Source organism: Planktothrix sp. PCC 11201 (assembly GCF_900009135.1).
Taxonomy (GTDB): Bacteria; Cyanobacteriota; Cyanobacteriia; order Cyanobacteriales; family Microcoleaceae; genus Planktothrix.
The window spans coordinates 686,829-744,499 of record NZ_LT797701.1 but is presented as its reverse complement, the minus strand read 5'-3'; the positions used below and the strand labels follow the sequence as shown (position 1 = coordinate 744,499).

Annotated in this window: 35 protein-coding genes (1 of these 35 only partly in view); 19 read left to right on the top strand and 16 right to left on the bottom strand. The window is 41.3% G+C overall.

The features are described 5' to 3' along the window. Positions 1–1,840, top strand: the 3' portion of a protein-coding gene (speA, locus tag PL11201_RS13450) for a biosynthetic arginine decarboxylase (RefSeq protein WP_079679347.1). It extends 152 nt beyond the left edge of the window; only the last 1,840 of its 1,992 coding nucleotides appear in the window; its start codon lies beyond the left edge, outside the window; it ends in the stop codon at positions 1,838–1,840. A gap of 54 nt (positions 1,841–1,894) precedes the next feature. Here speA and PL11201_RS13445 read toward each other — a convergent pair whose 3' ends face one another. The 3 genes from PL11201_RS13445 to PL11201_RS26060 all read right to left on the bottom strand — a co-directional run bounded on the left by PL11201_RS13445 (position 1,895) and on the right by PL11201_RS26060 (position 27,544). Beyond that, complete coding sequence (locus PL11201_RS13445) at positions 1,895–9,592, bottom strand: non-ribosomal peptide synthetase (RefSeq protein ID WP_079679345.1); 7,698 nt, start codon at positions 9,590–9,592, stop codon at positions 1,895–1,897. A gap of 115 nt (positions 9,593–9,707) precedes the next feature. Beyond that, on the bottom strand, positions 9,708–20,918 hold the full coding sequence (locus PL11201_RS26065; RefSeq protein ID WP_144017750.1) for a non-ribosomal peptide synthetase: 11,211 nt from the start codon (positions 20,916–20,918) through the stop codon (positions 9,708–9,710). Continuing rightward, on the bottom strand, positions 20,915–27,544 hold the full coding sequence (locus tag PL11201_RS26060) for a non-ribosomal peptide synthetase (protein WP_144017749.1): 6,630 nt from the start codon (positions 27,542–27,544) through the stop codon (positions 20,915–20,917). The genes PL11201_RS26065 and PL11201_RS26060 overlap by 4 nt, the downstream gene beginning before the upstream one ends. Positions 27,545–27,854: 310 nt before the next feature. Here PL11201_RS26060 and PL11201_RS13435 point away from each other — a divergent pair, with 310 nt between their 5' ends. The 10 genes from PL11201_RS13435 to PL11201_RS13390 all read left to right on the top strand — a co-directional run bounded on the left by PL11201_RS13435 (position 27,855) and on the right by PL11201_RS13390 (position 38,254). Continuing rightward, complete coding sequence (locus PL11201_RS13435; protein WP_079679343.1) at positions 27,855–29,894, top strand: ABC transporter ATP-binding protein/permease; 2,040 nt, start codon at positions 27,855–27,857, stop codon at positions 29,892–29,894. Between the two features lie 175 nt (positions 29,895–30,069). Next, positions 30,070–31,239 (top strand): DUF6014 family protein, encoded by a 1,170-nt coding sequence (locus PL11201_RS13430; protein WP_079679342.1) that lies wholly within the window; start codon positions 30,070–30,072, stop codon positions 31,237–31,239. 73 nt (positions 31,240–31,312) lie between these two features. Then, positions 31,313–32,101 carry a class I SAM-dependent methyltransferase gene (locus PL11201_RS13425; RefSeq protein WP_079679340.1) on the top strand — a complete coding sequence of 263 codons (789 nt, stop codon included), beginning with the start codon at positions 31,313–31,315 and terminating at the stop codon, positions 32,099–32,101. 52 nt (positions 32,102–32,153) lie between these two features. Then, complete coding sequence (locus tag PL11201_RS13420; protein ID WP_079679338.1) at positions 32,154–33,947, top strand: ABC transporter ATP-binding protein/permease; 1,794 nt, start codon at positions 32,154–32,156, stop codon at positions 33,945–33,947. Positions 33,948–34,083: 136 nt separating this feature from the next. Then, positions 34,084–34,623, top strand: a complete 540-nt coding sequence (locus PL11201_RS13415; RefSeq protein WP_079679606.1) for a GNAT family N-acetyltransferase — start codon at positions 34,084–34,086, stop codon at positions 34,621–34,623. A gap of 71 nt (positions 34,624–34,694) precedes the next feature. Further along, entirely contained in the window at positions 34,695–35,669 is a 975-nt protein-coding gene (locus tag PL11201_RS13410; protein WP_079679336.1) for an MvdC family ATP-grasp ribosomal peptide maturase, read from the top strand. Between the two features lie 32 nt (positions 35,670–35,701). Next, complete coding sequence (locus PL11201_RS13405) at positions 35,702–36,694, top strand: MvdD family ATP-grasp ribosomal peptide maturase (RefSeq protein WP_079679334.1); 993 nt, start codon at positions 35,702–35,704, stop codon at positions 36,692–36,694. A gap of 116 nt (positions 36,695–36,810) precedes the next feature. After that, positions 36,811–36,954: a microviridin/marinostatin family tricyclic proteinase inhibitor gene (locus tag PL11201_RS13400; protein ID WP_079679332.1), complete on the top strand. Its 144-nt coding sequence runs from the start codon at positions 36,811–36,813 to the stop codon at positions 36,952–36,954. 282 nt (positions 36,955–37,236) lie between these two features. Further along, positions 37,237–37,389 carry a microviridin/marinostatin family tricyclic proteinase inhibitor gene (locus PL11201_RS27530; RefSeq protein ID WP_079679330.1) on the top strand — a complete coding sequence of 51 codons (153 nt, stop codon included), beginning with the start codon at positions 37,237–37,239 and terminating at the stop codon, positions 37,387–37,389. A 127-nt stretch (positions 37,390–37,516) separates the two neighbouring features. Next, positions 37,517–38,254 (top strand): SDR family oxidoreductase, encoded by a 738-nt coding sequence (locus tag PL11201_RS13390; protein WP_079679329.1) that lies wholly within the window; start codon positions 37,517–37,519, stop codon positions 38,252–38,254. A 6-nt stretch (positions 38,255–38,260) separates the two neighbouring features. On the opposite strand, the gene PL11201_RS13385 is transcribed toward PL11201_RS13390, so the two are convergent. Continuing rightward, positions 38,261–39,190, bottom strand: coding sequence for an alpha/beta fold hydrolase (locus PL11201_RS13385; protein WP_079679605.1), 930 nt, complete (start codon positions 39,188–39,190; stop codon positions 38,261–38,263). 152 nt (positions 39,191–39,342) lie between these two features. On the opposite strand from PL11201_RS13385, the gene infC reads away from it, so the two are divergent. Continuing rightward, the gene (infC, locus tag PL11201_RS13380) at positions 39,343–39,876 is read left to right on the top strand and encodes a translation initiation factor IF-3 (RefSeq protein WP_026785810.1); all 534 of its coding nucleotides are present in this window, start codon (positions 39,343–39,345) and stop codon (positions 39,874–39,876) included. Positions 39,877–40,096: 220 nt separating this feature from the next. Here infC and surE read toward each other — a convergent pair whose 3' ends face one another. After that, complete coding sequence (surE, locus tag PL11201_RS13375; RefSeq protein WP_079679327.1) at positions 40,097–40,891, bottom strand: 5'/3'-nucleotidase SurE; 795 nt, start codon at positions 40,889–40,891, stop codon at positions 40,097–40,099. A gap of 71 nt (positions 40,892–40,962) precedes the next feature. Then, positions 40,963–41,274: a hypothetical protein gene (locus tag PL11201_RS13370; protein ID WP_079679325.1), complete on the bottom strand. Its 312-nt coding sequence runs from the start codon at positions 41,272–41,274 to the stop codon at positions 40,963–40,965. 601 nt (positions 41,275–41,875) lie between these two features. Between PL11201_RS13370 and pheS the strand changes: the two genes are divergently transcribed. Both pheS and PL11201_RS13360 read left to right on the top strand, forming a co-directional pair. Further along, the gene (pheS, locus tag PL11201_RS13365) at positions 41,876–42,877 is read left to right on the top strand and encodes a phenylalanine--tRNA ligase subunit alpha (protein WP_079679323.1); all 1,002 of its coding nucleotides are present in this window, start codon (positions 41,876–41,878) and stop codon (positions 42,875–42,877) included. 39 nt (positions 42,878–42,916) lie between these two features. Then, positions 42,917–43,570 (top strand): SH3 domain-containing protein, encoded by a 654-nt coding sequence (locus PL11201_RS13360; protein WP_079679322.1) that lies wholly within the window; start codon positions 42,917–42,919, stop codon positions 43,568–43,570. A gap of 79 nt (positions 43,571–43,649) precedes the next feature. Here PL11201_RS13360 and PL11201_RS13355 read toward each other — a convergent pair whose 3' ends face one another. The 5 genes from PL11201_RS13355 to ltrA all read right to left on the bottom strand — a co-directional run bounded on the left by PL11201_RS13355 (position 43,650) and on the right by ltrA (position 48,078). Continuing rightward, positions 43,650–44,897 carry a bifunctional folylpolyglutamate synthase/dihydrofolate synthase gene (locus tag PL11201_RS13355; RefSeq protein ID WP_079679320.1) on the bottom strand — a complete coding sequence of 416 codons (1,248 nt, stop codon included), beginning with the start codon at positions 44,895–44,897 and terminating at the stop codon, positions 43,650–43,652. 5 nt (positions 44,898–44,902) lie between these two features. Beyond that, the gene (locus PL11201_RS13350; protein ID WP_079679318.1) at positions 44,903–45,325 is read right to left on the bottom strand and encodes a type II toxin-antitoxin system VapC family toxin; all 423 of its coding nucleotides are present in this window, start codon (positions 45,323–45,325) and stop codon (positions 44,903–44,905) included. A 3-nt stretch (positions 45,326–45,328) separates the two neighbouring features. Beyond that, on the bottom strand, positions 45,329–45,580 hold the full coding sequence (locus tag PL11201_RS13345; protein ID WP_079679316.1) for a DUF2281 domain-containing protein: 252 nt from the start codon (positions 45,578–45,580) through the stop codon (positions 45,329–45,331). An 82-nt stretch (positions 45,581–45,662) separates the two neighbouring features. Then, positions 45,663–46,151: a DUF29 domain-containing protein gene (locus PL11201_RS13340; protein WP_079679314.1), complete on the bottom strand. Its 489-nt coding sequence runs from the start codon at positions 46,149–46,151 to the stop codon at positions 45,663–45,665. A gap of 214 nt (positions 46,152–46,365) precedes the next feature. Then, on the bottom strand, positions 46,366–48,078 hold the full coding sequence (ltrA, locus tag PL11201_RS13335) for a group II intron reverse transcriptase/maturase (RefSeq protein ID WP_079678194.1): 1,713 nt from the start codon (positions 48,076–48,078) through the stop codon (positions 46,366–46,368). 926 nt (positions 48,079–49,004) lie between these two features. Here ltrA and PL11201_RS13330 point away from each other — a divergent pair. Both PL11201_RS13330 and PL11201_RS13325 read left to right on the top strand, forming a co-directional pair. After that, entirely contained in the window at positions 49,005–50,075 is a 1,071-nt protein-coding gene (locus tag PL11201_RS13330; RefSeq protein WP_079679312.1) for a hypothetical protein, read from the top strand. A gap of 122 nt (positions 50,076–50,197) precedes the next feature. Continuing rightward, entirely contained in the window at positions 50,198–50,497 is a 300-nt protein-coding gene (locus PL11201_RS13325) for a site-specific integrase (RefSeq protein ID WP_144017748.1), read from the top strand. A 63-nt stretch (positions 50,498–50,560) separates the two neighbouring features. On the opposite strand, the gene PL11201_RS13320 is transcribed toward PL11201_RS13325, so the two are convergent. From PL11201_RS13320 to PL11201_RS13300, 5 genes are all read right to left on the bottom strand, one after another. Continuing rightward, complete coding sequence (locus PL11201_RS13320) at positions 50,561–53,206, bottom strand: DUF3854 domain-containing protein (RefSeq protein WP_079679310.1); 2,646 nt, start codon at positions 53,204–53,206, stop codon at positions 50,561–50,563. A gap of 362 nt (positions 53,207–53,568) precedes the next feature. Next, positions 53,569–54,243, bottom strand: a complete 675-nt coding sequence (locus tag PL11201_RS13315) for a hypothetical protein (protein WP_144017747.1) — start codon at positions 54,241–54,243, stop codon at positions 53,569–53,571. Continuing rightward, the gene (locus tag PL11201_RS13310; RefSeq protein WP_144017746.1) at positions 54,240–54,506 is read right to left on the bottom strand and encodes a hypothetical protein; all 267 of its coding nucleotides are present in this window, start codon (positions 54,504–54,506) and stop codon (positions 54,240–54,242) included. Before PL11201_RS13310 ends, PL11201_RS13315 begins: the two co-directional genes overlap by 4 nt. A 5-nt stretch (positions 54,507–54,511) precedes the next feature. After that, the gene (locus PL11201_RS13305) at positions 54,512–54,778 is read right to left on the bottom strand and encodes a hypothetical protein (protein ID WP_079679307.1); all 267 of its coding nucleotides are present in this window, start codon (positions 54,776–54,778) and stop codon (positions 54,512–54,514) included. Between the two features lie 230 nt (positions 54,779–55,008). Then, on the bottom strand, positions 55,009–55,191 hold the full coding sequence (locus tag PL11201_RS13300) for a CsbD family protein (RefSeq protein ID WP_079679306.1): 183 nt from the start codon (positions 55,189–55,191) through the stop codon (positions 55,009–55,011). Between the two features lie 173 nt (positions 55,192–55,364). Here PL11201_RS13300 and PL11201_RS26495 point away from each other — a divergent pair, with 173 nt between their 5' ends. The 3 genes from PL11201_RS26495 to PL11201_RS13290 all read left to right on the top strand — a co-directional run bounded on the left by PL11201_RS26495 (position 55,365) and on the right by PL11201_RS13290 (position 57,184). Further along, positions 55,365–55,538 carry a hypothetical protein gene (locus PL11201_RS26495; RefSeq protein ID WP_159451540.1) on the top strand — a complete coding sequence of 58 codons (174 nt, stop codon included), beginning with the start codon at positions 55,365–55,367 and terminating at the stop codon, positions 55,536–55,538. A gap of 181 nt (positions 55,539–55,719) precedes the next feature. Next, positions 55,720–56,777 (top strand): IS630 family transposase gene (locus tag PL11201_RS13295; RefSeq protein WP_144017631.1). Its coding sequence is split into 2 segments (ribosomal slippage): positions 55,720–56,112 and positions 56,115–56,777, totalling 1,056 coding nucleotides; the frame shifts between segments, so codons are not numbered across the junction. A 224-nt stretch (positions 56,778–57,001) separates the two neighbouring features. Next, the gene (locus tag PL11201_RS13290) at positions 57,002–57,184 is read left to right on the top strand and encodes a ribbon-helix-helix domain-containing protein (RefSeq protein ID WP_079679304.1); all 183 of its coding nucleotides are present in this window, start codon (positions 57,002–57,004) and stop codon (positions 57,182–57,184) included. Positions 57,185–57,671 lie beyond the last annotated feature (487 nt).

Here is a 57,671-nt window from a genome sequence, read left to right as displayed (position 1 = left end):
TGTGGGTAATATTACGGTTTCCCCGAAAGCGAACCGAGGGGGATCTTTAGATTTATTAAAATTAGTCGAATCTCTGAAAAGTCGCAATATTGAATTACCTTTATTAATTCGTTTTCCTGATATTCTTGAAGACCGAATTGAACGATTAAATGCTTGTTTTGCTAAGGCGATCGCCCGTTATAGTTATCCGGGGGTTTATCGGGGGGTTTATCCGGTTAAATGTAATCAAGAACGACATTTACTGGAAGATTTAGTCCGGTTTGGTCAGCCCTATAATTTTGGTTTAGAAGCGGGTTCAAAGCCAGAATTACTCATCGCTTTAGCATTACTAAAAAATCCTGAATCCCTATTAATTTGTAATGGTTATAAAGATCAAGAATATATTGATACTGCCCTATTGGCTCAACGCTTGGGACAGACGGCAATTATTGTTTTAGAACAAATTGAAGAAGTGAATTTAGTCATCGCTGCGAGTCAACAATTAGGCATTCGTCCGATTGTGGGAGTGCGGGCTAAATTAAGTACCAGGGGGATGGGACGTTGGGGCGGTTCAACGGGCGATCGGGCTAAATTTGGCCTAACTATTCCTGAAATTATGGAAGTGGTTGAAAAGCTGAAAAAAGCCGAAATGTTAGATAGTTTGCAACTGTTACATTTTCATATTGGTTCTCAAATTTCTTCGATTAGTGTGATTAAAGATGCCCTACAAGAAGCCAGTCAAATTTATGTGGAATTGGCGAAAATAGGGGCAAATATGAAATATTTGGATGTGGGGGGCGGTTTAGGTGTCGATTATGATGGGTCTAAAACCAATTTCCACGCCTCTAAAAACTACAATATGCAGAATTATGCTAATGATGTTGTTGCCGAGGTTAAAGAAGCCTGTGAGGAGCGAAAATTACCGGTTCCCACATTAATTAGTGAAAGTGGACGGGCGATCGCTTCCCATCAATCTGTTTTAGTATTTGATGTGTTAGGAAGTAGTGATATTCCGATGGATGAACCCCCGGCTATTGCTGAAAAAGATCATCTAATTTTAAGGAATTTGGATGACACTTATCAATCTATTAATGAGGATAATTACCAAGAAGCCTATCACGATGCTACTCAATTTAAGGGGGAAGCGATTAGTTTATTTGGGTTTGGTTATTTAAGTTTAAGCGATCGCGCTAAAGCTGAAAAAATTCACTGGGCCTGTTGTCGAAAAATCCTAGAAATTGTTAGAAATTCCGATTATATTCCCGATGAATTAGAAGACTTGGAAAAGATTATGGCTTCAATTTATTATGTCAATCTTTCCGTCTTCAAATCCGCCCCTGATACTTGGGCGATTGATCAATTATTCCCCATAATGCCGATTCATCGATTAGATGAAGAACCGACAAAACGGGCAACTTTAGCGGATTTAACCTGTGATAGTGATGGCAAAATTGATCAGTTTATTGATTTACGAGATGTGAAATACGTTTTAGAATTACATTCTTTAGAACAGAGTGACGATTTATCTCAAAATCCCAATGAAAAACAACCCTATTATTTGGGAATGTTTTTAGCGGGTGCCTATCAAGAAATTATGGGAAATCTACATAATTTATTTGGGGATACGAATGTTGTTCATATTAAACTTACTCCTCAAGGATATCAAATTGAATCCGTGATTAAAGGAGATACTATGCACGAAGTTTTGGGTTATGTTCATTATGATACGGAGGATTTAATTGAAAGTATTCGTCGCCAGACCGAACAAGCATTAGAACACAGTCGGATTAGTTTAGAAGAAGCTCAACTGCTATTACAAAACTATGAACGCAGTTTGCGACGTTATACTTATCTGCATTAATTTCACGAAAAGATAGTATTTTCAGATATTGGGACTTGTCTTAATACTTCTGGATTAATGGGACTTTGAATATTTGGCATTGATGCAAACTTTTAACTGTTCGGCTAAAACTTGAACATGAGGTTCTGCCATAATAGTGATATGATTACCCAATACATAATGAATATCTACTGGTTCCGTAGAAAATTCACTCCAGCCTAAAGATAAATCCTGTGAACATTCAGAAACTAACTCACTATTGGGATCTTCTGGCAAATCTTCGTTAGCGCGTAGAATTGTAAGTTGACCCGGATAAATCTGTTCTGGTAAATAATCAACCAGACATAAACAGCTAGTTTTATAGGCTTGTACGATATTTTCCAGTTCGGTAGTTTCGGCATGGGGAGGCAACATATTAGCCATTTTAAAATAGGTTAAAACATATTTTAATTGTTCCTCCACAGCTAAAGGTTGCAGGGTATTGTAGGAAATATCTACATTCTTGTCTAAATAAACTTCTATACCTTTGCTAACTTCAGCTAACCATCTTGCATGATCCCAATTAATATAATCAATCAGCATTTGCTTATCTTTATAGGTCGGTGCTGAAGAATCAATAATTGCTACCAAAGCAACCTCCTGTCCCAGTTTTTGCAACTGTTGAGCCATTTCAAACGCGACGTTTCCTCCATAGGAATGTCCGCCCAAAAAGTAGGGGCCTTGGGGCTGAAAATCTTGGATAGCTTTAATATAAATACTAGCTATATCTTCAATGCTAGTAATCGATCCTAATTCCCGATACAGATCATTTTCAAAACTGTATAAGGGTTGATCTGCTGCTGCCAAATAACGTCCTAAATGATATAAATAAAATGGTCGTCCCCCCGCTCCTGGAACACAAAAGAAAGGTGGATTTGAACCATTAGGTTGAATAGCGACTAAACAGGACTGATGATTGTGATCTGAATCTGTTTGGATAATTGTTGCTAACTGTTCAATAGTTGGATTTTGAAAAAGCGTAGTTAACGGAATATCTTTGTTAAATTGCTGTTTAATTTCGGTCATTAAATAGGGAGCCAAAAGGGAATGACCACCTAGATCAAAAAAGTTATCCTGCACACCAATTTTGTCAATTTTTATCACTTTTGACCAGATTTGCACCAATTTTAATTCTAATTGGTTCCGCGCTTCAATAAATCTCTCTGAATCACTGGTATTATCAGGAGCTTTCAAAGCTCTGCGATCAACTTTGCCGTTGGCAGTTAGGGGCAAAGACTCCAGAATCACAAAAGCACTGGGAATCATGTAGCTAGGCAGTTTATGGGTAAGAAACTGACGCAAATCCCTAGTTGTTGGTGTCATATCAGGTTGTGGTACAACATAAGCGACTAGGCGTTTATCCCCAGGATGATCTTCCCTGATAATCACACAAGCTACTTTAACAACCTCATTCTGACTCAGTACGGCTTCGATTTCCCCCAACTCAATCCGAAAGCCCCGAATTTTCACCTGATGATCAATCCGTCCAATATACTCAATATTCCCATCGGGTAAATATCGGCCTAAATCCCCGGTTTTATATAGTTTACTAGCCCCGGCTTTGACCCCCCCTAGCCCCCCCTTACCAAGGGGGGGAAAATTGCTCTTTAGCCCCCCCTCGGTAATGGGGGGGAAATTGCTGTTTAGTTCTCCCTTGGTAATCGGGGGGAAATTGCTGTTTAGTTCTCTCTTGGTAATCGGAGGGAAATTACTCTTGAGCCCCCCATTAGTAAGGGGGGGTTGGGGGGGGTCAAAGGAGTCAAGGGGAGAGCCAAAGGGATTAGAAATAAACTTCTCTTGTGTCAATTCCGGGCGGTTAAGATAGCCCCGGGCTACCCCCGCCCCACCAATATGCAATTCCCCCGGAACACCAATGGGCACGGGCTGTAAGTGCGAGTCTAAAATATAAACCTGGACATTAGAAATCGGACGACCAATGGTGACTTTTGAATCAAAAGCACTAAATTTTGCCACCGTTGCACAGACACTGGCCTCCGTTGGCCCATAGGCGTTAAAGAAATTTCGTCCCACTGACCATTGTTTGACCAGTTCGGGAGCACAGGCTTCCCCTGCAACAATAATAGTTTGTAAAGTAAGTAAATTTTCTAAGGGCAGAACTGCTAAGGCAGACGGTGGGAGAGTAATATGGGTAATGCCATACGCTTGTAATCGCTCCATTAAAGGTGTACCCGGCATCAGAGCGTCTTTAGTTCCCAGGTAAAGTGTAGCTCCAGATCCCAGTGCCATCAAGATTTCCGAGATACAAGCATCAAAACTGAAGGAGGCAAACTGGAGAACGCGACTATTAGAGTTCAAGCTAAAAGCCTGAATTTGAGCTTGAGCTAAGTTATACAAGCCTTGATGTTCCACCATCACCCCTTTGGGTTTACCCGTGGAGCCAGAAGTGTAAATCACATTAGCTAAATTAGAAGCTGTTACGGCTGTAGTCAGATTTTCCTGGGGATTTTGGCTAATTTCTTCCCAGAGTTTGTCTAAAAAGACGGATTTTGCTTGATGTTGCGGTAACTTCTCAATTAGTGTTTGTTCGGTTAGTAGTAACGCCACTTGACTGTCTTCCAACATAAAGCTCAGACGCTCCATGGGATACTCCGGGTCAAGGGGTACATAAGCTCCCCCCGCCTTGAGAATTCCTAATAATACCACTATCATTAAGGGCGATCGGTCTACACAAATACCGACAAGCTGATCGGCTCCCACACCCAAAGACCGTAAATAATGGGCTAACTGATTAGCCCGACTATTCAATTGAGCGTAGGTCAACTGTTGATTTTCAAAGACCACCGCCACCGATGACGGGGTAAGTTGTGCCTGTTTTTCAAATAACTGGTGAATACACTTGTTATAGGGATAATCGGCTTCTGTATTGTTCCACGCTTCTAATAATTGCTGGCGATCGCCCGGATTCAGTAAGGGTAGTAGGGCCACCGATTGCTGGGGATTCTCAACAATTGCTGCTAACAAAGTCTGGAAATGTTCCATCATCCGGGAGATGGTCTCAGGATCAAATAAATCACGGTTGTAAGAGCAGTAGCCACTTAATCCATCGGGTAAATCCCATAGATAGACCTCCAGGTCAACCCGCACCGAATCTAGTCCCGATGCCATATCTTCAACTTTGACCCCGGGCAAATCCCAGGCGGAATCGGGAGCATTCTGGAGAGCAAAGACAATTTGTACTAAAGGATTACGATCCAAATGTCGTTCTAATTGCAATTCTTCGACTAACATCTCGAAGGGCAAATCCTGATGGTCATAGGCGTTTTGGGTAGTTTGTCGTACCTGGGCCAGAAAAGCCTCAAAACTTGGTTCCTTGGACAGATCAAACCTTAAAGCCAGAGTATTGACAAAAAAGCCAATTAATCCCTCAATGTCTGTACGGTTACGATTAGCGATCGGTGAGCCAACCACCAGATCCGTTTGTCCACTATAGCGAGACAGTAAGACGGCAAAACCCGCCAACAAAGTCATAAACAGGGTAGTGCCAGACTTTTGACTCAGCTGTTTAAGTTGTTGTGTAAGCTGATTATCGAGTTGCAGTCGCTCCGTAGCGCCTCGAAAACTCTGTATAGCTGGACGGGGGCGGTCTGTGGGGAGTTGGTGCAGAAGTGGCACTCCGGTTAACTGTTGTTCCCAGTAACTTAATTGACGCTCTAATATCTCATTTGTCAACCACTGGCGTTGCCATACCGCAAAGTCGGCATATTGTATTGGTAGAGGGGGTAAATCGGCTACTGTTTCTGTGGAGAAACTTCGATAATAGGCTGATAATTCACTGATTAAAACCCCCAACGACCAACCATCCGCCGCGATATGGTGAATGGCTAATAACAGGACATACTCGTTGTTTGCCACTTGCCATAATTTGACTCGCAAAACGGAACCATTGGCTAAATCGAAGGGTTCACAGACGGCTGCTGTTAACAGAGTTTCTAATTGTTGTCCAGGCTGAATATTAACGACAGGCAATGTGAAATTTATACTAGGAGCGATCGCCTGGATGGGTTTATTATCCTTGAGTTTAAACTGAGTCCGTAGAGGTTCATGGCGTTGGACAAGGGTTTTAAAAGCCTGTTCTAAGGCTTTTATATTGAGATCGCCTACCAAACGTAGGGTTAAATCAATGGTGTAGGCTCCACTTTCTCCCTCTAATTGATTCACAAACCACAGACGTTCCTGCGCCCAGGATAGGGGAATATCTTGGTCTCGATCAACAGGCACAATCGCCGGAACCTTTAGACCTAATCCAGTTTGCAATTCATCTAAAATTATATTACTTAACTGAGAAATTTTTGGATATTCAAACAGATAACGTAACGGCAAGGCAATATCAAAAGCCTGTTGACAGCGAGAAATAACTTGGGTAGCTAACAGAGAATGACCTCCTATTTCAAAGAAGTTATCTTCAATGCTGACCCGTTCTAATTTCAGGACTTCAGACCAAATCTGGGCTAGTTTTTCTTCAATGGGATTACGGGGAGCCAGATATTCACCTTGGCCCTGGGAATCGGGGGCGGGTAGGGCGGCGCGATCAATTTTGCCATTGGGAGTCAAAGGTAGAGCTTCGAGCATCACAAAAGCACTGGGAATCATGTAATCGGGCAATTTAGCCTTGAGGAATTGACGTATTACATCTATTTCCAGCGTTACCTCTGGTTTTGGGACAACATAAGCGACTAGACGTTTATCCCCTGGTGTATCTTCCCTGACAATCACACAAGCTGATTGGACACCAACCTGTTGACTCAGTATGGCTTCGATTTCCCCCAACTCAATCCGAAAGCCCCGTATTTTCACCTGATGATCAATACGTCCAATATACTCAATATTCCCATCGGGTAAATATCGAGCTAAATCCCCGGTTTTATATAGTTTACTAGCCCCGGCTTTGACCCCCCCTAGCCCCCCCTTACCAAGGGGGATTTTCCCCCCCTTGGTAAGATTGCTCTTTAGCCCCCCATTAGTAAGGGGGGGTTGGGGGGGTTCAAAGGAGTCAAGGGGAGAGCCAAAGGGATTAGAAATAAATTTCTCTTGTGTCAATTCCGGTCGGTTAAGATAGCCCCGGGCTAACCCAGCCCCGCCAATATGTAATTCTCCTGGTACACCTACAGGAACTGGTTGCAAATAATTATCTAAAATGTAAACTTGGGTATTAGCGATCGCCTTCCCAATGGGAATTGACTTTATAGTGGTCTCAAGTTGTCTAGGAATAGGATAACAACAAGTAAAAGTTGTACTTTCTGTCGGGCCATATCCATTAATGATTTGCGTAAATGGTAGGGCTTCCAGGGCTTTCTGAACATGAGCAACCGAAAGCACTTCTCCACCAATTAGTAGCTGTTTAATTCCTGATAATGCTTGGGGGTGATCATCAATTATGGCGTTAAATAAAGCCGCCGTCAGCCATAAAATAGTAATCCCATGTTGCTCTATTTCATCCCTGAGACCATTCGCTGTAGGCATATTTCCCGGGAAAAGAACACATCTACCCCCATGCAATAAAGCTCCCCAAATCTCAAAGGTGGAAGCATCAAACGCCATAGTTGCTATTTGTAGAAATCTTTGTTTGGCATCGAGATTAACGTAATTTACGCCAAACAAAAGACGATTAACGCTACGATGAACAATTTCAACGCCTTTGGGTTTACCCGTAGAACCAGAGGTATAAATTATGTATGCTAGGTTATCCGCAGAAACCGTAATATTAAGATGATCTTGACTTTGCTGGTTAATGGTCTCCCAATCTTTATCTAAACAGATGACACGGGCTGGATGGGTTGGAAAAGAAGAAACCAAAGACTCCTGAGTTAACAGGACTTTTACCTGAGTATCCGTCAGCATAAAGCTTAGACGTTCTTGGGGATAATCTGGATCGAGGGGTACATAGGCTCCACCCGCCTTGAGAATACCCAATAATCCTATAATCATTTCTAAAGAACGTTCCACACAAATCCCGACCAAGCTGTCAATTTCTACTCCTAAAGATTTTAGGTAATGGGATAATTGATTAGCGCGATTATTCAATTGTTGGTAAGTCAGTTGTTGATTTTCAAATACTACTGCTACGGCATCGGGTGTGAGTTCTGCCTGTTTTTCAAATAACTGATGAATACACTGATCTTGGGGATATTCGGTTGGAGTTTGGTGACTTTCAATTAATAATTGATCCCGCTCGGTTTGACTCAATAAAGGCAACTCAAAAATTCCGATTCTGGGATTAACTGCGATCGCTTCTAATAAAGTTTGAAAATGCCCACCCATCCGTGTAATCGTGCCCTGAGCAAATAAATCCGTGCTATAACACCAAACCGCTTCCAGACAGTCGGAAACTTCCCAGAAGTTCACTTCCAGGTCAAATCTGGCTTGAATATCAATAGATAAAGGCAAATTTTGGATACTTAAACCCGACAATTTGCTATCGGATTGAGGGGTATTTTGGAGAGAAAATATCACCTGTACTAGAGGATTCCGGCTCAAATCCCGGTCTAGCTGCAACTTTTCCACCAACATCTCAAAGGGCAAATCCTGATGAGCGTAGGCTGCTAGAGTTGTTTGCTTCACCCGTGCTAATAAGTCCAGAAAGCTAGGGTTTCCAGAGAGATCGCCCCTTAAAGCTAGGGTATTCGCAAAAAATCCCATCAGTTGCTCGATGGCGGAACTATTGCGGTTGGCGATCGGAGAACCAATAACAATATCTAACTGACGACTATAACGAGAAATTAAGACGAAAAAAGCTGCCAATAGGGTCATAAACAGAGTTGCCCCTGACTCCTGGCTCAACTGCTTGAGCCGTTGGCTTAAGGCTCGATCAAGTCGAAAAACCTCACCATTACCTCGGAAACTCTGAACTGCGGGGCGGGGATAATCTGTTGGGAGTTCTAAAACGGTCGGTGTCCCGGCTAACTGTTCCCGCCAGTAGTTGAGTTGTCGGTCGAGGACTTCACCCGTTAACCATTGACGTTGCCAAACCGCAAAATCAGCGTACTGGATCGGCAATTCCGCCAGGGGAGAGGGTAAACCTTGAACAAAAGACTCATATAAACAAGATAGTTCGCGAAAAAAGATACTCAAAGACCAGCCATCATAGATAATGTGGTGCATCTTCAACAGCAGTACATACTCCTCGGAACTCAGTTGAAGGAGTGTAAATTGTACCAATGATTCCCCAGCGAGATCTAAAGGTTTTAAGGAAGTTGCGATCGCCACTTCTCGAAGACGCTCGGTTTGTTCCTCCGTCGATAACCCCTGTAAATCCTGAATCGGCAAAGTTACTATTGAGGGGGGAGCAATTCGCTGAATTGGTTTTCCTTCTACCATGGGAAAAGTAGTTCTTAAAACCTCATGACGGCGAATCAATTCAGTTAGACTTTTTTCCAATGCTACCAGATTTAAGGGGCCTGCTAACCGCAAAGCTTCTAAGAGATTATAGGAATGACTATCGGGTGAAAGTTGGTGCAGAAACCAGAGTCGCTGTTGAGCAAAGGAAAGGGGTAAATCCCGATCCCGTGAAACCGGAATAATCGCTAATTCAACAGCACTGGAAGGTTTTTTGGCGTCTTTTAAAAATTCCAGAATTTCAGCTTTTCTTGTCCCTATTTCTGCTTTAATTTCCGGTGTCATTGCGCCCTTGGGAGCATGATAGCGTAACTTATCTTCCTCAAGCCAAAGTTTAATTTCTAAACCATTCAAATAAGATAAAAATTCTAATACTTTCACTGGCAAATTACCTTTTTAATTAGTNATGAAATGGGGAATGGGAAATGGGGAATGGGGAATGGGGAATGGGGAATGGGGAATGGGGAATGGGGAATGGGGAATGGGGAATAAGGATTTATAATTCTCCTTCTTCATAATCTTCTGAGGTTTCGGTAATAGCTAGTTGACCATCCTGTGCAACCGTAAGTACCTGAATAATTTGGGCTAAATTAGCGATTGTTGGGTACTCCAGCAAATTTTGTAAGGACAATTCCACCGAGAAAATATCGCGGGAACGAGAGACAACTTGAGTCGCCAATAGAGAATGTCCTCCTATTTCAAAGAAATTGTCCTTAATTCCAATCCGTTCTAATCCCAAAACCTCACTCCAGATTTGCACCATTTGAGCTTCAATATCGGTTCGAGGAGAAACAAAGCCTGTGGAAAGACTGATAGAAGCTGTATTAGGTGTGGGCAATACCCGCCGATCTACTTTACCATTGGGGGTCAAGGGCAAAGCGTTGAGCAGGACAAAAGCCTGGGGAACCATATAACTTGGTAGTTTTTGTTGGATAAATTCCCTCACTTGTGGTACTAGCTTCTGAACCAACTTACCGTATAGGGGATTGTTGGTGTAGTCAGTCCAGGGTTTAGCCGTAACTGTCTGATTATCCCAAAAAGCGATCGCTTCATAATCGTCAGGTTCTTCGACTTCGCTCAGGACAGGTTTCGGCGTTGAACCGTTGCGACAGAAAACCGCATCGTATGAACCATTCTGACTGCTTTCCCACCAACTCAGGTGGACTGTATAGCCCAAATCCTGCCCCAGTTGCCAAAACTGCTCAGGATTGATCCCTACTTCCCCCCTTACTAAGGGGGGGCTAGGGGGGGTCTGTTGTCCTAACAGTTGTCGCAGTTGTCCCACCGTCTCGACGGCTGGGGGATTTTCCAACCAGGTCAAAATTTGTAGGGCTGGCTGTACCCGTTGATTCGGTACATCCCTGATCCCCAAACGTTCTGGCTGTTCCGATTTCAGCTTATCTTGCAGTTGAGCGTATGAAAGTTGGTCGAGTTGCCAATTTAGCCAGGTAACTGCCGAATTTTGCACATTGCCACCCAGATGCAGGGTGACATCATAGCGGAATTGGGTTAACTCATTTTCAGCATGACCGCGTTTGGGCTGAATTTCCACCCAAGCAATTTGGGGAAAGTGCTGTTTCAAGGCGATGAAAAATCTGGGATCGATCAGAAGTTCTTCCTCGGCGGCGACACTCTGATGTACCTGTCTTTGCCATTGCTCAAGGGTTTTTTCCGACTCGGCCCGGGCTAACTGTACGGCGGCATGGTATGGCTCTAGCAACGGTAGACTGCGGACATCCCCCAGGAAAATCTGACCGTGATCGCCGATCGCCGCTATTGCTCCTTCTATTACCTGTAACAGATAATCCACACTGGGGAAATACTGGACTACGGAGTTGATCACCACCGTATCAAAGGCTTGGGAGGGGATATTTTCAAAGTTATCTGCCGTTTGGTGTAATAGCCGCACTGTTCCTAGACCTTCAACCGTGCCACATAACCGCTCCAGATTGCGAATAGTAGCCAAGGAATAATCAGCCCCCCAATATTCCTGGCAATGTTGAGCGACACGGAATAGCAGCAACCCACTACCGCAACCAATTTCTAACACTCGCTGCGGTTTCCCTGCCAAAATTCGGCCCACCGTGCTTTCAACCCACTCCCGCATTTCCAGAGCCGGAATAGGTTGCCCGGTATAACTACTATTCCAACCACTAATATTAAAAGTTGGATCATCCGTTGCTGCTTGGGATTGGCTATAGGAATCTTCATAGAGTTTTTGCCAATCACTAACGTACTCGCTCTGCCATTCGGCCAGTTGTTCAGGTAGGACTTGACCCTTGAGGGCCGGAACTAAGTAGGCCACCAGACCTGTATTCATGGCCGTTGTTGAGGAGTGTTCACCATGACTATCAGCCCGGGCGATCACAACTGCTGACTGTACTAAGGGGTGTTGGTTCAAAACCGCTTCAATTTCCCCCAACTCGATCCGAAAGCCGCGGACTTTCACCTGATTGTCGATGCGTCCAATATACTCAATATTCCCATCGGGTAAATATCGGCCTAAATCCCCGGTTTTATATAGTTTACTAGCCCCGGCTTTGACCCCCCCTAGCCCCCCCTTACCAAGGGGGGGAAATTTGCTCTCTAGCCCCTCCTTGGTAAGCGAGGGGAAATTGCTCTCTACCTCCCCCTTGGTAAGATTGCTCTTTAGCCCCCCATTAGTAAGGGGGGGTTGGGGGGGTTCAAAGGAGTCAAGGGGAGAGCCAAAGGGATTAGAAATAAACTTCTCTTGTGTCAATTCCGGGCGATTCAGATAGCCCCGGGCTACCCCCGCCCCACCAATATGCAATTCTCCTGCAACCCCAATTGGCAGGGGCTGTAAGTGCGAGTCTAAAATATAAACCTGGACATTAGCAATCGGACGACCAATGGTAACTTTAGAATCAAAAGCACTACATTTTGCCAGCGTGGCACAGACACTGGCCTCCGTTGGCCCATAGGCGTTAAAGAAGTTTCGTCCCGTTGACCATTGTTTGACCAGTTCGGGATCACAGGCTTCTCCGGCAACAATAATAGTTTGTAAACCAGGTAAATTTTCTAAGGGCAGAACCGCTAAGGCTGACGGTGGGAGAGTAACATGGGTAATGCGATCATCGCGTAATCGCTCCATTAAAGGTGTACCCGGCATCAGAGCGTCTTTAGTTCCCAGATAAAGTGTAGCTCCTGATCCCACAGCCATTAAGATTTCCCAGATACAAGCATCAAAACTGAGGGAAGCAAACTGGAGAACGCGACTATCAGAATTCAAGCTAAAAGCCTGAATTTGAGCCTGAGCTAAGTTATACAAACCTTGATGTTCAACCATCACCCCTTTGGGTTTACCTGTGGAGCCGGAAGTGTAAATCACATTAGCTAAATTAGAAGCTGTTACGGCTGTAGTCAGATTATCCTGGGAATTTTGGCCAATTTCCTCCCAGAGTTCATCTAAAAAAACAGATTTTGCTTGATGTTCTGGTAAGCGATTAATAACTCGCTTTTGGGTCAGTAACAGAGAAACTAAGGCATCTTCGATCACAAATTTTAAGCGCTCGGTGGGATAATCTGGATCGAGAGGTACATAAGCTCCTCCCGCCTTGAGAATACCCAATAATCCCACAATCATTTCTAAAGAACGTTCTACACAAATCCCGACTAAGCTGTCAGTTTCTACTCCTAAAGATTTCAGGTGATGGGCTAATTGATTAGCGCGAATATTCAATTGCTGGTAAGTCAGTTGTTGATTTTCAAATACTACTGCTACGGCATCGGGTGTGAGTTCTGCTTGTTTTTCAAATAGCTGATGAATACAATGATCTTGGGGATATTCGGTTTGAGTATTATTCCAATCAACTAATAACTGTTGCTGTTCAATTTCTGTTAATAAAGGCAATTGGGAAATTTGCTCTTGAGGATTCGCCACAATACCTTCTAACAAGGTAATAAAATGACCCGCCAATCGCTCAATAGTGCTGCGATCAAACAAGTCCGTATTATATTCCCATACACCCCCTAATCCCTTAGCTGTATTCCCGATCGCCAAAGTCAAATCAAACTTGGCTGTAGCATTTTCTATGGGTAAATCACTAACGGTTAACCCGATCATTTCTACTTCAGACCAGGGCGCATTCTGAAGTACAAACGCCACTTGAAATAGCGGTGTATGACTAAGATCTCGTTCGGGTTGTAAGGCTTCTACTAACATTTCAAAGGGCAAATCCTGATGACTATAGGCATCCATCGCCACTTCTCGAACCCGAGTTAGTAATTCGCTAAAACTAGGATTGTCTGATAAATCAGTCCGCAGGACTAAAGTATTAGCAAAAAAGCCAATCAAGCCCTCAATTTCACTGCGATTACGGTTAGCAATGGGTGTCCCCACCAAAATATCTGATTGTCCTGTATAGCGATAAAGCAAGGTATCAAAAGCCGCCAACAGAGTCATAAACAATGTTACTCCTTGTTGCTGACTCAGTTTGATCAGGGACTGGGAGAGTTCCGAGGTCATAGCAAACTCTTGATACGAGCCCACAAAGGTTTGTACTGGTGGTCGGGGTCGGTCTGTGGGTAGGGATAACAGAGCCGGGGCGTTTGTTAACTGTTGTTGCCAGTAACTTAACTGATTTTCTAGTATCTCCCCTTGCAACCACTGTCTTTGCCAAAGGGCGAAATCGGCGTACTGAATCGGTAGGGGAGCTAAGTTAGCTGACTGACCTTGACTGTAGGCGTTGTACAGGGTTGTCAGTTCGTGGATAAATACCCCCATTGACCAACCATCACTGACAATATGGTGCATGAACACTAATAAAAGATGTTCGGTCTCCGATACCACTACTAAGGTGGCTCTGATTAGGGTTTGATTGGCTAGGTCAAAGGGTTGAGTTGCTTGGCTAATTACGAATTGTTCAAGGGTTTCTTGGAGGTGTCGGCCATCGACTATTGCTAATTTCCAATTTGTTTGACTCTGAATAACTTGAGTTGCTTGACCATCAACAGCAATGAAATTAGTGAGTAATACCTGATGGCGATCGCAAATTGCTACCAAACTTTGTTCTAAAGCCGACTGATTTAGAGTTCCTACTAGACGCAAAGCCAGGGGGATATTATATAAAGCACTATGCGGCTGCAACTGATCTAAAAACCATAAACGCTGTTGAGCAAAGGATAGGGGTAATTCCGCATCTTTCGCCCTTGGTAAAATAGGTGTAATTGGTGATAAATTTTCTTGTTTTAATTGTTCAATCAAATGAGCTAGTTCTGCCACTGTCGCCGCCCCAAATAAACTTCTTAAAGGAAGTTCTACTTTAAACAGACTCCGAATTCGGGAAACCAGTTGGGTCGCTAATAGGGAATGGCCCCCAATTTCAAAGAAATTATCATAAATGCCCACAGCATCGACTTTAAGCACCTGTGTCCAAATTTGAGCCAGCATTTCCTCCATCGGATTACGAGGAGCCACATAGCGGTCACGACGGTTACTGTACAAATCCGGTGCCGGGAGAGCCGCCCGATCAACCTTACGGTTCGTGGTCAGGGGCAAGGACTCCATAAACACGAAAGCCTGGGGAACCATATACAGGGGCAAATTACTAGCGAGAAACTGACGGAGTTCACTAATCATCGGTATCCGTTCGGATACCACATAGGCGACTAAATATTTATCTCCTGGGGTATCCTCGCGGATGATCACGCAGGAAATCTGGACATCAATATGTTGGTTTAGTACCGCCTCAATTTCTCCTAACTCAATGCGGAAGCCCCGAATTTTGACCTGATTGTCAATCCGTCCAAAACACTCAATCCGGCCATCGGCTAGATAACGAGCTAAATCCCCCGTCTTATATAAACGATCAAAGGGTGATTTATCAAAGGGATTATTCAGGAATTTTTTCTCGGTTAAATCTGGGCGATTCAAATAACCCCGGGCTAAACGAACTCCGCAAAGGTGCAATTCCCCTTTGACACCAATGGGGACGGGTTGAAGGTTACGATCAAGGATATAAGCCTTAGTATTGGCAATCGGACGACCAATCAGCACCGAATTCATTTTTTCTGACTGCGGATCAAGCAAATCATGGACGATGGCTGTCACCGAAGCCTCCGTGGGGCCATAAACATTCAGACAACTCACCCGGTCGCCGACGAGTCGCTGCCATAGGCTAACGGTTTCTGGTAAAACCGCATCTCCCCCCACCGCCACTAAACGTAAACTGGTGGGCACGGTAGCGAAGCCTTGAGATACCGAGATCGCCCATTCATGCCAATAGGCGGGAGTAATATTCAATAGAGTTAGGCTTTCTTCTTCGATAAAATTGGCAAAATCCGCCAAGGTCGGGAACATTTGAGCGGGTCTTAATACCACCGTTCCACCTTTTAACCAGGTGGGAAAAATTTCCTCTGCTGCTACATCAAAACCAAAGGAGGCAAACTGTAAAACACGATCACGGCTAGTCAGACCAAAGACTTCACTAATCCCCCAACTGTGGTTAACTAATGCCTCGTGAGTCAGCATTACCCCCTTGGGTTTTCCGGTGGAGCCGGAGGTATATAACACACAAAGCAAATTAGACGCGCCATGGCCCCGTAGAGACGTTCCATGGAACGTCTCTACATGGGGATTTTCTTGACTTTGAACAGTCCACACCTCCGATGACCCATCTAGGACAACCACTTCAACTCCTTCTATGGGCAAGGAATTTAGTAACGTTTCCTGAGTCAGCAATACGGAAATCTGGGAGTCTGCACACATATCCGCTAATCGCTGTTGGGGATAATCGGGATCTAAAGGCACATAGGCTCCACCCGCTTTCAGGACGGCTAATAATCCCACAATCACAAATAGCGATCGCTCCAGATAAATACCAACTAATACCTCTGGTTTCACACCAATAGATTGGAGGTAATGAGCTAACTGATTAGCCTGAACATTCAATTGTTGATAGGTTAACTCTTGATCCTCAAAAACAACGGCCACCGCATCGGGGGTAAGTTTAGCCTGGTCTTCAAATAGATGATGAACACATTGATCAAAGGGATAATCAACTTGAGTATTATTCCACTCAATTAATAACTGTTGTTGTTCAATTTCTGTTAGTAAAGGTAACTGGGAAATTTGCTGTTGTGGATTAGCAACAATTGCTTCTAGTAACCTGACAAAATGCCCCGTCATTCGCTCAATAGTGCTGCTATCAAATAAATCGGTATTGTATTCCCATCCCCCTAACAATTGGTGTCCTGTATTTTCAATTCCCAAGGTTAGGTCAAATTTAGCTGTAGCATTTTCCGTGGCTAAAGGGTTAGCAGTTAAACCCGTTAGTTCCAACTGAGATATTGGCCCATTCTGAAGCAGAAAATCCACCTGAAACAAGGGAGCGTGGCTCAGATCCCGTTCTGGCTGTAAGGCTTCCACTAACATTTCAAAGGGTAAATCCTGATGGGCATAAGCAGCGATCGCCATTTCCCGAATCCGAGTTAGTAATTCGCTAAAAGTCGGATTGCCTGATAAATCCGTTCTTAATACTAAGGTATTGACAAAAAAGCCGATTAACCCCTCAAGTTCACTGCGATTACGGTTAGCAATGGGAGTTCCTACTAAAATATCCTCCTGTTCCGTATAACGGTAAAGCAAAATATCAAAAGCGGCTAATAGGGTCATAAATAATGTTACCCCTTGATCCTGACTCAGCTTGATCAGCTTTTGAGTGAGTTCAGAGGAAAGGGAAAACTGTTGATGAGCCCCTGAAAAAGTCTGTACGGCGGGGCGGGGTCGGTCTGTGGGTAGGGATAATAGGGCGGGCGCCCCGGCTAATTGTTTTTGCCAGTAATCTAACTGATTTTGCAGTACCTCTCCCTGAAGCCACTGTCTTTGCCAGAGGGTAAAATCACCATACTGAATCGGTAACGGTTTTAAAGGTGAAGGTAAGTCTTGAATGTATGCGTTATAGAGTGCTGTTAATTCCTGAACAAACACCCCCATTGACCAACCATCAGAAACAATGTGGTGCATACACACTAAAAGAATATGCTCTGTATCTGATAAAACCACCAAAGTTGCTTTGATTAGAGAACCATTCGCTAAGTCAAAAGTTTGAACAGCCTCTTTTTGTGCTAACTCCCGTGCAGCAATTTCCTGTTCACTGCCCGATAAATCCTGCAAGTCAACAACGGCTAATCTCCAATGCGTTGACCTTTGAATAACTTGACTAGCGACACCATCAACGGTAATAAAATTAGTGCGGAGAGCTTCATGGCGATCGCAAATTTCCGCCAAACTTTTGGCCAAAGCCGCTTGATTCAGAGTTCCTTCCAAACGCAAAGCCAAAGGAATATTATAAAAAGAACTATTCGACTCGAACTGATCCAAAAACCAAAGGCGAGTTTGGGCAAAAGATAGGGGGAGTTCGGCATCTGTAGCCCTCGGTAAAATAGGCGGGGCACTCAGTTCTAATTTTTGTTGCTGTAACTGCGAAACAACTTGCGTCAATTGGGCGATTGTTGGGGCGGTAAACAACTCACGCAACGGTAATTCCACTTTCAAAGCCTTGCGGATGCGCGAAACCAATTGAGTTGCGAGTAGGGAGTGTCCCCCCAGTTCAAAGAAATTATCATAAATGCCCAAGCTCGTTTCTACTTTCAGGACTTTTGCCCAAATTTGGGACATAATTTCTTCAATCGGGTTGCGCGGAGCTACATATTTGTCTGGGCTGTGTAAATCAGGAGCAGGTAAGGCCGCGCGATCAACTTTTCCGTTGGTAGTTAGGGGCAAAGACTCCAAGATCACAAAAGCACTAGGTACCATATATTCAGGTAACTGAGCTTTTACAAACTCCCGTAGAGACGTTCCATGGAACGTCTCTACGGCCCCCCCTTGCCGATGGTTTGGGGTTTCTCGGCTCTGCGCCCCCCCTTGATAAGGGGGGGTTGGGGGGGGTTCCGAATGCGGCACTATGTAAGCCACCAGGCGTTTCTCGTTTATCCCATCTTCACGGGCAACCACAACAACCGTTTTAACTTCACTATGTTGACTTAATACCGCTTCAATTTCTCCCAACTCAATTCGGAAACCCCGTATTTTCACCTGATTGTCAATCCGTCCCAAATACTCAATATTCCCGTTAGGTAAATAACGTGCCAAGTCTCCAGTCCGATACAAACGAGAATCTGGATCGGGATTAAACGGATTGGGGATAAACTTTTCCTGTGTTAATTCTGGGCGGTTAAGATAGCCCAGGGCTAATCCCGCACCACCAATTAGTAACTCCCCGGCCACGCCAATGGGTACTGGTTGTAGGTATTGATCCAGAATATAGATTTGAGTATTACTAATGGGTCGGCCAATTAAAACATCGGTAGCCACCGAATCGAACCGATGCAGAGTAACCGCAACCGTCGCTTCTGTTGGCCCGTAAGCATTAAATAATTGGGGTGGATTGGGGAAATGGGCAACACTATCGTACCAATCCTCGACCTTTGACCGTTGAGCTTCTTCTCCCCCAATAATCATCATTCTCAGATGTTGAGGAATACGGGAATCCTGGGGTTTAAGTTCCGCCACCAACTGATGCCAAAAAGCAGTGGTCAGACTCAAAACCGTTAATTTCCAGTCCCGACAACGCTGCCAAAAAACCTGATCATCTTCTAAGATTTCCTCAGTCCGCAGCACCAACCCCGCACCAACTATCAGACAGGAAAATATCTCCTTAACTGATACATCAAAACAGATAGAAGCAAATTGCAGAATCCGATCATTGGGTTTTAAACCGTATTTTCGACTGACAGTTAGGACAAAATTAATCAGCGACCGATGTTCAATCATCACCCCTTTGGGTGTACCCGTCGAACCCGATGTATAGATAATATAGGCGAGGTGATGGGGCTGAACTTCGGTAATCGGGTTATCTGTAATCTGTTCGGCAATTCTTGACCAGTCCCTATCCAAACAGATTGTTTTTTCAACTTCTGGTAAGTGAAGCAATAGTCTTTCTTGAGTCAGTAAAATCCTGAGTTGAGTATCTTCGAGAATATAAGCGATACGCTCTTGGGGATAATTCGGATCAATCGGAATATAGGCTCCACCCGCTTTGAGAATTGCCAATATTCCCACAATCATTTCTAGGGAACGTTCCACACAAATTCCCACCAAACTATCAACTTTTACCCCCAAAGACCGTAAATAATAGCCTAATTGGTTAGCGCGACTATTCAACTCACTGTATGTCAGTTGTTGAGCTTCAAAACTTACGGCTACAGCATCGGGTGTGAGTTTTACCTGTTTTTCAAATAACTGATGAATCAATAAATCTTGAGGATAATCAACTTGAGTATTATTCCACTCAATTAATAATTGCTGACGCTCACGTTCCGCCAATAATGGTAACTGGGAAATAGGTTGTTTAGGATTGGCAATAATTCCTTCTAATAAATTAATAAAATGCCCCGACAATCGCTCAATTGTGCTATGATTAAACAAATCCGTATTATATTCCCAGATTCCGATTATTCCTGCACCTGGCGGATTTCCAGGACTGGTTTCCTCCATTCCCAAACTTAAATCAAATTTAGCCGTTCTACTTTCTAGGGGATAGGGGCTAACCGTTAATCCCCTTAATTCCAAAGCAGATAAAGGATTATTCTGGAGGCTAAACATAACCTGAAATAGAGGATTGTGGCTCAGATTCCGTTCCGGCTGCAAGGCTTCTACTAACATTTCAAAGGGCAAATTCTGATGGGCATAAGCATCCATCGCCATTTCTCGAACTCGTTTCAATAACTCCTGAAAGCTAGGATTCCCTGAAAGATCGGTACGCAATACCAAAGTATTAACAAAAAAGCCGATTAAGCCTTCTAATTCCCGTTGCTCCCGATTAGCAATAGGAGAACCCACCAGAATATCTTCTTGACCTGTATAGCGGTAAAGCAGAATATCAAAAGCGGTCAAGAGGGTCATAAATAAAGTCACCCCCTGTTTTTGACTCATTTGAGTGAGGGCTTGGGTCAGTTCCGGGGAAAGGGAAAATTCGTGGCGAGAACCCTTTAAACCCGGCACTGCCGATCTGGGCCTATCCGTTGGCAGAGGTAACAAAGTCGGAGCATTAGCCAGTTGTTGCCGCCAATAACTCAATTGTTGATCGAGTACCTCCCCCTGTAACCAGTCTATGAGCCAAAGGGCGAAGTCGGCATACTGAATCTCTAGCGGAGCCAGAGGTGAGGGTAAACCTTGGGAATAAGCATTATAAAGAGCCGTTAATTCCTGAATAAAAATACCCATTGACCAGCCGTCACTGACGACGTGGTGCATACAGATCAATAACAGATGTTCGTCGGGTGATAGTTTGACTAAACTAGCCCGGATTAAGGGATCTTTGGCTAGATCAAAAGGTTGTGCCGCCTGATTTGTGATCCACTCCTGACTCCTTTGTTTTTGCTGATTCTCTGTGGTCAGCTTTGTTGAAATACTGGGTAACTCTTGCCCATCTACCTGAGTTATTTTCCAAGGAATCTGACTATGAATAACCTGTCTAGGCTCGCCATCAATCACAATAAAATTAGTCCGTAGAACTTCGTGACGCTGAATAATTTCCCCTAAGCTTTGTTCTAGGGCTTGGTGATCAAGTTTTCCTTCTAGGTGTAGGGCTAAAGGAATATTGTACAGAGAACTATTCGGGTCTAATTGGTCTAAGAACCATAAACGTTGTTGAGGATATGATAGGGGGAGTTCGTCAAAGCTCATCGTTTTCTTCTGGGTAGGATCGGTGGAGTCTTTAAAATAGTTGGGTCTGAACCTTCTTGCTGCAACTGGGTGATCGATCCTGCCAAATCAGCTAAGGTCGTCGAGTTAAACAAAGTCCGTAGGGTGAGCTTCACCTTGAGAAGCTCACCGATACGCGAAACTACTTGGGTCGCTAGAAGGGAATGTCCTCCCAGTTCAAAGAAGTTGTCCTGGATACCGACCTGTTCTACTTTCAGAACTTCTTGCCAAATTTGTGCTAGGGTCTGCTCTATGGGAGTGCGGGGGGGGATAAAATTGTCTGTCCGTTCATTAGGTAGATGGGTTGTAGGTAAATTGCGGCGATCAACTTTGCCGCTGGGGGTCAAGGGTAAAGACTCCAAAAAAACGATCGCATTTGGGATCATGTAATCAGGTAGCCTTTCCTTGAGAAAACTGCGTAATTCACTGACGGAGGGCGATTCTCCTGATAGGGGTACGACGTAAGCAACCAAGCGTTGATCTTGATCTTCGGGCACCGTGACCACGCATTCCCAGACCATCGGATGTTGTGCCAGTAAAGCCTCGATTTCTCCCAATTCAATCCGAAATCCCCGAATCTTCACTTGATTGTCAATGCGTCCCAAGTATTTTAATTCACCATTGGGCAGATAACAAGCTAAATCTCCGGTTTTGTATAACCTAGATTCTGCCAGTTCGGAACTAAAAGGATCACGGATAAACCGTTCCGCCGTCAGTTCAGGACGATTCAGATAACCACGAGTTACCCCCGCCCCGCCAACGTATATTTCCCCTGGAATACCAACGGGTACAGGTTGCAAATACCGATCCAATAGATAAACCTGTAAGTCGGAAATCGGACGTCCAATCACACTGGCGGTGCTTTGCAAATCCGCTTGAGTCAGGGGACGATAGGTGACGTGGACGGTGGTTTCCGTAATCCCGTACATATTCACTAACTGCGGATGTCGATCGCCGTGTCGTTCAAACCAGGGCTGTAAACCCTTTATTTCTAAGGCTTCTCCCCCAAAAATCACCAAACGCAACCTTAAATCATCTTCCATTCCCTGCTCCCCTGCTCCCTCTGCTCCCCCTGCTCCCTCTGCCCCCCTGCTCCCCATTCCCTGTTCCAGTTGAATTAACTGACGGAAGGCGGAAGGGGTTTGATTAAGAATTGTTACTTGCTCTTGACATAACAACTGATAAAAGGATTCGGGCGATCGCGTCACCCAATAAGGCACAATTACCAATCGTCCACCATAAAGTAAGGCTCCCCATATTTCCCAAACTGAGAAATCGAAGGCGTAGGAGTGAAATAACGTCCAAACATCTTGGTTATTAAAGTGATAGCAAGATTCCGTTGCTTTGAACAAACGGACAACCTGAGCATGACTGACTAAAACTCCTTTGGGTTTACCCGTAGAACCGGAAGTATAGATCACATAAGCCAGATTACTCGCCTTAACTGCATTTTCCAAATTAGAGTCACTTTTTTGAGCAATTTTTCCCCAATCTTTATCCAAACAAATAATCTCTGGGATGGGTGTCTTGTCCGTCATCGAATGTTTAGGAATAGACTCTAGTAATTGCTCCTGAGTTAATAAAATCGCAAGTTGGGCATCTTCGACCATGAAGTTTAAACGGTCACTGGGATAGGCGGGATCAAGCGGTACATAAGCTCCTCCAGCTTTGAGGATGCCTAAAATAGCTACAATCATCAGAGGCGATCGCTCGACAGAAAGACCAACCAAGCTATCAGCTTTTACTCCTAAAGATTGCAAATAATGGGCTAGTTGGTTAGCACGGATATTTAATTCACGATAGGTTAATAGTTGATCTTCAAATACCACAGCGATCGCATCGGGTGTAAGTTTAACCTGTTCTTCAAATAACTGATGAATACAATGATCTTGGGAATAATCAACTTGAGTATTATTCCAATCAATTAATAATTGGCGTTGTTCAATTTCTGTTAATAAAGGTAGCTGGGAGATTCGTTGCTTAGGATTGGCGATAATACCTTCCAATAGAGTAACAAAATGTCCTGTCATGCGTTCAATTGTGGAAGCATCGAACAAGTCAGTATTGTATTCCCAAACTCCGACTAATCCCTGATTAGTGTTATCTAATGATAGGGTCAAATCAAACTTAGCCGTAGCATTTTCCCTCGGTAAATAACTCATTGTTAAACCCGTCATTTCTAGGGCGGATTCCGTGGCATTCTGAAGCGCAAACATTACCTGAAATAGCGGTGTATAGCTAAGATCCCGTTGGGGTTGCAATGCTTCTACTAGCATTTCAAAGGGTAAATCTTGATGGGAATAGGCTGCGATCGCCACTTCTCGAAGGCGAATTAATAACTGCTCAAAACTGGGATTACCCGAAAGATCAACCCGCAAAACTAAGGTATTAACAAAGAAGCCGATTAAGCCTTCAATTTCCCTGCGATTACGGTTAGCAATAGGACAGCCAACTACAATATCTTCCTGGTCAGTATAGCGGTACAACAGCGTATCAAAAGCAGCCAACAGGGTCATAAACAGTGTTACCCCCTGCCCACGACTTAGGTGGTTTAATTTTTGGCTTAACTCCGTCGAAAGGGCGAACTCTTGATGTAACCCACGGAAGCTCTGCATTGCCGGACGAGGGCGGTCTGTGGGCAGCGATAATAAAGCGGGGGCGTCTGTGAGTTGCTTTTGCCAATAATTAAGTTGAGTTTGCAGGACTTCTCCTTGTAGCCACTGTCTTTGCCAAATAGCGAAATCCGCGTACTGAATATCTAAGTTATTTAAAGGAGAAAGCAACCCTTGGCAATAGGCATTATACAGAGTGGCTAACTCCGCCCCCAATACTCCCCCTGACCAACCATCGCTGATAATATGGTGCATGGAAATCAGCAACACCTTTTCTGTTTCCGACAACACGACTAAAGTTGTTCTTAGTAGGGAATCTTCTGCTAAATTAAAGGGTTGAATGGCTTGCTGTAGGGCAAAATCCTGAACAGCTTTTTCCCTTTCCGTTGTTGGTAAATAGCTCAAATCCACCAGTGATAATATCGGGCTTTTTTCTCCTAATTTTGATTCGGGTTGAATAACTTGAATTGGTTGTCCATCAACAGTAATAAAGTTAGTCCGTAGTACCTCATGGCGACGAATTATTTCTCCTAAACTTTGTTCTAATGCTTCAAGATTGAGAGTTCCTTCTAAACGGAGGGCAAGGGGAACATTATATAAAGCGCTGTTCGGCTCAAATTGATCTAAAAACCAGAGTCTAGTTTGGGCGAAAGATAGGGGAAGTTCGGCATTTTGGGGTCGGGGTAAAATGGGGATTTCAACCAGAGAAGATCCCAGGGAAGAAGTTAATTCTAATTCCTTCCCTGATGTTATTTGAAGTGTTTGTTGCTGTTTTAACTGTTTAATTAATTGCCCTAATTCAGCTATAGTTGGAGCCGTAAAAAGATGACGCAGGGGTAATTCCACTTGAAAATTAGAACGAATCCGCGACACCAGTTGTGTTGCTAATAACGAGTGACCTCCCAGGTCAAAAAAGTTATCGTGAATGCCAATTTTTTCTACTTTTAGTATCTGTATCCAAACTTCAGTTAACATTTCCTCAATAGCATTCCGTGCAGCCACATATTCATCTGTTTTTTGACTCTGTAAATCAGGAATAGGTAGGACACGGCGATCTACTTTTCCATTAGGAGTTAGGGGCAAAGATTCCAGAATCACAAAGGCATTGGGAATCATGTAATCTGGCAGTTTTGTCTTGAGAAATTGCCGTAATTCACTCACCATTGAGTTACTGATGGAAGTCGAAATATCTCCTTCTAGCTTGGGTACAATGTAAGCAACAAGTAATTGATTTCCCGGATGATCTTCCCGCACAATCACACAGGCAGTTTGCACTTCATCTGGTTGATTTAATACGGCTTCAATTTCTCCTAATTCAATCCGAAATCCCCGAATTTTTACCTGATGATCAATACGTCCTAAATATTCAATGTTTCCATCAGGTAAATAGCGGGCTAAGTCCCCAGTTTTGTAAAGTCTAGCCTCAGAATCGGGACTAAAAGGATTGGAAACAAATTTCTCTTGGGTTAATTCAGGACGGTTAAGATAGCCTCGCGCTAATCCTGCACCACCAATATGCAATTCCCCTGCTACACCAACGGGAACAGGTTGTAGATAGGGGTCAAGTAGATAGATTTTGCTATGGGGTAGGGGACGACCTAAAGGAACGGTTTGACTGGGATAGAAACTGTTAGCTTCTGGATCAGAATTTACATCAAAGGTTAATACTCCCACTGTCGTTTCTGTGGGCCCGTAATGGTTAAAAACTCGGCATTGGGGAGCATGAATTGACAGTTTTTCAATTAAATTCCAATTAGCAGCTTCTCCCCCTAAAATTAATCGTTGCCAGGGTAATTGAGTGTGAGATTGAGCCGAGGATAGGAGAGCAGTTAAATGGGAAGGAACAATTTTGAGATAATCAAGGGAATTTTCTTGGCAATAGGTGAGAAATGCTTGGGAATCTGAGGCTGTTTCTGTGGAGAGAATATGTAGAGAACCGCCATTAGTTAAACAGGGAAAGATCACTGTATTCCCTAAATCCGCCGCCAAAGTAGAGGCTAAAGCGTATTGACCTTCTGGTTCGGGGAGAAGTTTTTCTTGAATAGCCTGTACATAGTTGATTAATTGTCGGTGTTCAACGGCTACACCTTTAGGTTGCCCGGTAGAACCGGAGGTAAAAATTACATAAACTAAATTCTGGGGTTCGGCAATATTTTCTAAATTTTTTGTTTCTAAATGGGCAACTTTTTGCCAATCTGTATCCAGACAAACAACGGTAATAGCTGGTTCTCCTATGCTTTGTAGCCGGGAATGTTGGGTTAATAGAATTTTAGCCTGGGTATCTTTAAGCATGAAACTAACACGCTCGGTGGGGATATCAGGATCAATCGGTATGTATGCTCCACCTGCTTTGAGAATGCCCAACAATCCCACTATCATTTCTAAAGAACGTTCTACACAAATCCCGACTAAATCATCATTTCCGACTCCTAAAGATTGCAAATAATAGGCTAACTGATTAGCACGACTATTCAGTTCAGTGTATGTTAATTGTTGACCTTCAAACACTAAGGCTACATGATCAGGAGTCCGTTTAACCTGTTCTTCAAATAACTGATGAATACATTGATCCTGGCGATAGTTAACTTGAATATTATTCTCGGTTTCTAATAACTGCTGTGCTTCAGTTTTTGTTAGAATTGGTATCTGGGAAATTGGCTGTTTAGGATTAGTCACAATGCCTTCAAGCAAGGTGACAAAATGCCCGGATAGGCGGGCAATTGTAGTAGCCTCAAATAAGTCAGTATTGTATTGCCAACAGAGTTGGAAAACTTCCTCAGCTTCCATTACCATTAAATTCAAGTCTAAGTCTGCACCTCTTTGAAGTCCGAGGGGATAGTGAATCATATCCAATAAAGATTCAGACCTATTTTGTGACTGCCAAGTAAAACCTAATTGCCAAGTAAAACCCACTTGACACAAAGGAGAATAACCTGGATATTGCGGTTTCTGAAGTTTTCCTACTAATAAAGAAAAAGGATAATATTGATGTCTCTGGGCTGCTTTTACCATAAGACCCACTTGAGTAATTAATTGTTCAAAGGTGGTGTTTTCCTCTAGGGAAGTTCGCAGGATGACACGGTTAACAAAATATCCAATAGACCCTTGAAAATCTCTCCCACTCCGACCTCTCATGGGAGTTGCTACTAGGATATCTTTTTGATTGCTATAGCGGTAAATTAATACATAGAATGCTGTTAGTAGAAGATTATAAAGACTGATTCCATAAACTAGAGCTAGATGATTGATTTTGTCAATCAATACTTGATCTAACTTCAGAATATGGGTAGTTCCTTGATAGGTTTTTACGGGTGGACGAGGTTTGTCTGTGGGCAAATTCAAAACTGGCAATTCCCCGGCTAATTTTTCCTGCCAGTATTGCCAAAGTTTTTCTCCCTTTGCACTAGACAGCATTTCTAACTGCCAGTTAACAAATTCTATATAGGATTTGTAAGAATTATTTTTTTTCAAAGCAGATTCACTGAACGCAGTCTGCCCTTGACTAACTTTTTTGATCTCAAAGGCATAGGCAGATTGAAATTCACAAATCAGTAAATCAGCAGTCCGTAAATCCCCGGTAATGTGGTGCAGTGTTAGGAGGAAAATGTGTTCTTTTACTGTTCGAGTAAATAAATTAATTCTGATAACTGAATCGGTTTCTAAGTTAAAAGGTCGGTCGGTTTCAGCAAATATTTTTTCTTTTAATTGATCTTCACTCCAACAGGAGGCATCGGTTATCTGAACATTAAATGGCTGTTGCTGATTAATTTGCTGCCTCGGTTTACCTTCATGAACAGTATAGACAGTTCTAAGAATAGAATGGCGTTGAACAATCTGATTCCAGACATCGATAAAAGTATTAATATCTAAATTTGAATTAATTTTTACTGTAATAAATATATTATAAGCAACGCTCTCTGGAGCCATTTGGTAGATAAACCACATAGCTTTTTGACCCATGGAAAGTGGGTAACTTTTTTCGGCAGTTTCGTTCATCTGGGCTTCCTTAGAATTGTTACGGACACACAGCAGCAGGACATCCCTCCAAAATTTTGATCGGAAACTTGCTATGATCACTTGTGCCGTGGCTTGATCTGTTAATTATCCCTACCACTTATATACCATTCTTAGAGAATACTAGCAATTGAATTATTATAATTTCTGATAATAGCTAATCCAACTATAATCAGAATGTATTTGACAAAAGAACAGTGATTGTTGAAACCTATTCTTTTTATCAATTTACTTTTCTGCACAATTAAGGATTATACTTTACTGGTCAGAGATTTACGTTTATTACTAGGATATGGCAACCGAAGTTGTTCAAGGTCAATCCATGATGAATGTCGCTTCAACTTTTACTCAATTTTGGGAAAGTGTAAAAGCGATTGCCGGGCCTTATTGGTATCCGACTAAACCTGGAGGAAGGGCATTTTCCGATGTAATTCGTGCTTGGGCAATGCTGATTCTTTTAATTATATTAATCATTGCTCTAGTAAGTTTAACAGCCTTTAATAGTTTCGTGAGTAACTATTTGGTCGATGTGATTATCGCTAAAGAAGATTTTAATAAATTTGTTGAAACCCTATCTATTTTCGCCGCGGGATTAATCTGTGTAACAATCCTGGTAGGATTTGTTAAATTTATTAGAAAAAGAATTGCGCTTGATTGGTACGAATGGCTAAACGCTTGGATTTTAGCAAAATATTTTAGCAATCGTGCCTATTATAAAATTAATTTTAAATCCGATCTTGAGAACCCGGATCAACGTCTATCCCAGGAAATTGAACCGATTACCAGTAATGCCATGAGTTTTCTAGCAACTTTACTAGAAAAGGCGCTGGAAATGGTAGTTTTTTTAATTGTTCTTTGGTCAATTTCCCAATCAGTTGCCCTAATTCTAGTAGTTTGGACAATCGTCGGAAATTTGATTGCTGTTTACTTAACCCAAGAACTAAATAAGATTAATCAAGAGGAACTTGAAACTAAAGCTAACTATAGTTATGCTCTAACTCATGTTCGCAATCATGCCGAATCCATCGCTTTTTTTCAGGGGGAAAACCAAGAATCAAATATCATTCAGCGTCGATTTAGTAATCTTGTAAACACTGTTAAACGTAAGATTGATGCTGAAAGAGGTACGGAAATTTTTAATCGGGGCTATCAATCTGCTATCCAAATATTTACTTTTGTAGTCCTTGGGCCTTTATATATTAATAACAACGAAGGTATTAGTTTTGGACAGGTAGGTCAAGCCTGTTTAGCCGCTAATTTGTTTGCCAGTGCCCTAGGAGAATTAATCGCTGAATTTGGTAAGTCTGGAAGATTTTCCAGTTACGTTGAACGTCTATCTGAATTTTCAAATGCTTTAGAAGAAATAACCAAAGAACCGGAAAATGTACATACTATTAAAACCCTAGAAGAAAACCATCTGGCTTTTGATCATGTGACTTTACAAACCCCCAATTATGAACAGGTAATCGTTGAAGATTTATCGCTAATTGTTCAACCGGGAGAAGGTTTATTGATTGTCGGGCCCAGTGGTCGCGGCAAAAGTTCCCTCCTGCGGGCGATAGCGGGTCTGTGGAATGCGGGAACAGGTCGTTTAATTCGGCCGCCTTTAGAAGAAGTTTTATTTTTGCCCCAACGCCCTTATATCATATTAGGAACTTTACGCGAACAGTTACTTTATCCTAATCAGAATTTGGCAAAAACTGATGCGGAATTACAAGAAATTTTGCAACAAGTTAACCTGCAAAACTTACTGAGTCGCGTCGATGGTTTTGATACAGAAGTGTCCTGGGAAAACGTTCTATCCCTGGGAGAACAACAACGTTTGGCTTTTGCCCGAATATTAGTTACTCGTCCTAGCTTTATCATTTTAGATGAAGCTACCAGCGCTTTAGACTTAAACAATGAAGGTAATTTATATCAACAGTTACAAGAAACAAAAACCACCTTTATTAGTGTGGGACATCGAGAAAGTCTTTTTGATTACCACCAATGGGTTTTGGAACTCTCGGCCGATTCTAGTTGGCAACTGTTAACCGTACAGGATTATCGACGGCAAAAAACTAAAGAAATTATCAATATTCCCATTGACAATACTCAAATCACCATAGACAATCTTTCTAGTAATCAATCCCCAACTCAACCCATACCTGAAATAGCGGTATTAACTGACGAATTTGAGGGATTTTCCCATAAAGAAATGGAGGTTTTGACCAACTACTCAATAGGCACTATCAGAAGTAGAGCCAGCCTTGGTAAGTCTATCACTGACAAAGATGGCTTTACCTATCGCTATAACAAAGATTCCCGGGTCTCGAAGTGGCTAAGGGTTTAGCGATCAATCAGAATATATAGCAAATCTAAATGGATTGCAAAAAAATCATGAGCAAGATTACTAATCTTAAAAAATATCGGGATTTCTGTGTAGGGGCAAGGCGCACCTCGCCTCTAATATTATTCTTTAGACAATAAAAATATTAAATTTTGCATAAATTCAGGATGGATGAAAAATGACAATAGCCCTCGTAGACGAACCAGATTTAATCAAACAAGTAGTTCAAGATATCCAGCAAAATGAAATTACTATTGCCGCTCAAAAACTGCGTCAACAGGCAAAAAAATTTTGTGAACTTCCCCCCGAATGGCTACTAAAAACAGCAGATGCTTTAGAAAATAACGACTGGAGTATTTTGGCTGAAGATTTTATCAATATGGATTTTATTGGTAAAAATGGTTATTTCTTAATTATTGCCCCTTATAAAATTAATAGACAATGCCAGAGTCAGGTAACTTTAAGTGCGATTTCTGGGAAAATATACGATAATTCTCAACCCTCTATTGAACAATTAGAAAATCTCAGTCGGGAAAAATTTGGCACTTTGGGTCAACCTGTTCCCAGAAACCTTTCCTTTAGCGAAATTGCCAGTTGTGGTCATCTCAGTGGAGAAAAAGGTGAAGCCTTCATTGTTCCCAATGGCTGGCCCTTTCCTAACAGTATTGACGGCCCGGCATTAAACAACACCAGTGAACAGCGACGACGTTTTTTAGGTTCCAGCTATGAATGTATCCAAACAATTTTTGAACCGGAAACTGCTAATTTATTATTGGGCCCCTTAGAAGATGAAATCAATAGTGAACGCTATCGCCACATGGACACTCAAGTACATGAAGCTGGCCATGCAAGCGGTTTAGGATTTGATTTCAAGGCAAACCAGAACCTTTTTCAAAATTATACCTATGCGGGTGTTGAAGAATGGCGATCGGATAGTCTCGGATTTGAGTTTGCCGCTTGTACTTTACCTGCTGAAGAAGCTGGGAAGTTGGTAGCGGTTAATTTCTGTATTCGCTTTGGTTTAGATGCTCACCGTTTAGGCGGCGTGGAAAAAGATACGGATGTTCATGCTAGTTTGATCAGCTTAGAGTATCTTTTTCAAAATGATGCTATTTATATTACTAAAAATGGTCAATTAGCTCTGCGTAATTTGAGTTATCCTGGTTTATTACAAGCGGTGGAACTCCATCGAGCGCAAGCATTATCTATTACTCGCAGGGAGTTAAACATGAAAAGTCCTACAGGTATTTTCTCGCTGTACAAAATAGACATTCACCCAGCAACTTTGTCAGTTTTTCAAGGACTAATTGTGGAACGTTGTCAGGGAATATGGAGACAGTTACAGTAGCATACTGATGACATAATTGTAGGGTAGAAAAAAGCCTTGCAGATCAATCAAAGATCAAAACCGGAGATTAAAAATGGATAAAAATGAATGGATTAGTAAATTTGATAGTTTAATTCTCAATCCTTCAACTCGGGAATTCTACGGTCAAAAAGAGTTTTTTAATGTGGGTTACTGGCAATCAGATACCCAAAATCAACAGGAATCTTGTTTTAATTTGATGGAAAAACTTTTAGAATTTATTCCTGAAAAGCAGGGAAATATTCTTGATGTTGGCTCCGGTTTGGGCGCAACAACCAGTTACCTCCTCAAGTATTATTCCTCGGCGGCAATTGTGGGAATTAATATTTCCCCTGCACAAATTGAAAGAAGTATTTTAAACGCTCCTGACTGCAAATTCCTGTTGATGGATGCGGTCAATATGGAATTTGAGGATAATTTTTTTGATACTATTATTTGTGTAGAAGCAGCTTTCTATTTTAATACCAGAGAAAAGTTTCTAAAAGAGGCTTGGCGGGTGTTGAAACCGGGGGGAAATTTAATTCTCTCAGATATGAGTTTTGCCACGACCGAATATTTAGGTGATTGGACTGTTCCCCAAGCTAATACGGTTAAAAATATTGCCGAATATCAAAATCTTTACCAACAGTTAGGATTTCAACAGTTACAATTCGTGGAGGCGACGGAGGAATGTTGGTTCAAACATTTTCGACATCTAAAATCTTGGCTGGGAGAAGAATTTCAAGCAGAAAAGATGGACGAAGCCACCTATAATGCTAATATTACTGCTATAGATCGTTTATTAAGTTCTTCAGCAATAACTTATTTATTGGTAGCAGCAAAGAAACCATTTGGAGTTAGTTAAGTTAAATAATTTATAACTTATCCGGTGTCAATAATTACCAGTTTTTTAGGATATGCAAACTCAAGTTCCCCCTGACCAAACCATCACTAATCCCCTTTCATCTTTGACTCGATTTTTGCAAGATCTTAAAATTATTGCTCAACCTTACTGGTATCCCACAGAGTTAAATGGACGGGCATTTTCCGATGTGATTTGTTCCTGGGGGATGCTGTTTCTAATGGTTTTAAGCATAATTTTGCTAGTGAGTGTTGATGCTTTTGCCAGCTTCTGGAATCGCCATGTCCTAGATATTGTTATTGAACAAAGAGACCTTTCTAAGTATCTTGATACTCTCTGGCTATCTAGCTTTTTGATTGTGCTGATCACCTGTTTAGTCGCCTTGGCTCAATTTGTGAGAAAAAAAGTTGCTCTTGATTGGTATAAGTGGCTCAGTAGTAACACCTTAAAACAATATTTGAGCGATCGCGCCTATTATAAAATTAATTTTACATCGGGTTTAGAAAATCCTGACCAACGTTTATCCCAAGAAATTGAACCGATTACCACCATAACCTTGAGGTTTTTAACAACCTTATTAGAAAAGAGTCTGCAAATGATCACTTTTCTGGTTATTCTTTGGACAATTTCCCAAGAGATTACCATTTATCTAGTTATCTATACCATTGCTGGTAACTTTATTGCGGTGTATTTAACCCAACAGTTAAATAAGATTAATCAGGCGGAACTTAACTCTAAAGCTGAATATAATTATGCCCTAACCCATGTCCGATCTCATGCGGAATCCATTGCTTTTTTCCGAGGAGAGGAACAGGAAGAAAAAATCATCGAACGCAGATTTAATAATATTCTCAAGAATGCGGAAGAAAGAATCAATTGGGAGAGATTTCAGGATCTTTTTAATCGTGGTTATCAGTCTGCGATTAGTGTTTTTTCGATGTTTATTCTGACACCAATGTTCATTCAAGATAAAATTGATTTTGGAGAAATTAGTCAAGCCAGTTTGTGCTGTTTTCTCTTTTCTAATTCCTTGGGACAATTGGTAAGTGAGTGGGGAACGTCAGCAAAATTATCTAATTATATTGAGCGTTTAGCCTCCTTTTCTGATGGCTTAAAAAGAGTCACCCTAGAACCCAAAAACCTCGCTAGGATTACAACAGTAGAAGACAACCGTTTAGCCTTTGAGAATTTTACTCTACAAACCCCAGATTATGAGAAAGTAATTGTTGAAAATTTATCCCTATCAGTTCCATCGGGAAAAGGTTTATTAATTGTTGGCCCTAGTGGTCGTGGTAAAAGTTCTTTGCTGCGGGCGATCGCCGGTTTATGGAATGCGGGAACCGGGCGTTTAGTGCGTCCTGCTCTCGAAGAAATGCTATTTTTGCCCCAGCGTCCTTATATTATTTTGGGCACTCTGCGTGACCAACTCCTTTATCCCCATACCACTGATCAAATTACTGATCGAGAACTTGAAAAAATCCTAGAAAAAGTCAACCTGCAACATTTATTAACTCAAACTAATGTTTTTGATAAAGAAGTAAATTGGGAAAATATTTTATCATTGGGAGAACAACAGCGACTAGCCTTTGCCCGAATGTTAGTTACCCGTCCCAGTTTCACCATATTAGATGAAGCCACCAGTGCTTTAGATTTAATTAATGAAGAAAGTTTGTATCAACAATTAAAGCAAACCCAGACAACTTTTATCAGTGTAGGACATCGGGAAAGTCTATTTAATTATCATCAATGGGTACTAGAACTTGCAGAAAATTCTCGTTGGCAACTTTTGACCGTTGAGGACTACCAACAGCAAAAATTCGCGGCGATCAATTTTATTAAAAAATCTTAAACTTCCAGATAATAATTCCCTGTATGTTGTAATGTTCTATCGTAGGGGTTGGGTTTCCCAACCCTCTTTGCGCCTGGGTTTGGAGACCAAACCCCTACAGGTTTTTATCACCAATCATTTAGAATTACTATATAACATGGGTGATCTTGTTACCAAACGATTACGTTTAGTGCCTTTTAAATTGCCAATTGTACAAGCGGCAATGATTGGCGATACTGAATTAGGAAAAGTTCTGGACGTTACAGTTGTACCTAACTGGATTGATCAAGAATTTTATGATAACTTGCCAGAAATTGCCAATATACTGAACAAAAGTCCATTGCAAGGAGAATGGGGATGGGGAAATTTAGTGATTCAACAAGCAGAAAATACCCTAATTGGTCACGTTATGCTTAAAATTATTCCAGATATCCCCGATCCCACAGGTTCCCCCACAGGATCACTGGAAATTGGCTATCAAATCGCTCCCTCCTATCGACGACGGGGATACGGATCTGAAGCGACAAAAGCAGTGTTAGACTGGGCATTTTCTCAACCTTCTGTGGAAAAAGTGACGGCTGGCTGCGATGCTGATAATATTGGTTCCCAAAGATTGCTAGAAAAAATCGGAATGCAGCACACACAAACCCGAGCCAATGGTCAAGTATTAGTTTGGGAATTATCGCGTTCTTCTTAGTTTAAAATTTTCCCTTTTAAAGCTATTCTTTACGCAAAACTCAAAAGCTAAATTACGGAGAAAATAGTTCTATGTCTTTGTCTCGTGATGTTGTTTTATTAATTACTCATAGTGGAGATTTTTTTACTATTGATCGGGTCATGGAAGCCCTATTAAAAAAAGGCGTGCAACCCTTTCGTTTTGATACGGATCAATTTCCCCTCAATGTCCAATTAACTGCCAATTTTGGCAAATCAAAAAGCGATCATCAACTGGAATATAATGGTCATTCTATTAGCACAGAACAGGTACAAGCGGTTTGGCTACGACGGATCTGGGAGCCTGATTTTCAGGAATTAGACCCCCAATACCAACAGGCTTGTGCAAAGGAATCAAAGGCAACTTTAAACGGCTTTTGGGACAGTCTGAGGCAGGCTAATTGGGTTGATCATTTAGCACAAATTGAGTCGGCGAGTAATAAACTACTGCAATTAAGATTAGCCTCAGAAGTAGGTTTTACTATTCCGCAAACATTGATCACAAATAAAGCCGAAGCCGCACGGGAATTTTTTCAACAAGTTAACGGCAAAATGGTGAGTAAGCTATTAACGGCTCTTTCTCGTAGTATGGAAAGCACTTCTTTTTTCCTTTATACTAGCCTGGTTAAAGAGGAAGATTTACAAGATGCGGAGTCATTGCGTTATTGTCCAATGGTTTTCCAAGAACAAATTTCTAAGCAACAGGAATTGCGAGTCATTTATGTGAATGGTCAGGTATTTGTGGGGGCGTTAAATGCTTCTGTTTATGAAGATTCTACCGTAGATTGGCGCGCCCCTGGTATCGAGGTTGGTGCTTGGCAAAATCATCAACTTCCTGAAGAATTAATCCGTCGTCTTCAAACTTTTATGGGTCAATTGGGGCTCCTATTTGGAGCTTTTGATTTTATTCTCACGCCGTCGGGAGATTATGTTTTTTTAGAAGTTAATCCTGGTGGCGAATGGGGAATGTTGGAAAGGGATTTAGATTTGCCAATTTCTCAAGCGATCGCCGATACTCTGATTCCCTAAAATTTACTATTTAACCATTATTTAGGAGATTTATGACGGTTTTAATTTTCACTTTCAGCAACGATAATGAAAGTATTCCCCTGGTTGTTAAAGCTATTGAAGCTAAGGGTGAAAAAGCCTTTCGTTTTGATACCGATCGCTTTCCTACGGAAGTAAAACTCGATATTTATTCGGGTGATTTTGAGGGGGGAATAGTTACCGATGGAGAACAGAAATTAGACTTAAGTGAAGTCTCCTCTGTTTGGTATCGGCGCATGAGATATGGCGCCAAACTTCCTGATAGTATGGATCAGCAATTTCGGGAAGCGTCTCTCAAAGAATGTCGTGTTACCGTCCGAGGATTAATTGCTAGTCTACCAGGTTTCCATTTTGATCCAATGATTAACGTTGATCGGGCTAATAATAAGCAACTGCAATTACAAATTGCCCGACAACTGGGTTTATCAATTCCCCGTACTTTGACCTCAAATAATCCCGAAGCTGTCAAACAATTTGCCCAGGACTGTAAAGAGCAAGGAATTGTTACTAAAATGCTCTCTCAATTTGCAATTTATGGTGAAAATAAAGAAGAAAATGTCGTGTTTACCAGTCCTGTGACTGATGATGATTTAGAGAATTTGGAAGGGCTAAGTTTTTGTCCGATGACTTTTCAAGAAAATGTACCTAAAGCCCTAGAATTAAGGACAATTATTGTGGGAAAACAGGTATTTACTGCCGCCATTGACTCTCAAAAATTAGACGGAGCTACCTATGATTGGCGGAAAGAAGGAAGGGCTTTAACTGAAAAATGGCAAGCCTATAATTTACCCGAAGATATCGAGAAAAAACTACTGCAACTAACGGCTTATTTCGGCTTAAACTATGGAGCTATTGATATTATTGTCACTCCCGATGGTCGGCACATTTTCCTAGAAATCAATCCCGTTGGCGAGTTTTTCTGGTTGGAATTATTTGCTCCCTATTTCCCTATTTCCCCGGCGATCGCTGAAATTCTGCTTACTCCTACAAACCAGAAACCATCTTAGTGATTCAGGATACTTTTTTAATAAAAGTTAATCATTTGTGCTGGATTTCCCTTGACATATCCTGTTAGTTAGTAGTATCTTGGTCGCAGGTCAATATTGCAAAATGAACTTAACTCATGTCCAAAAACGTTAAAGTCTCTGCGCCCAAAGCCGTCCCCTTCTTTGCTCGTTTCTTAGCAGAGCAAGCCGTGGAAGCTAAAAGTTCTAATTCTGCTCCTTATGAAACTCGCAAGTATCCTTCCGATTGGGAAGAATTTTAAATAGATAAGAGCAATCTTAATCCACAATTTAAGAGAGTAGCAGTTATTTAATAACTGAAAGCTACTCCCTATTTGATGGCTTAACTTTTTTAACATTGGATATTAAACTACTTATAAGCACCCAAACATAATTATTTACATATTTCTAATTCCCTGTTCCCTGTTCCCTCTCCCAACTAGGTAATTTATTTTGCACAAGCACTTACAATTGATTGAGACTTGCGATATCGGGTTGATTAGTGATATAATCCCAGCAATTAGCTTTCTGAAAAGTAAACTACTATGTCTAAAAATATCAAAGTATCGACCGACTTAGCCGTCCCCTTCTTTGCTCGTTTCTTGGCAGAGCAAGACACAGAAAGTGGTGATTCTACTTCTACCGATATCCCCCCAGTCTGGACTTTGAAGTGGCCTTCCGATTGGGAAGATAGTTAAGTAGACCAGAGCCATCTTGATCGAAAATTAAGGGAGTGGCAGTTATTCAATAACTAAAAGCTACTCCCGATTTTTTTTAAAATATTAATTTAAAGCAATTTTATATTTTGATACCAGGGAGAAAATAATGTTTGAGTCGTTATCAGGAAAAAAGGTAATTATTATTGGCATGAATTCAGGAGTTGACCTGGCGATCGCCAATAAGATATTAGAATTGGGGGCAAAAGTTGTACTTTCCCACCCATCTCCAGAAAAATTAAATCAGGCGATCGGATTAATTTCGGTCGAGATTGAAGCTAAAACCGTTAACATTTTGGATGAAGATTCAGTTAATACTTTTTTTGAGGAAGTGGGAAACTTTGATCATTTAGTCGTAACGGCGATCGGAGACAGAAATATGCCCCGATCGCTATTAGCAGAAATGACCACAGAAACGGCTCAAGGTGGCATGGACAAGTTCTGGGGAACGTTTTTTGCTGTCCGTGCCGGGTTGAAAACCATAGCTACTGATGGCTCCATTACCCTAACCTCCAGTGTCTCTATGTTTAAATCTTCAAAACTGGGAGGGATTTCTGTGATCGCCGCCGCCAATAGTGCCGTTGCCGCATTTGGGCGCTCACTGGCATTAGAAATCGCACCCATTCGGGTTAACGTGATTGCTCCTGGACTGATAGAGGATACCAGCATCTGGAGCAGTCAAAGCGAGTCTGAACGTTCAGACCTCAGCAAGTGGGCGATCGCAGCCTTACCCGTGGCCCATTTGGGGCAACCCGAGGCACTAGCGCAGGCGGTATTAAGTTTGATGACTAATCCCTATATGACCGGGGTGATTTTGCCTGTTGAGGGCGGAGTAACTCTGATCTAATCGACTCTAGCAGTAGTCATCAAAATTTTCATTCATCCAGGTTAAAATTTCCCCATTTACCCGCTCTGGACATTCATCATGGGCGCAATGTCCGGCATTTTCCAATTCCACTAATTTTAATTGAGAGTAATATTGTAAATATTGACGAGGGTTGGCAAATTTAACTGGAATTAAACGATCCTGTAAACCACAAACTAACAAAATAGGAACCGTTAACTGGGGAAATAGACTTTTAACCGTTGGGCCAAGACGGGGATTTCCCATCATTTTTAAAATCGAACAAAAAGCCCGCGCCGCCCCCCTTTCCAGGGCTGGAGTCACCAAAATATCAACTAATTCATCGGTAATCGCATCGGGATTATTATAGGCTAACTTTACCCAACGCCGGATAAAACTCGGACGACGCGCTAAGGCAAAAAATAACCTTAAAACCGGAGGAGAAGCCACAACATTTTGTACTTTTTCCACCACAGGAATTGCCCAAGGCGGTAACATTTCTAATTGTAATCCCGGGTCAGGAAGACTAATTAAAACTAATCCCTTTGCCAATTTAGGGTCTTGGGATGCCACCATTAAACTCACCAAAGACCCAATCGAATTTCCGACTAAAATTACAGGTTCTCGGATAAACGTTTTCCAAAAGTCATAGACTAAATCTACCCATAACTGAGTATTGTAGGGGGCGATCGCTTTTTCCGAACCGCCGAAACCCAATAAATCTAAAGCATAAACCGTATGGGTTTGACTCAACACAGCCAAATTGTATCGCCAGTGTCCAATCGAAGCCCCAAATCCATGTAAAAATAACATCGGGTAACTGGGACGAGAAGATAGGGACAAACCGGGCCGACTATAGGCGTAACGAATCCGCCAACCCCGCCAAATCCAATCCCGTTGACAACCTACTTGGTCTTGCCAGCTTGCGGAACTTAACAAATGTCCTCCGATCACAACATAACTTTATATCGATCATCTTAACCTTTATGGAATTTAGGTTAAATTTGGAACAGAATATCGATGGGAATGAGTACAATAGGAAACTGTAGAACCATATCACCATCATATTTAATCGCTTGCAAACTTCTTTAATGCCTGTGACCGATAAAAAAATCAATCGCAATTTGCCTCCAATTAACGAAAATATCCGGTTTCCTAAAATCCGGGTTATAGACGCAGATGGCTCTCAGTTGGGGATTCTCACCCCCCGGGAAGCCTCGCGGATGGCGGAGGAAAAAGAACTCGACTTAGTATTGGTTAGTGACAAAGCCGACCCCCCGGTGTGTCGGATTATGGACTACGGCAAATACAAGTACGAACAGGAAAAGAAAGTTCGAGAAGCCAAGAAAAAACAACACACCGTTGATGTTAAGGAAGTCAAGATGCGCTACATCATTGACGAACACGATTACAAAGTGCGCGTCAATCAAGCCAAACGCTTCCTGCAATCGGGGGATAAAGTCAAAGCCACCATTATGTTCCGTGGTCGGGAAATTCAACACAGTCACCTCGCCAAAAGCCTCCTGGAACGTATGGCCTCTGAGTTACAAGAATTGGCTGAGGTGCAACAGGAACCCAAACAAGAAGGACGCAGCATGATGATGTTGCTCTCACCCAAAAAGTAGAATTCAGGTGTTGAATGGCTGACTTCTCAGGGTTCGGTTGCCTTGGGGTGTAGGCTTCAACACCAAACCTCTAATGACAGCCGAAACTGGAAATCCTTCCATCCCCCTTGCTAACAAGGGGGACTTTAACTGTGAATGCTTAAAGCACTACCAATTAAGGTGTTTGACAATAATAAACCTTGTAACCTAGTTATAATTTACTGTTCCCTGTTCCCTAGCGCTATAACATCTGCGACCAGGTTTGTAATTTTTGTAACTCTGTAATCTGGGTAAGGTTATATTGTAGGGGGGTAATGGTGATCAGATTTTGACGTAAAGCATGAACATCCGTGATCCATTCATCCAAGTCTGAGGGTTCATTTAAGAGTTCTACATCTTCCATTAATTCTCCAGTTAACCAATAATAGGTTTTTCCCCGGGGGTCAATGCGTTTTTCCAAAATATCCAAATAACGACGAATTCCTTGGCGGGTAATCTTCACCCCCTGAATATCTTGAGATGGAACACCGGGAACATTAACATTCAGTAACATTGCTTCGGGTAGGGGATGTTTTTCTAAGGTGTGAATTAACTGTTGGGCAAATTCCACCGCCGCTTGAAAGTCCCGGGAGGAATAACTCCCTAAACTAAATGCAATACTGGGAATACCTTGGATTAACCCTTCCATGGCTGCTGAAACCGTACCGGAGTACAGAATATCCGTGGCCACATTCGGCCCATGATTAATTCCGGCTAAAACCAAATCCGGCGGGGTTTCCATCACCCCAAATAGCCCCACTTTTACGGAGTCGGCGGGGGTTCCAGAACAGGCCCAAGCCGTTACGGACGGGGCAAACACATCCTCTACCTGTTCAGCGCGGATGGGATGGTGTAAGGTTAAACCATGACCCGTTGCCGAGCGTTCTTGATCGGGACAAACCACGGTAACATCATGCCCGACTTGGGCTAAACCATTGGCTAAACTGCGAATTCCTTGGGCAAAAACCCCATCATCATTACTAATTAATAGTTTCATTGAGTTAAATTGATTAAGAGAGGAAAAATATACTTTCAGGACAATTTTGAGGGTGAATCAAGATTAGTTTTTTATTCAGTATCCTGATATCCACCCCGCCGATTTGCTTTTTCTATTTCTACATTTTCTGCACTCAATAATGGAACACCAGAGTCAATAATTTTTTCTCGGATTTGTTGCAATTTTATTCCTAAATATGATGAGGCTTTTGGCGTTTCTGTTTGTTCTGTGTCAACCGAATTTAATGGGCTTTGATCGGATAAACTTGGGTTATTTAAAAGGATTATTTTAGTCGTCAAAAAATCTACAAAATCAATCACCTCTTGTTGTTTTTCTTGAGGTAAAGAACGCCACTTTTCTAATAATTTTTGTTCCTGAATCATGGGATTTTGGATTTACAACTTCAAATATTATAGCAGTTTATCCTCAAGATGTGTTAAATATAGCCAGCCTAAATCATAGGTATAAATCCCAAGATTCTCCTCGCCCTGACCGGAGAATCTTGGCCCGGGGTTAGAATTAATCTCGGAATTATTTGTAGTTACAATCCATTTAGACTTACTAACAAAACCTAAGATAGTAGCTATCCAATGTTGCCCAAACTTATATTTGAAAATGGTTTAATCAAACAACTAGATTTTTGGATATAGCCGAATAAACGAGTAAATTGGTGGAATGAATCGGGATGGGAAGTAACTTTATCTCCCGCTCAAAATTCTGCTTCTAGCCATTGTAAAAATTAGAGCATTATCAAGTTAAAATCCGACCTAAAGCCTTGGTTTTAATTCCCTTTGTTCAAGGGATTTTTTCAAAATTATTGTCGGTATCATTAGGCAAAAAATAAAAATCGAAGATAATTTTCTATTTTTTGAACCGCTTTTTTAACAAAAGACTACTGAGAAAAAGGGAACAAATTAAGCTACACTCAGCAAAAGCAGGAAAATTTAATCCTCTACCCCATTTAAACCGTCTATTAATCATGCTATGGCAACTCAACTTAGTGAATTAGAAACCCAACTCGAAGACCTGCGCATTGAGGGAACAGAGGCGATCGCCACTTCTCAAACCCTAGAAGAATTAGAACAGTTGCGAATTAACTATTTAGGCAAAAAAGGCAAAGTTTCCGTCGTACTCGGGGCCATGGGAAAACTCGACCCCAGCGATCGCCCTCGCATTGGATCGGTAGCCAACGAGGTCAAAAAAGCCCTAGAAACAGGTTTAGAGGATAAACGCACCGCCCTCCAACGCGCCCAACTCGAAGCCCAACTGCAATCAGAAACCCTAGATGTTACCATGCCGGGGGTCTATCATTCTCAGGGCAGAATTCACCCCCTGAATGGCATTATTGATCGGGCTTTGGATATATTTGTTGGGTTGGGATATACCGTTGCTTCTGGCCCGGAAATGGAAACGGACTATTATAATTTTGAAGCCCTAAATACTCCCCCCGACCACCCCGCCCGGGATATGCAGGATACCTTCTATTTACCCGATGGTAATTTATTAAGAACCCATACTTCATCGGTGCAAATTCGCTACATGGAAGAACACCAACCCCCCATCCGCATTGTCGCCCCGGGTCGGGTTTATCGTCGGGATACGGTGGATGCGACCCATGCGGCCGTGTTCCATCAAATTGAACTGTTAGCCATTGAAGAAGGCCTACAATTTACCGATTTAAAAGGCACAATTAAAGAGTTTTTGCGCCAAATGTTCGGGGATTTACCCGTGCGGTTTCGGGCGAGTTATTTCCCCTTTACTGAACCCTCGGCTGAAGTGGATTTACAATGGCAGGGAAAATGGTTAGAAGTGTTAGGATGTGGCATGGTTGATCCAAATGTGTTAAAAGCGGCTGGCTATGACCCGGAAAAATATACGGGATTTGCGGCGGGTTTTGGTGTTGAACGGTTTGCCATGGTTTTACATCAAATTGATGATATTCGGCGGGTTTATGCCAGCGATTTACGCTTTTTACGTCAGTTCTAATTGTTAAAATAGTGTGGGATTAAATGAGGAGTGAAATCAATGAATAATTTTGTATTGAGGAGTCGGTCTTTTCGGGTTTTAGCATTAGTTGTATTAGCGGTGATGGGGAGTCAATTACCCACTTTAGCAACGATACATACTAAACCCCCGACAACAAATTCTGAAACACAAATCGCTCAAAACCGTTCTAGTTTGTGTCGCGTTATTGGAGAACAACAGGGGTTAGCAGTTCATTCTCGCCCGACTCCGACTTCTCCGGTGGTCGGGGGTGTGGGGTTTAAAACGGAAGTAACTTTAGCCAATAATTCTGGCGGGACTCGTGGCCCGGATGGTCGCACTTGGGTAGAAATTTCTGCCCCAATTAAGGGTTATATTTCTAATGGTTTTCCTGATAGAAGTGGAAATTTACAGGACTGTTCAGGTCAAGTCGAACAACCCAAACCCCCAACAACAACACCCGTAGGTCTGTGTCGTCAAGTCGATTTCGCCGCCGCACCGAATGGGGTTGTGGTACGGGAAAAACCCTCGCGATTTTCTGACCGAGTTGGGAGTGTGGCTTCAGGAGCCAGAGTTAGACTGATGCAGAATTATAAGTTAATTCCTGATCCGAATGGGGAAAAACGCGATTGGGTGGGAATTAGTGAGCCTGTGGATGGATATATCTCGGCTAATACTTTAATTATGTGTCGATAATAGTAGAGACGTGCCATGGCGCGTCTCTCTATATTTAACTCTATTTAACCAGAAAGGCACAAAGAGGTTATAACGGGATTCAAGTTTTTTGAAGAAGTTGAAAAAAATGACCTAATAAATACAATGATCCACAGAGAATTGGTAAGGTATTTTCATCTTGAATGGCAGTATCTAAAGCTGAAATTAATGTGGGATAGGTTTGATAAAACTTTAAATCGGGACATAAACTTTTAGCTAGGGTTGCTAACTGTTGGGGGTCTGCATGGGGGTGATTAGGAATAGGAACTAAATATAATTGATCACCGGGTCTTAATAGGGCTTGAAAAATATTAGTATGATCTTTTGTCGATAACATTCCCATCACCCAACTAATAGATGAAACCTCTAAACTATCTACATATTGACGTAAGGCAATGGCGGCGGCAGGGTTATGGGCTCCATCAATTAATAGGCGATGCTGTTTCCAGGTCATCCATTGCAGGCGTCCTGGCCATTGGGCTTTTTCTAGGCCTTGAATTAGGGAATTTTCGGAAATTTGCCATCCTTTTTGACGGATGATTTGGATAGTAGCGATCGCGATCGCCGAATTAATTAATTGTATATTTCCTAATAGGGGTAAAGGGTATTCTAACCCTTGATAATTAGCCGTTTGTTGCCCACCATTTGCCTTGACCCAAACCGCAGGTTTAACCCAAGTTACCGGAGCGTTTAATTCCGTCGCTCGTTGTTGAATGACTTGTTGAGCATCTGAGGGTAAAATCCCCCCAACCACCGGACAGTTAGGTTTAATAATTCCCGCCTTTTCAAAGGCAATTTCTGCTATCGTTGACCCCAGGTATTCTTGATGGTCTAAACCAATGGAAGTAATCACACTAACCAAGGGATGATCACAAACATTGGTGGCGTCTAAACGTCCCCCTAAACCTACTTCCATGACTGCTATATCTACTTTTTGTTGAGCAAAATAGACCCAAGCTGCAACGGTGACAATTTCAAATAAAGTGGGGGGAACTTCATCGGGGAGAATGGCATTTTCTACCTGTTGTAAAACTTGTAAAAAATCCGCTTGTGCAATCGGTTGTTGATTAATTGATAAACGTTCTGTCCAATCAACTAAATGGGGAGAAATATAGCGTCCAACCCGATAACCCGCTTGTGATAAAATAGAAGATAGGTAAGCACAAACCGAACCTTTACCATTCGTTCCGGCTACATGAATAATCGGAACATTTAGGTGCGGATTTCCTAAGCGTTCTAGTAGGTTTTTAATCCGTTCCAAACCGAGATGAATACTAAATTGTTGATATTTTTGTAAAAACTTTTCCATATTATTTAGATCTCATCAGCAATTATTAAATCAATTATTTCCTGCTGATTTTTGCGATAAATTCTAAAATCACTATCTAAGGTTAATATCGAACTTCCTGGAATTAATTCACTCATTCGGACTAAACAAGCATCGGCTAAAGACATCGGTACATTCTGATAACGCTGCATTAAATTTCCAATAGCTTCAATTTCTTCTGTTAAATGAAAGGGAATTTTAATCACTCCCGATTTTAATAAAGCAATGACAGCTTCCTCTCCTCCATAGGTTCTATGGAGCAAAAAACACGCTTCAGAAATAACTGCTTCACAAGTGAATAATGGCAATTGACTTTTTCCCCATTCAGTCACTGCCCAACTATGATATTGATCTTGGCGTTTTAGATAAGATACTAATGGCCCTGTATCTAACAAAATCTTATTTCTCATTTTTTACCAATTCCCCTGTAAATACTTTTTATTAGTCGAAAGGTCAGAAGGGCCACCATCTAAACAACCTGCAAACTCTTTAGCCGCTTCATAGGCTGAAATCGGTTGTTGTTCTGCTTCTGGAGGTTGAATTTCTGGTTTTTGGGCTTTAAAATGCAAAAATTCAATAAAATTAATCACTTCCTCCTGTTGTGGAAGCGATAAGGTTTTAATTATCTCGATAATGGCTTCTGCTTGAGTAATAGTTTGAGTCATGATTTTCTCCTGTAGTTGATAATAATATAAAATTCCTATATTGAATTTATTATAACATATCTCCACTAGAAAATCACTCAATCTAAATAAACTCGTTAATTGAATCGGGGAGAAAATCACTATCGAGGGTGGCTTCTGGTGTAGACGGACAAACCAGAGGAAATACTTCTAAAGTTAAACCCGTTTCTAAGGCTGCTTCTTGTCTGGCATCTTGATAACATTCCTCAAATACTTCTGTATAGTAAGGTTTTAAGCTGGGACTACTTTTTAATGCTTTTCTCAGTCTTCTACGATGTTCATAAATCGAAGATAACCAACTGTTAGAACGTTGTTCGGGTTGATATTTATATTTCAATAGATGTAGTAAAACAATAATTAAATTACTTTCTAGTGCTTGCTTTTCACTGCGTCCCATAGATTCGATTTCTTCAATTAAATTTCCCCAATCAACCTCTAATAATTGCCCTGTTTTTAACTGATTTACCGTATTTTCAATCCATAAGTAAAAATCTTGTTCATACAGGCTTGAATTTTGTGTTGATTCTAATTGAGGGTGCTTGGAGCTTACCATTGATACCTCCTTTGAGAGTTGAGAGGATTAGGGCCTATTCTATTGATTTATAACCAAAAAAGGCGCGTAAAACGCACCCTATGTTAGAGTCGATTAGGGAGTTACCCCCTAACCTCTCCTTCAGAACCGTGCATGAAACTTTCGCTTCACACGGCTCCTTGATAATACCACCTTTGTTATAGGTACGATTCAAAACGGGTTATTTTCATAATTCTCAACTATTGGTAATTGTATTACTTTTAGTTAAAGAACCATCGTTTGCCGTTTTTGTGTCGTGACAATGTTTGTGTAGAAGTTGCCAGTTCTCATAAGTGTCTTTTCCACCTAATGTTGTTGGTTTAATATGGTCAATTTCTACCTTGTCTGTACTTGTAAAATACAAACCACAGTGAAGACAAATACCCTTTTGTTTCTTGATAAGTGTTGCCACTCTTTTGGGAGTTTCTGGATATTCGCCTCGTCGTTTACTCCAGTAAATCCAGTTACCATCAAACGGACTAGCTTCACTTTTAACTTTAATATGCCTTACGATTGGCGTATCAGTATGAGCGATTAATTTTAATCCGTTTTCTGTACTAAAACACCAATTCCTGTCATTTACTGTTCGCCAGTATTTGTCTTTATTGATGTTCCCTTTTCCCCTCGTTCTTGCCCACGCTCTTAACTTATCATAGGTTAGATTGTCAACTTTCGAGAAAGTTTCTTTACTAACCACTGTTGAGTAATAGTTTGACCAACCTCTAATAATTGGATTCAGCTTGCTAATTAAAGCAGCTTGTGGGGAGGTCTTGTGGGTGTCTATTACTTCAGCTATTTTTACAAGATGAGCTTTAATTTTAGCTTTTGAGGGTGTGATTAATGTTGTAAAACCTAGCGGTGTTCCATTCGTTTTTTTTGAACTTCGGTAGTTACCTATTTTATGTTGTTGAACATGGAACCCTAAGAACTCAAACCCAACATTTCCCTCAATTTCATTGAGGGTGTGGGTTAATTTTGTTTTACTTGGTTTTAACTCCAATCCCATATCACTCAACCAGTCAGCAATTATCTCTTGACATTTTTTGACAACTTTTATATCCTCATGGATTATTACAAAGTCGTCAGCATATCGGATTAAACTAAGGGCTTGACGATTTATCGTTTTTGCCCCTTTTAGAGTTTCGGCGTATTGCTTAACTCTTTCTTCCATACCATGTAAGGCAATATTCGCAAGTAGAGGTGAAATGACCCACGGTGGTGTACCATCATTGGTAGGAAAAAGTTCTTTTCCGTCCATGTACCCTGCTTTGAGCCACGTTTTCAGTAGATGGCTTAATGTAGGGTATGTGTGTATTTTGGAGAGTAACGCTTTGTGGTCAATGCGGTCAAAGCATTTAGCAATGTCAGCATCTAATATATATTTTTCTTTCTGCTTAATGCTGCTAAATATTGCTCCGATTGCATCGTGACAGGAACGTCCTGGTCTAAAACCATAACTGTTTGGCTCGAATTTAGCCTCCCATTCTGGCTCTAACGCTAGTTTGACTAACGCTTGCAATGCGCGGTCATTAATTGTGGGTATTCCTAATGGACGGGTTTCGGTTGTACCAGGTTTAGGTATTTCAACTCTACGAGTTGGTTTAACTTTATTGGTTAACTTTAATCGTCCTACAAGGTTTATACGTTGCTTTGGGGTCAGAGATTTAATTCCATCCACACCTGCCGTATTTTTACCTTGGTTATCTTGTGTTACCCTGCGAACCGCTATACATTTTGCTGACCAAGACCTAATCAGGGTCTTCTGAAGTTTACGAACTGCTTTAACATCGCCTCGTTCACTCGCTTGAAATATTCGCTTTTGCAACTTAAAAGTTACCTTTTCTAGCTTGCGCCAATTAAGGTCTTTCCACTCCACCGTCAGATTGTTCTGCGTTTTAGATATATTCATTGCTACTTGTTCTATTTCTTTGGAATTACCGAGCATCTGTCAGCATATCCCTTGCATTACCAAGGGCATTCGCTTTTGATACCATCCCTCCCCTATATATCATTCGTTAGCTACTTACTGGTTTTCGACCTTTTCCAGAGATATATAGGGGTTACTTCGTTCCGATTACACATTGGTTTGAAATCTTTAGCGTGATGCTATCCACCGGGTTTCTTAGGCGGTGCTTATAAGTCAGAAGTTGAACTGCTTATGCCCGCGTCCCTTGCCTTTTGGCTTGGTGTTAATCAAGTTTTTATATTGATTTTAGCCATTACACCATCAATTCTAACGATGGTTCAAACACATCTTTGCTTATGCTACGCATGGACTTCTTGCTTGGTAGTTACCAAATTTGGCTTCCAGTAGTTCTACCTTTTAACCCCGCTTTAATCTGATGGTTGCTATCCAAGCAAACTAGGGGTTATGCTTTCACCTCAGCACTTGAGGGATGGGACTTAATTCACGGAATTTCACCCATAAATGTAATCAGTTATCACCAGTGTTCTGGGTTAACCGTCCCATAAGTCTTTCAACTTATTTTAGGTTAAACGAATCGCACCAACTTATAATTTTTACAGCACAGTACATAAGATTATACTCAAATCCAGAGAGTGAAGTCTTTTCTTACCTGTTGCCTGCTATAGCAATCCGTGTATGGGTTATAATATTTTATCCTAGGGGTTGGGAGACTTAACCAAAGCACCAAGAGGGTTGGAAGACCCAACCCCTACAGATTTTTATCACAACTCAAATAGGATTGCTATATCATATTTAACTTTTAGGTATGGGGGCGGTGGGACTTGAACCCTAGGTATGGTCTGAAACCCTTATAACTACGTTATCAATATTTACTCAGTTTTTAACCTATATAAAGGACTGAGTAACTAATGAGTAGCGATAATACCGGAGTCTATAACCAGTTAAGCGATCTGATCACCTTCTACAACCGCAAGCGTAAGGAATGCCCTAAAGGTGTATCTCTCAAACTGCAAGACAATAACCTGTATATCCAGTTCAACAACCCCGATACTGGGAACCGTACAACCAAAAGCATAGGTGTAGCGTTTACTGAAAAGGGTATCTTAGAGGCTGTGGACGTAGCCTACAAGGTAGCAGAAGCCCTAAAACGGTACAATACGTCATCAGATTTCTGGGACTGGTACGAAGATAATATAAAGGTCAAAACCAATACCCTAGAGAGTGACAGGTTAACTTATAAGCAAATATTCGAGATTATCAAGGATAACTATTTTAAAGGTAAGCACAGGAACACTGGGAGGCAACGTACTAGCGATCAAAGTACACCGGGTGGCGTAAATGATTGGAATAGCTTTAACCGTGTCTATGGTGTGGTATTTCATCGGTTTCCAGATTGGAGTAAGTACCCTAGTTGGGAAGATATAAAAACCGTTTGGGATAGTTTTACTCCTGGTACTAAATCATATAAGGATGCTAAGTCGGTAATGTTAGCTATAGCTGAATTAACCCCAAATAATATTAAATTAATTAAACAGATTAAAAGCGTTAATTCACAGCAAACGGTTTTTAATGAAAAACAATCTATCAGCTTAGATGATTTTTTAAGTTGGTATAAAGAAGCGTATAAAAGTATTGAATCATTAGAGAGAGAGGATCGAATATTTCCTAAACGTAGTTGGTTGTGGGTTGCATCATGTTGCGTATTATACGGGTTAAGACCTTCTGAAATTGCTGCAAGTTTAAATTTAACTGAATCATTCACTAAAGACAATGTAACGGTTTACCCGATAACTGATGAAGTTAATAATCCTGAGTGTACTTTAGTTATCGGTGAGTTTACTTATTTTGGAACTAGTACAAAAACAGGATTAAGAGTGATTAACCCAGTGCCTTTAAAGTATCTCTGGGATGATTTAAAAATACGTGATCCGTTATTACCGATTTATAATCCTAAAAGTGATAAGCTGTTGAGCATTTAAACTGTATATTTTAGAGGCTGAAACCCCTTACTGGCTTGGATCGTCTCGAAAATTTAGATAATTAACAGCTTAGTAAACCAGAAACTATAACTAATGGTTTTGATGGTAATTTTAGTAAACGTATGAAAAATTATAAATGTCCGATAACTCAAAAGTACGCTTTCAGACATCTTTATAATCAATTATTAGAAATGTGTGGAATTAATACTACTATCAGAAGTAGATTAATGGGTCATAGTGAAACCACTAATACAGGTACATATAAAAAGCGCAGAAACTTAAAAACAGAGTTAGATATTATTAATAATCACAATAAAAAACACAACCAATGTTTAGATATAGATACAGCTAAACAACGGTTATTGGATAATGGTTTTAGTTTAACTGATGTTGATAATATTTTAAGGATTATTTATCAGTAGTCTTGATAGAGTAGTTTAAACAGTGTAACACCGTTTCAGGGGGATTCACTCCCCCTGTATTTGTTAACCTTGATGGAGTTCTATCTGATGTTCGTACACATTATTCATTAACTCAGAGATTGGGGCGTTATCCCACATAACCTTATAGATACCCCCCATGTCTCCCCTTCTGGGTTCCTCTATCGTGACAACGACACCAAACCACTTATACCCATCAACAGTCTTTTGAGTCACCTCTATCACCTTGTCACCAACCTTAAACCCTTCTGGTTTTGGTTTAGATTTTATATTTATATTATCTACCTCTAAAGCTGGTATAGCTGGTAAAGACTCCCCCTCTGTCTGACTTTGAGCAGGTACATCATCTGGTACTGAACTGGTATCTGACCTGGTATTGCCCGGTGAAGCCTTAGCGTTTTGCTTGCTTTGTTCGGACTGCTTGGCCTGCTCCTCTAACTGTTCTTCATAGGTCAACGTCTCCTCTGATTCCCGTCTCAAACGGATACCGTACCAAGTTACGCGGTTAGCCTTGCTTTTCTTCTCAACATTCACCCCTAGGACGCGCAGTAACTCACTAAACCTTTCGGGGAATTTGTTGTTAGCCAATGGTTTTAACCCGTTCTCGTCACAATACCCTCTATAAGCACCTTTATAGAGGTCAGCACCGGAAACGCTGCCGTCAGGGTCAACGACAATCATCTCGTTAAAAAAGGACGCAACACTATCAGATAGAAGTTTTAGCCTCCACTTGTGCAATTCAAACGATGGAATATCTGCGCCCCCAATACCTCTGATTAGCGTCGTTACTTCGGAGTCAGATAACATTAACGAAACCGCTATTAATTGTGCAATTTCAGCATCCATCAAGTCTTCAATACTGCCATCTCTTTTGTTGTCAGGGATTGCATTATTGAATGAAACCATACAGGTTCGTCTATCTAACCCAACCGTGTCACCCGCGAAAAGAGGGGTGTTAGAGCTTACTACAACAGAACCGAGAAATATCCCCGATGCACCCTGTTTAAATAACTGACGGTAAGACATTTCATCATTACCTGTTAAACCCAGTATTGCATCTACTGTTGTATCTGTTCTCTCATCAGGTAAAACAACTAATTGCTTGTCAATAATATTAGCAATTTCGTCAGGTTTAGACAGACTTTTAATGTTTGACCCTTTGTAATTATTCTTTCCTACGCACTTTTGAATTAACCGAGTCATCGTACCTTTACCCGTACCTGGTAAACCGCAGAAATGAACAAACATCTGTAGTTTAGAAAGTTTAAAGGTAATGACAGAATTAATAACAGCTAAGAGTTTTTTAACCCCTATTTCATCACCATTCATTGCTGTTGTCATGAATTGGTAAGTAGCAGGGCATTCAGTTTTTAACGCTTCTATTACTGACTGATATGTCTCCACTGGTTTAAGCGGGTTGTATTCGTAAGGCAAAACAGATACAAACCCGTAACCCTGAGAGTGTGGTAATAACTTCTTGGTTTCAACTTCTAAAACTCCGTTATCAAAAGCGATATATTTTGACCTATCAAATGTTTCCCACTTAAATGTAGTTAAATCCAGTTTAATCAGTTTAACTACATCGGTAATAAATGCCGAACGCTTGTACTCTATTTCCCGACTGTCTAGGATTGCTTTAACGCTGGTTTCAACATAAGAATCTGATTTTTTCTCCCAGTATTTACCATTCCAAAAACGCCATACCTGCTCTTTATCCGAGAATCTCCAGTTAGGCTGATATTCCTCAGCAATCTCTTTAGCGATAGTTTGGGGTGTAGGTTTACCTGTGCGAGTACCTTCTTTTTTAAACTGTTGTTCAATCCTTTCTAACCATTTTTCAGTAGGCTCGGCACGTCTTAGAACGTTCTGTCTAAAAGCGTTTATACCGTGTTTCTGGATATAGTCACCTATACCTTTATCACTTTTATCTGGCATCATATCCCACAAGGCTGTAACGGAGTAAGTTGGAGTATCAAATAATTGTAACTTCTTAACTAAAGTTTTTTGTGCGTTAATTACATTTTTGTTATTTTTGCTATCAGCATCAAAACCGATAATAAGACCAAATCCTAGCTCTGCAAAAGATCGCAATACGGGTACTAAATAGCGTTTACCCTCTTTATCGTGTTTACTTCCCGTTAACCCGTTCTCAACGCCTGTTAACGCTACTGTAGGGATACCTTGAGACGTAGGAATTAAAGCATCAATAAAACCCTCTGTAATGAGTAAACAAGGATGATCGTCTATTTTCCAGCAATGATCCTTGAGTCTCTCTGTATCAGTCCAGAAGTTAGGGTGATCAGGATGGATGGGTAACATTGCGTCAATTTCACAACCGAACGGAGTGACATACTTAATAACCCGTTCCGTACCGTCAGCTTTTTTCTCTACTTTTGGCTTGTTCGGTCTAAATTGACTCTGAAGGCTAGGTAGTGCCGATTTCAAGAGGATACCGTCAGACGGCGCACTGAAACCCATCTCTTTAGCTTCTTTCTGTTTCAAACTCTCAAAATTAGCTTTTATCCATTTAGCGGGGAGATTGCGCTCATCAAGTAGATATTCAAGATGTTCAAGAGTAAGAACATCGTTAGCTACTTTTTCTTGTTGCGCTTTTTGGTGAGTTGTACTATAATTATTTGTATCAGCACTACTCATCGGTGTTTTGTTTACATTCTTGGTGAAGGCGTTCATATCATCAATATTCCTTTATATGGTCAATCTATTTGAATTGTTATTTGTATCTTCAAAGAGGTAGCTTTTACGGGTTGCCTCTTTTTCGCTTGTAGAAGGTACTCCCTGTGAAAATAGCATAACTATCGAGAGAATTTCAACAATAAAAAAGTTTATTTTTGAACGGGTAAACCCTAGGGTTTAGGCATTCTGTATCAACACTTTAGGGGGTGTAAGTTTAGGGAACGGAAAGCCAAACCTTAAAGGTTTCCTATTACACTCTGGTTAACTACACTTACTGTACACTTTCAACTTTTAATTAAATGACAACTGATAACTGATTTAGAGTAAAAAACTAATTAATGGGTTTTTGCGAAAAATGATTAATCGTTTAACTCAATAAAACGTTTAATCTCGTTTAATACGTTTTTACCCTTTTTGTAACTTCTCCCTTTATACCCCATTAACTCCTCAACTATTTTGGTATCTGAGTAACCATCCTCTAAGGCATCAATTACAAGTTCAAACATTTCCTCAGCTTCTACACTTAACACTACTTCCGGTTTACTTCCACTTACAGGAAGGTCGGAAGTGGGTACTTCCGGTGTCTGGGAAGTATCGGAAGTTTCCTCTTTAAAAGCGGTAGTATCGGCTTCTAGTGTCACTTCCGGGTCACTTACACCTTGGGAAGTTAGGGAAGTAGTCCGGTCGGTAAGGATGAACTGTGCGATAGCGGTATTTGTCCCTTGAGCCAAGAATAAATCACTAGCTAAACTGTGTTTGAATTCGGCTTGTTCACGCTTTTTAATCGCGTCAATTTTAGGCTTAATTTCTCCTAACTTTGTTGTTAAGTAGAGCGAAGTGCCACTCGCTAAAACTGCGTAGGTTATAGAAGTAAATCTAAAAAACTTATGCCAATTGTTAGCGTTTACGTCACGAGTTAAAAACGGGGTAGTAATCCAGAATGGGAGTGAAGTAGTTAGCAGGAAAATGTTAATTAAGTGGTGAGTTTTCCAGTTCTGTTTTATTGCTTCTACGTTACTAGACGGATTGATCACTGAGTAACCCATTGAATGACACCCCCTAATAATAAAGCGGTAGCCAAACCGATAATAAACACCAAACCCAAGACCCATTCTTTATCATCGGTTTTACGGTAATAGATAACCGTCCCTGCAATTCCTAAACCGATAGAACACAGTAAGGAAATAATAAAAAAGAGTTCTCTCAATTGGGTGATTAATAATGCCAGTAAACTAACTAAACTTGCACCACTAGCTACTAATAGAAAGAACCCGATAACGCGATAAAATTGGATCATTTTGGTTAAGGTTCCAATAGCCACATATCTTCAGGGTTGACCCATTCAATACCTTGACCGCTACAGTTTAGAAATTGAACTTGATAACTCCACTTGCTGTAACTGTGTTCCATACCTGTCACCCTTGCTGGGAACCAACGCTTTTCGCTAGGGTTATCCAAACTAACTGATGAAAAAACTTCTACCAGTTGACCGATACGATATTCGGGTAATGGGATATCTGTTGACACAAAAAGCTCAATTTTGCGCCTTTCAATTTGTGTTACAATCATGTTACAATCCTTTTTAGTTAGTGTAGNCAACTAACTGAGTTTTTTATTCGTTGGTAGATCTACCAAAAAATATTTATTTTAAACTGGGGCAGATGATCAAGACTCTCTGGTAAAAGTCGGTCAACGGAAATTTCACACTATTTTAGGTGTTTGGTTTTTATCGTTTTCACCATAAGTTGAAACCGATCTTACGGGTCAAAAATAGTAAAATTTCAGGTTCAAACAGTCTTTTAGTCCAGTTTGGCTTTGACTTCATCTTTCACATCTTCAATGGTGTGAATCACCTTTGCCTCAGCTTGTTTTTCCTTGCCTTCTGCCTGATCTTTAGGATCTCCCGTCACGTTACCTACGGCTTCTTGAACCTTACCCGCGATATTTTTAGCGGTGGCTTTTTCTCTATTTTTTAAGCTCATATCGGCTCCTAGTTACGGGTTTTAAATTTGATATTTATTAATTCGAGCAGACTTAACAACTCTATTAACAAATTTCATACTTTTATTGTAGTTGCCTTTTTATAAATTGATTCCGTTTTTATCAATTCATACGAAAGATATACCATTAGGAATAGAATTTCATCCCTTCCCAGATGGAACCCAAATTCCAAGGTCTCAAGGCAGCCGATATTATTTATAACAGTGCAACAGGAGGATTATTTTACAATCAAAATGGCACAGTCGCAGATTTTCTTATCAGAGGTCAATTCCTAACCTTAACCAATAAACCTGCCTTAACAGCTAGTCAATTTCTCATTCAAGCCTAAATCTAACTCTTTTGTGTAACGTTTAGTAACAAGAACTGGTAAGAATCAAGATCAGACTAGATAATAATACCTAGAAGCTCAGAAAAATAGTTGGGCATAACCTAAGTAGGTAGGCAGGAAGAAACGAAAGTATGTAAAGATAAATAAAGAGGAAGAAGAAATCTACCGAGGTCATGAAAATATGGGTGCTCGTTTAAGGGTATTTCTAACTCGTGAGCAAGACAAAACCCTGTTCAACCTGAGAACAGCAGATATACCACAGAAAGTTAAAGACCGAGCCGAAGTGATTCGCTTAAACTCACAAGGTTGGTACGTCGAAAAAATAGCAACTTATTTCAATTGGACGGCACAGACTGTCAGAGAAGTGTTGCACAAATGGGAAAAGTTGGGGCTAGAAGGGTTATGGGAAAAACCAGGTCGCGGGGGGAAAGCCAAGTGGAAAGAAGAGGACTTAGTATTTTTAGAAGAATGTCTCAGAAGAGAACCCCGGACATACAACTCTGAGCAATTAGCCCAAAAATTAGAACAAGAACGGTCGATTAAATTGAGTCCCGATAGATTAAGACGGGTGCTCAAAAAAAGGGGGTGAATTGGAAGCGAGCCAGAAAGAGCCACAAAGGAAAACAAGATCCGATAGTCCGTGCTCAGAAACAGGCAGATTTAGAGATGTTGGAATTATCGGCTGCGGCTGGAGAAATTGACTTAAAGTATTTAGATGAATCGGGTTTTTGTCTGTGGAGTGAACCGGGTTACACCTATTATTTTAGAGGGGAACAAAAACGTTTAGAACAAACACATCGTCGGGGTCGAAGATTAAGTATTATTGGGTTTTTGCAACAGCAAATCAGTTTTGTTTACGGCTTGGTGATTGGAGGTGTGAATCGCAAGTGTTATATCCAAATGATGGAACAAGAAGCAACAGAGGCTGAAAAAGCCGGACGGATGAGAGTTATTGTCCAAGATAATAGCCCGATACATCAATGCCATGAGGTGAAAAAACTCTGGCCAAAATGGGAAAGTATGGGTTTGTATATTTTCTGTTTACCTAAATATTGTTCCGAAATGAATCCGATTGAATTAGAGTGGCAACATCTCAAAAAAGATGAACTATCAGGACAAACATTTGAGGATGAATTAGACCTAGCTTATGCGGTAATTAATGGTATTCAAGCTAGGGCAGAAAGAGGAAACTACACCACACAACGGATGAAATTTCACTCGGAGCAACAACCAAGTTAACTTTTCGTTACATACTTGTTGATTTTCTCGCCCACCTACTTAATTAAAAATGCTCCTAATAACTAGGGGTGAGTACCCGTTAGTAGGGAAGTTTGGCGACTTGGAACTACTAACGGGTTTTGTTATTTCGTTAATATAACACTAATACACGTTGTACGCAACCCTTATTTGTGTTAAAGTATGTAAACAACACGAATACATGACAAAATAGGAACTGATAAGCTATGCAAACTAAAGTTGTGACAAAGCGGGTAACGGCATATATGGCAGATGCTATATACAAAAAATTAGAGGAGTGGGCGGAACTAGAGGGGCGATCATTGTCGTCCCTTGCTACCTACATCCTTGAAACTGCGGTTAGAGAAAAAAATAATCAGAATGTAATCACAGTAAAAAAGGATAACTAACCCACCATCACCCCAAACATTAAAACCCCTGACTAACTATCAAGGGGTTCTTTTTTGATTATTTTCACTGTGTAGGCTGTGTAAATGCTGTAATGCTTACGGGATAATGGTTACAAGCTATTTAGGATAAAACTGGTTAGGGGGATTGTGTTGGGTTGTGTAAGGGGGTTGTGTAAGGTTATAACCCTTATATATCAATACTTTCAATTTTCTTACACGGCCTACACAGCTATTTTAGTTAAATTTATTTTTTTTACCAGCTTTACCCAGGTTAGTTACCAGCTTGTTAGGGGGTAGTGTACCAGCTTGAACCCTTACATAGAGGGAGTCTTTACCAGCTATACCAGCTTTTATTTATTTATCGCATGAAAAATTTATAGACTATTGAGTTCTACCAGTTTATCCAGAGCTTTTCTGATTTCCTTTTTGATAGCACCCCCTGTGTTAGCAGGTAGGGTTAGGGCTTGGGTTAGGGTGTCAATGGCGG

Excerpts from the sequence above, each read along its gene's own strand:
- PL11201_RS26065 (WP_144017750.1), bottom strand. The coding sequence starts at position 20,918 with ATGAGCTTTGACGAACTCCCCCTATCATATCCTCAACAACGTTTATGG.
- PL11201_RS26060 (WP_144017749.1), bottom strand. The coding sequence starts at position 27,544 with ATGAACGAAACTGCCGAAAAAAGTTACCCACTTTCCATGGGTCAAAAA.
- PL11201_RS13435 (WP_079679343.1), top strand. The coding sequence starts at position 27,855 with ATGGCAACCGAAGTTGTTCAAGGTCAATCCATGATGAATGTCGCTTCA.
- PL11201_RS13430 (WP_079679342.1), top strand. The coding sequence starts at position 30,070 with ATGACAATAGCCCTCGTAGACGAACCAGATTTAATCAAACAAGTAGTT.
- PL11201_RS13425 (WP_079679340.1), top strand. The coding sequence starts at position 31,313 with ATGGATAAAAATGAATGGATTAGTAAATTTGATAGTTTAATTCTCAAT.
- PL11201_RS13420 (WP_079679338.1), top strand. The coding sequence starts at position 32,154 with ATGCAAACTCAAGTTCCCCCTGACCAAACCATCACTAATCCCCTTTCA.
- PL11201_RS13415 (WP_079679606.1), top strand. The coding sequence starts at position 34,084 with ATGGGTGATCTTGTTACCAAACGATTACGTTTAGTGCCTTTTAAATTG.
- PL11201_RS13410 (WP_079679336.1), top strand. The coding sequence starts at position 34,695 with ATGTCTTTGTCTCGTGATGTTGTTTTATTAATTACTCATAGTGGAGAT.
- PL11201_RS13405 (WP_079679334.1), top strand. The coding sequence starts at position 35,702 with ATGACGGTTTTAATTTTCACTTTCAGCAACGATAATGAAAGTATTCCC.
- PL11201_RS13400 (WP_079679332.1), top strand. The coding sequence starts at position 36,811 with ATGTCCAAAAACGTTAAAGTCTCTGCGCCCAAAGCCGTCCCCTTCTTT.
- PL11201_RS27530 (WP_079679330.1), top strand. The coding sequence starts at position 37,237 with ATGTCTAAAAATATCAAAGTATCGACCGACTTAGCCGTCCCCTTCTTT.
- PL11201_RS13390 (WP_079679329.1), top strand. The coding sequence starts at position 37,517 with ATGTTTGAGTCGTTATCAGGAAAAAAGGTAATTATTATTGGCATGAAT.
- infC (WP_026785810.1), top strand. The coding sequence starts at position 39,343 with ATGCCTGTGACCGATAAAAAAATCAATCGCAATTTGCCTCCAATTAAC.
- surE (WP_079679327.1), bottom strand. The coding sequence starts at position 40,891 with ATGAAACTATTAATTAGTAATGATGATGGGGTTTTTGCCCAAGGAATT.
- PL11201_RS13370 (WP_079679325.1), bottom strand. The coding sequence starts at position 41,274 with ATGATTCAGGAACAAAAATTATTAGAAAAGTGGCGTTCTTTACCTCAA.
- pheS (WP_079679323.1), top strand. The coding sequence starts at position 41,876 with ATGGCAACTCAACTTAGTGAATTAGAAACCCAACTCGAAGACCTGCGC.
- PL11201_RS13360 (WP_079679322.1), top strand. The coding sequence starts at position 42,917 with ATGAATAATTTTGTATTGAGGAGTCGGTCTTTTCGGGTTTTAGCATTA.
- PL11201_RS13355 (WP_079679320.1), bottom strand. The coding sequence starts at position 44,897 with ATGGAAAAGTTTTTACAAAAATATCAACAATTTAGTATTCATCTCGGT.
- PL11201_RS13350 (WP_079679318.1), bottom strand. The coding sequence starts at position 45,325 with ATGAGAAATAAGATTTTGTTAGATACAGGGCCATTAGTATCTTATCTA.
- PL11201_RS13345 (WP_079679316.1), bottom strand. The coding sequence starts at position 45,580 with ATGACTCAAACTATTACTCAAGCAGAAGCCATTATCGAGATAATTAAA.
- PL11201_RS13340 (WP_079679314.1), bottom strand. The coding sequence starts at position 46,151 with ATGGTAAGCTCCAAGCACCCTCAATTAGAATCAACACAAAATTCAAGC.
- ltrA (WP_079678194.1), bottom strand. The coding sequence starts at position 48,078 with ATGAATATATCTAAAACGCAGAACAATCTGACGGTGGAGTGGAAAGAC.
- PL11201_RS13330 (WP_079679312.1), top strand. The coding sequence starts at position 49,005 with ATGAGTAGCGATAATACCGGAGTCTATAACCAGTTAAGCGATCTGATC.
- PL11201_RS13325 (WP_144017748.1), top strand. The coding sequence starts at position 50,198 with ATGAAAAATTATAAATGTCCGATAACTCAAAAGTACGCTTTCAGACAT.
- PL11201_RS13320 (WP_079679310.1), bottom strand. The coding sequence starts at position 53,206 with ATGAACGCCTTCACCAAGAATGTAAACAAAACACCGATGAGTAGTGCT.
- PL11201_RS13310 (WP_144017746.1), bottom strand. The coding sequence starts at position 54,506 with ATGATCCAATTTTATCGCGTTATCGGGTTCTTTCTATTAGTAGCTAGT.
- PL11201_RS13305 (WP_079679307.1), bottom strand. The coding sequence starts at position 54,778 with ATGATTGTAACACAAATTGAAAGGCGCAAAATTGAGCTTTTTGTGTCA.
- PL11201_RS13300 (WP_079679306.1), bottom strand. The coding sequence starts at position 55,191 with ATGAGCTTAAAAAATAGAGAAAAAGCCACCGCTAAAAATATCGCGGGT.
- PL11201_RS26495 (WP_159451540.1), top strand. The coding sequence starts at position 55,365 with ATGGAACCCAAATTCCAAGGTCTCAAGGCAGCCGATATTATTTATAAC.
- PL11201_RS13290 (WP_079679304.1), top strand. The coding sequence starts at position 57,002 with ATGCAAACTAAAGTTGTGACAAAGCGGGTAACGGCATATATGGCAGAT.